The following is a 57,671-nucleotide window of genomic DNA, read 5'->3' on the forward strand; positions in this document are numbered from 1 at the left end:
TTGGATAAATCTATAAAGGATCATACCCTTTTACAAGCTATATGTAGAACCAATAGATTGTTTCCTAACAAGTCATTTGGTCGTATTGTAGATTACTTCGGGGTATTTGATGATGCGGCAAAAGCATTACAGTTTGATGAAGAAAGTATACGAACAGTAATTTCTAACTTATCGGAATTAAGAGAAAAACTACCTAAAGCAATGAAAGATGCATTATCGCATTTTGATGGTGTTGATAGAGCCATTGATGGCTTTGAAGGCCTAGAAGTAGCTCAAAATGCTATTGGTGATAACGACAAAAAGGATGCATTTGCCAAAGATTATAAGTATTTATCTAAAATATGGGAATCACTATCACCGGATACCATATTAAATTTTTATCAAGAGGATTATAAATGGTTGTCGCAAGTTTTTGAATCAGTTAAACCAGCAGCAGATAATGTTGGAAAACTACTTTGGTTCTCTTTAGGAGCACAAACCACAAAATTAATTTATGAAAATATTCATGTTGGTGAAGTACATTCATTAGATGAATTTATTCTAGACGCTGATGTCATTGAGGATATATTTAATAATCCTGATCCTAAGAATGCTAAAAAACTTGAAAAGTTATTGATAAAACGCTTTAAAAAACATGCAGGTGATCCAAAGTTCAAATCATTAAGTGAGAGACTTGAAGCGTTAAGAGATAAAGCTGAGCAGGGCTTAATTACATCTATTGAATTTGTAAAAGAACTATGTAAGTTAGCGAAAGAAACAGTAGAAGCTGAAAAGGAGTTAGAAGAACTACTCATTGAAAAAACACCCAAGGCTGCTTTAACTGAATTGTTTATTGAGTTAAAAACTGATCAAACTCCAGCAGTGGTTGAGCGTATTGTCGAAGATATAGATGCTATTGTTAGAGTAGTCCGTTTTCCTGATTGGCAGAAAACAAGTTCTGGAGAACGAGAAGTTCAAAAGTCTCTAAGAAAAGCGCTTCTTAAATATAAGTTGCATAAGGATCAGGTTCTATTTGAAAGAGCTTATGCTTATATAAAGGAGTATTACTAAAGTTAGTATTATTTCAATTTAGTCAAAAAATCTACTTTTATGGATTGCCAATGCTTCCTGCATTTTTTTCATGAAATCATTTGCGGGTTGTATAGAGAAATTAAAATGATTTAAATTAGTCATGATGACTTCAGAAAAACAAATTAATTAAAGAATAGGGCTGTTCATTGAAGTTTTTCCGTTGGATGGCCTTCCTGTTTTATGACAATATTTTTCTGGGAAATCAGTATTACCGTATTCATTCCATATCTTCCAAGCTTCCCTGCTCATGGGTTGTTTTGGATTAAATTTTATTTGTTTCCCGGTTCGTATACAAAACCCATATTGTTGTTCTTCTTCATCTACTCTTTCAGGTCTTTTACTGGGTCCTGAACCTAACTTTAATGTTTTAGGAAAATCAGAGAGACGTTTTTCTTCACTATTCTTTTTTCGGGAATATTCATAAAACATCTCAGTGGAATCATATAGGACATCTGATTTTACATAACTTTTCCCTAAGTTGATCAAGATTTTTTTATATTCATAAACAGGGCGCTTTATAAATACAACTTCATTATTCATAGCGATTTCCATACATTCATTCCAAGCATCGTTATCGGCTGATTGCGTGAAATTAGTTAGCAAACTTTGTTCGTGAAATACACCAAATTCTATATTATTTTTAAAAGAGTAGTCGTAAAGGTTGATTGAAGAAATCATTCCTTTTTTTTCATTACCATAATATTTTGCATGTAAATTGGGAACATAAACAATACTTACATTCAAAAATTTTTTGAAATAGTCGAAATCTTCCTTACTCATACTTTTTTTAACTGACTTTTCGTTCTTACCAAAGACAATTAATAAATGTATTTTCGGATTGTTCTCATGTTTGTCAAATAATTTTTTAAAATACTCTCCTAGCTTAATAAAAGGAGATACAATCATTAACATTTCTTCAGTTTCCCAAATTATATCGTAAATAGCACCTTCAAGATCAGTACCTGTCAAAAACTTACTCATTTTTAATAATTATTTTATGATTTGTTAAAGCCAAAATAAGAAATGAAGTTAAAAATTCCTACAATAGGAATGCTTAAAAACCACTTTTTGTTTAAAGGCAGTTTTTTCCGGCAACAGGTTATTGTAACTAACAGGTTATCGATTTCTTTCCATTATCCGAAACCACCAAACTCCCCAAAACCACTCCCAAACATCCTGTGACGTTACCTTACGCAAGGAACAATTCGGATTTGCATATTAAAACCTTACACCAAAAGAGCAACACCCAGACAAACGAGTATTAAGGAGATGATGAGTAATACGTAAATGGTTTTGGTTTTCCCGCGTTTTGAAAGTAAAATACCGAACATATTGTTTGGTTTTTAGAGTTGTTGCCGATATTAAAGATCGGGAAAATTAAGCACAGATTAAACAAGCTCATAACTGCTTACGAACCAACAGTATTTAATTTTGGAAAATAAACCAATTGCTTGAACCAGGCTTTGATATTTCGGATTTTTCGCATGGGGTGACTTTTAATAATGTAGCGACTTAATTGCGGAGAAATTCTTTTTATAGTTAATAAGAACACCTCAAATTTACCCACCACAATGCGTTTGCTTTTTCGCTCCAAACCTTTAATGATATCTGTGGCACAATGCTCGGCGGTCATCCCTAGGCGATGCGAGGTTTCTACCTTACCGTGGGCTTGTCCGTTTCCAAGTAGCCCTTTGGCTGTGATCTCAGTATTTATAAATCCGGGAATAACAAAACTAACATCAAGCTTACAAGGGATATGCTCGGCTTGTAAGGATTCGAAAAACCCATGAAGCGCATGTTTGGAAGCGGCGTAAGCCGATCGTCCGGGAATACCCATAACGCCAGCGAAACTCGACATAACCGCGAACCAACCATAGCCTCGTTTTAAAAACAACGGCATTATGGCCTTGGTTAGAGCCACCGTTCCAAAGTAGTTGGTTTCCATAATTTGCCGGTCAATAGCCATGGTGTTTTCCGTAACCAAGCCTTTTTGAGCAATACCGGCATTATGCACTACCAGATCCAGACCCGGTAATTGCGACACTTTTTTAATCGCTTCGTCTATCGTATCCGCCTTAGTAATATCCAGGGGGAGCGCGATCAGATTTTGCGGGTGTCTGGCCTGTGTTTTTAAAGCCTTCAGTTTTTTTTCATTTCGTGCTGAAGCGATAATCGTTGCTCCTGCGGCATTTAATTGTAAGGCTAATGAGGCACCGATGCCTGAGGACGCTCCTGTGATCCAAATCGTTTTGTTATTGAAGTCTGATGTTTTCATGAGTCTTGTTTTAAATGGTACAATGGTTTTAATCATTGCTGTAAAACTACTACCTTGAAACCAAGACATAGTCCGAAATTGACGACCATGGATAAATTCGGACGCATAGACGCCCTAAGGAAACCCTAAAAGAGATCAGATTTTATTTTTTTATTGTAACCCGTAGTTATGGGCAATGGTAAGTAGCTTTTCTCGTAAAATATTTCGATGTTCATAGGTCAAACCCTTTGTTGGTATCGGGTCTAAAAAACACATTTTTATTGTCGACGGCTTGATGTAAAGTGCTCCATAAGGTAAGGCCTCGAAACTACCTTGAATAATAATCGGGACAATATCGGACTGCGTGTTGATCGCCATCACGAGCGGGCCTTTTTTATAGTCGTTAAGGGCGCCGTCTTTTGATCGCTTTCCCTCAATGGAAATATAGATATTGCCTCCGGTCTTTAAAAAATTATTGGTTTTATTTATGGCATTTTTGGCTTGCCTCGGTATTTGTCTGATAATAACAAAATTAGTAATGCCCATAAACCACCCTACTACAGGATATAGAGCAAATTCGATATTAATAATCCCTCTTATTTTCTCTACGGGCGGAGGGAGTAAAGAGTCTAAAAAACTACTTTGATTCAGTAATACAAAAACAGTGTTTTTGGCGTTTTGAGTTTGCTCTTTTGAAAATTCATACTGAATGTTTAAATGAAAGGCCTTTAGAAATAATCTTAAATAATTCCAGAATACCTTTTGTGCTAACCATAAATCAAAAAAGCGAAGTACAGCTGCTACTAAAAAATACAGAAGACCGATCACCCAGAAAGTAAAAAGTTTTATAACATACCATAGAATACGAATGGTCTTCATGATTTAGAATTTTTATAATTCTTCGGTTCTATATAGACTTTAAAAAATAGTAATTGGTTTTTAAATCGATTTGGCTACGGGCTTTAGTTGTGCTACATCCGCCTGCTTTTTGATATCCGATAATTTTCTTGAATATTTCTTGCCGTTCAAAAACTTCCCAATAAAGGTACTTCGCACAAAATAATTGTAGGTTACAAAGCAAACAACAGAGGTTAAGAAAACCACAATCAAGAATTTAACAAACCCGGATACAGGCCAGGGGCCAATGAGTCCCGGAAGTGCTGCCGTAAGCGGTAAATGCAATAAATACACCCAATAGGCCGAATCGGAAACATAACGCATCAGTGGGGAATGTTTACTGAGATAGCGCATAAAGAGTCCCATAAAGCTGAAAATAAACAACCAAACCGTAAATGATTTTAGTAAGGCTATAACCTGAAAAGACATGGCATCATAGGTAAAATAATACACGGTGTAAATACCGGTGGCCGCAGCTAGAAACACCCAGTCGTATTGTAGGAATATGGGCAACAGGTGTTTCGATTTGAATAAAATCCATCCAATCATATAGAATGAAAAATAGAAAATAAACGTCCCAAAATCAGGTATAAAACTGGTTGAAGTATTCACCCATCCCGATTGCATGATCATCAAAATGCCGAAGGTGAAAAGCGGAAATACAATAATTCGAAGAACGGGTTTTACAAGGATCATATTAAAGATCTGACTAATTTTTCGAGTCAGTGTTTTCTGTTTTTTAAAAAGCATGCCGAGAGCAAATGAGGCTATCGAAAACAAAATAAGATAATATAAGAACCACAAATGCATGGTGGTTTCAGGAATAAAACTGCCGAGGGTTGAAAAGCTATCCCATGTGGAATTCACAAATCGGGTTCCGATCACGGATTCAAAAGGTTCATTATAAGAGAACACGGCATTTGAATATGAAAAGCCAATCACTACCAGAGGCCATAAGATGACAAGGAAAACAGCAAAAGGATATAAGATGCGCTTCGCCCTGTTGATGATCATTTTCTTTGGAGTGCGGTCATAAAATAGAAGCGCGGCAAAAAATCCGGCGATCAACATGAAAATGGGCATTCTAAAATTATGAATGGTAGATAAGATCCATTCTAAAAAACTGCTTTCTGTACCGGGGTCTCTAAGGGGCCACCCAAAAGAGGGTTTACCGCCAATATAGGTTATAGATGTATGTAAAACGATGCCGAGCATCATCATTATGGCGCGGAGAGAATCCAAAGAATGAAGCCGTTCTGTTTTGTGTTCTTTTACTTTCATGAGGGTGGTTGGTTGGTTAAAAAACTACTAAGAATTTGATTCCCAATTTAGTAAAATCTTTTTAAAGGCAAATTAACATTTGTTGGGCTGCAAAAAAAGTGGCGTATGACGCTTTTAACCGGAATATTTTTGGCGCTTAAGTTCTAAAGATTTCTTTACCTCGGGCCACTCGTGATTGGTTATGGAAAAGACTACGGAATCTCGATAAGTACCATCAGTATTTATCCTGTGATGACGCAAGATACCATCCTGTTTTGCTCCGATCCGAGCGATGGCAGCACGGGAACGTTCGTTGTGCGAATCGGTCATGAATTGTACAGCAATACATTTTAAGGTTTCAAAGGCAAACTGTAATAACAACAGTTTGCATTCGGTATTTACGCCTGTGCGCTGATGCTTTTTGGCATACCAGGTATAACCAATTTCCAAACGCTTATGTTCCGGCTGAAGATTATAAAATCTGGTAGACCCTATGATGGTACCGGAAGATTTTTCAATAACCACAAAAGGATATTCCAGGCCTTTTTGTTTTTGAGCCAGGGCAGTATGAATATAAGTGTCTATGGTAGTTTCTGAGGGCACCGAAGTAAACCATAATTCCCATAACTTACCATCGGATGCGGCTTTTAGAAGGCCTTCTTTGTGATCTTCTTCTAAAGGAATTAATGCGACAAGTTCTCCTTCTAAATGTACGGTTTCAAACCATTTTTCCATAGGCATATTAGAGCGCCGAAAGGGGCGATTCATTTAATTTCAAGTTTTTGTTTATATTATGAGGACAAGCTATCGATCACATTTTTTAGTTTCTGCTGAATATCCTGAGCGACATTGGTTAAGGCATCATTTTCTACGGCGATCATGGATGCCACCGGATCCACGGCTGCCACTTCAATATGGCCTTTATCATTTTCATGAACGACAACATTACAAGGTAAGAACAAACCAATCTTTTCTTCTTTCTGTAAAGCCTCATAAGCTGAAGGCGGGTTGCAGGCGCCTAGAATTTGGTATTTTTTAAAATCAACATCTAGTTTATTTTTTAAGGTTTGGGTGATGTCGATTTCAGTAAGCACGCCAAAACCTTCCTTTTTTAAGGCTTGGGTTACCTCATCTATAGCGTCCTTAAAGGGCTTGTCTTTTAATACGGTTTTAAAATAATAACTCATCGAACAAATTTTTAAGTTTCAATTGATTTTATAACACTGAAAAAGATACTGTTTTTTTAAAAGATCATCAATGATTTTGATTGGTTTTCTATTTCGCTTTTACCAGAGTTTTAATTAACGATAGTGTTCAAAAAAAAATAGCACCAAACCCTTGATTTGATGCTATTTCTATGAAAAACAAATTAATTTTTATGAGCTTACTCAAGGCCCATCTAACTTAAATCAATATTTTGTGGTAAACCTTGGCTTACCGGATTTATACTTTTTTTACTTTGGCGCAGTTTGGATTCATCTAAAGGATAAATAAATAGAAGTGCGCTTATAATAACAATATTCTTTAAAATATACTGTCCTACTAGGGTGAGTACAAATGGCCCACCCGAAAAGGACACATCGGGAAAAAAGAGAGGCACAAAGGTGAACAATAAATGTAAAAGCGCGGCCGTAATAGCAATGCGCAATTTTATATCTAAAACGAGCATCAGTCCAATAAGTACTTCAAAGGTTGCTAAACATAAAAAGCTAAACTGCGCAGGAATAAACCCCAGGGTTAAAAAGTTTATAGTTTGTTTAGCCAGAGCATCAGCCGGACTTAGTTCCGGGAAAAATTTTAACATACCAAACCACAAATAAATAATGCCAATACTTATGGCAATTAAGCGGTATTTATTGATATGAATGATAATCCGGCTCATGATGGCTTTATTTTTAATGCTAAACTACAAGGTTTAAACCTGGGTTTAAGCTATCGAAAAGTAAAAAAGATTAATAAAAGATTAATTAGATTAATAAAAAGTTAATTCGTGGTTGCGACCGGTTTTTTTAGTAATATAGTGGCTGTTTTGAGTAAGCGCAGTATATATATCGCCATTTTCGTACTAAGTATCATCACTTTATTTGTGGTGCAATACCAGTATTTAAAAATCGGACTCAACGTGGCCAAGGTTAAATTCAATCGGGATATCGGCACGTCGAGTCAGCAGATCAAACAGGAATTAGGGGCAGAAACCCAGCTCACTTTTTTAATCGGACGTGCTTTGGTGAAGGATGATCGGTATTTTGACCTGAGTCTGGACAGCATGGAAACCGCCTCGAAAACTTTTTTGGATGATTTCATTAAGTACCGTTTGTCGCTTAACGGCATCAAAACCGATTTTTCGTATCGTTTGTTTACGCGCGATAGTACGTATTATTTAAAATCGGCACACAGTTTTGCTCCGGAAACCAAACTGGAAACCTATCCGATCCTATTAACAGGATATTTACCAAACCTGGTAGACAAACAGGTGATTCTGGAACTTCAGTTTAAAGACCTGAATACCTATTTTCTTTCCCAGCTAAACGGCTTAACCATTCCAAGTATTTTGTGTTTACTGGTGATTATCGTGATATTTATTTGGGTATTGCGCTCGGTATATTGGCAGCATAAAGTGATCACCACAACGAATACCTTTATTAACAATTTAACACACGAATTAAAAACGCCTGTGTTCTCCATTGGGTTAGCCACTAAAATATTAGAACCTGAAGTTCCTGAAAACAAAAAGCAATTCATTAGCATCATAAAACAGCAAACCGAACGCCTCAATAAACATATAGATAAGGTTTTAGAGCTTGGCAAATTGGAGTTTCAAAAGAAGGTCTTTAAAACAGAGGCCGTTGACTTTTATCCTAATTTGAAAAAACTTTGTGAGGATTTTGAAGCCTTGTCACAGCTACAGAACATTCAGTTTAGTTATCATCTTGAAGGGGAAGCCTATCCTATAAAAGCTGAACCTACACATTTAGAGAATGCGCTAAGTAATATTTTGGATAATGCTCAAAAATACGCTGATGATCCTGTGATTAGATTGGAGTCAAAAACGACTAAAAACACCTTGGAGATTATGATTTCTGATAATGGGATCGGGATGAGCAAAAAGGAAAAATCGCTTATCTTTAAAAAGTATTACCGGGTGGATGAGGGGAATTTACACAAAGTGAAAGGCTACGGCCTCGGACTCAGTTATGTGAAGGATATTATCAAAAAACATAAAGGCAAAATTAAAATTGAAAGTACACCGGGAAGCGGTACCAGTATGACCATAATAATACCATTAAATCATGGCCAGTGAGAAAGACAAAATAATGCTACTTGAAGATGATGAAACTCTGGGCTACTTGCTGCAGGAGTATCTCAATATGAACGATTTTGAGGTTTATTGGGCAAAGACCGGAGACGAAGGCTGGAAAATGCTGGAGCAGAACAGTTACGACCTTGCTATTCTTGATGTGATGTTACCGGATATCGACGGCTTTAGTTTCGCTAAAAAAATAAATGCTGTTAATCCTCATTTACCTTTTTTATTTCTCACGGCACGCTCTCTGAAAATAGATATTCTAAAAGGATTTTCATTGGGTGCGGTCGATTATTTAAAAAAACCCATTGATGAAGAGGTTTTGGTGGTGCGTATCAAAGCCTTGTTGTCACGATTAAAAAGCACTGTTGATACTCAGGACGATGGCAACACTTTTACCCTGGGTAATTATACCTTTGATGCGGCCAACCAGCAATTACATTTTAAAGATGAGGTAACCACTTTAACCAAACGTGAGAGCGAACTACTACACTTTCTGGTAACCAATAAGAACCGTATTTGTACCCATAAGGAGATCTTAAATCATTTATGGGGTAAGAATGATTATTTCAATCGTAAAAGCCTGAATGTCTTTATCACGCATTTGCGGAAATACTTAAGTAAAGATTGGACGATTAAGATCGAAAATATTCACAACCGCGGTTTTATTTTAAAAACAGAATAAAGCATCTACTCATAATTCGGTTAAATTAATTTGTAGGAAAACCTCAGGTTTTTTGAGTAAATTGGAATACAATTTTAAGTCACTTTTTTTGAACCATTTAACACCACCGCAATGAACAAAAAAATTCTTTTTTTTATTATCGGCTTAGGATTGAGCCTGTTTTCTTTAGATGGCCATACTCAGGATGCTGCCTTCGATTTTTCAAAAATTGATGTTTACAGAGAGGCCAAAAGTAAAGCCTTACCGGTCCAGGATTTGGATAGTGTTTTTTCTGAAAAAGAACGAAAAACACTTTCAAAAATGCTTATCAAATACCACAATAAATCTACCAATGTTATTGTGGTGGTTACAGTCGATAGTATTGCACCATTTCAAGATGCACGTCAAATGGCAACAGCTTTGGGGCGTTATTGGGGCGTGGGTCATAAAGAAAAAAATAACGGACTCATAATGCTGCTTTGTAAACCCTGTAGAAGTTTTGGAATTGCGACTGGTGACGGGACGAGAAAAACTTTGACCGACAGTATTTGTATGAAAACAATGGAGGAGGTTATTTTTCCACAGTTAAAAAAAGAGGAATACTTTAAAGGTATCAAAGAAGGTGCAGAAACCTTAATGCAACACTGGGATGTTGGTAATTAATTCCTAATCGCGTAATTCCAACAAGCGACTTACATATTTACCCAAAACATCAAATTCTAGGTTCACTACAGTACCTTTTTTAAAGGTATTGAAATTGGTATGCTTGTAGGTGTAAGGGATGATGGCCACACTAAAGTGGTCTTTCTGCGAGTTCACTACCGTAAGACTGGTGCCATTTACAGTTATCGAACCTTTTTCGATGGTTACATTATTTAAATTACTGTCGTAACTAAAGGTAAATAACCAACTGCCTTGGGTTTCTTCAACTGCTTCACAAACCGCCGTTTGATCAACATGGCCCTGTACAATATGGCCGTCTAATCGGTCACCGAGCTTCATGGCGCGCTCCAGATTTACCACATCGCCTGTCTTTAAAGTGTTTAGATTAGTTTTATTTAGGGTTTCTTGGATAGCCGTAACCACATATTCATGATCTTTTATGCTTACAACAGTTAGACAAACACCATTATGGGCGACACTTTGATCTATTTTTAGCTCAGGCGTTATAGCACTTTTTATGGTGACATGAAGATTGTCCTGCTCCGTTTTTAAATTGGTAACCACTCCTAAATCTTCAATAATTCCTGTAAACATAATTTTCTCTGTTTATTTGGTTAAATTTGCACATCAAAATTACAAACAAAAGTTGTCATTTTAATGAGTAAAACTGAAAATATAATCGTGGGGATCTCCGTTGGAGACCTTAATGGCATTGGTGGTGAAATTATTTTAAAGACCTTTGAAGATGCCAGAGTATTCGATTTTTGTACGCCCGTTGTTTTTGCCTCTATAAAAGTGATGAACTTTTTGCAATCGCATTTTAACTCGGAGATCACGCTAAACAGCATAAACAATGTCAATCAAATAAAGGACAATCAACTTAATGTGTTCAATGTTTGGAATGAACCGGTTACGATCAACTTTGGACAAGAAGATCTCAATATTGGGGCTTATGCCATAAAATCGCTTGAGGCAGCTACTCAGGCTTTGAAAAATGAAGATATCGACGTGCTTTTAACGGCACCTATCAGCAAAAAAACCATTCAGTCCGACACTTTTAAATTCCCTGGGCATACCGATTATTTAGCGCAAGAACTGGGCGGAAACAGTTTGATGTTTATGATCACAGACACCCTGCGTGTTGGTTTGTTAACCGATCACGTTGCTGTTAAAGATGTGTCGAAAGCCATTACGCCGGAGTTGATACAAAATAAAATTGACACGGTGTATACCTCATTACAAAAGGATTTTGGTATTCGCAAACCTAAAATAGCGGTGTTAGGTATTAATCCGCATACAGGGGATAGTGGTGTTATTGGAACGGAAGATGACGATACCTTGCGACCAACCCTTCAAAAAATAAAAGAATCCGGAAAACTGGTGTTTGGTCCTTATGCGGCAGATAGTTTTTTCGGCTCGAATAACTATAAGAACTTTGATGCGATCATCGCTTCGTTTCACGACCAGGGTTTGATCCCATTTAAAACCTTGTCCTTTGGTCAGGGTGTAAATTACACAGCAGGATTATCCCGCGTAAGAACATCGCCTGATCACGGAACCGCCTTTGAGATTGCCGGAAAAGGACAGGCGGATAACAACTCCTTTAAGGAGGCCTTATTTGCAGGAATTCAGATTTTTAAAAATCGAAATGAATACGCTGAGTTAACGGCAAACCCTTTAAAAAAACAGTCAAAAAAAGGATAAACAAAAAAATGTTTATTCCTAAGGCAGCGTAAATAAAAATTTATATATTTGCAGGCTCAAAATAGATGCGAGAATGAAGCCACTGAAAATGTACACCATTCCGTTTGTGGGATTAAAAATTGGAAAGCATCACTTTGAATATGAGATAGACAATACGTTCTTTGAGTATTTTGAATTTGATGATTTTAATAACGCCCAATTAAAAGTAGCGCTAACACTTGATAAAAAAAGTGCCCATTTAGAGTTGCATTTTGATATTTCGGGAGTGGTAAACGTAAATTGTGACAGTACCAATGAACCTTACGATCAGCCCATTTCAAACACATTTGATCTGGTAGTGAAGTTTGGTGATGAGTACAACGATGATTATGTTGATATTTTAATGGTGCCACACGGTACTTTTGAAGTCAACGTTCAACAATATATTTATGAAACTGCTGTTTTAGGGGTTCCTGCCAAGCGCATGCATCCCGGTATTGAAGATGGTACATTAGATTCAGAAATATTAAAAAAACTCGAAGAGTTAAGTCCAAAAGAAAAGGACGATAAAGACAAAGATTCGGAGGATATTGATCCCCGATGGAATACTTTAAAGAAATTATTAACGGATAAATAATATAACATGGCACATCCTAAAAGAAAAATCTCTAAAACAAGAAGAGATAAAAGAAGAACACACTACAAAGCAACTGCGCCACAGATTGCGACATGTCCAACTACAGGAGAAGCACATTTGTATCACAGAGCGCACTGGCACGAAGGAAAGTTATACTACAGAGGTCAAGTATTGATTGACAACTCTGAAGAGATTGAAAACGTGGCCTAAAAGCTACACGCATAAAATAAAGCGCTCACTTTTGTTGGGCGTTTTTTTTATGAACTAATTTTAAATCGCTATAAAAACATTAAATTTGTATAATTTTAGGCGAAAAATTAGTAGTTTTCCGCAGAATTTGATCGTTTTTGGTCAAATTCTAATGATTTTTAGTCTATTTAACTATAAATTATGAGTAAAATCTCAGCAGCCATTACAGCTGTAGGTGCCTATGTGCCGGAATACGTGTTAACCAATCAGATTCTAGAGACTTTGGTTGATACGAACGACGAGTGGATTACCACCCGAACCGGTATCAAAGAGCGCCGCATTCTTAAAGATGAAGGCAAAGGAAGTTCTTACTTAGCCATCAAAGCCGCCCAAGACCTTATCGATAAAAAAGGAATCGACCCTAAAACCATAGAGTTGGTTATTGTTGCTACAGCTACACCAGATATGAAAGCCGCTTCAACGGCCGCTTACACCGCATTTCATATAGGAGCAAGCAATGCCTTTTCATTTGATCTCGATGCCGCCTGTTCCAGTTTTTTATACGGCATGTCCGTTGCCGCTAAATATATTGAATCGGGCCGCTACAAAAACGTATTACTTATTGGTGCCGATAAAATGTCGTCAATGATCAATTATAAAGATCGGGCAACCTGTATCATTTTTGGTGATGGCGCCGGTGCTGTATTATTTGAGCCCAATGAAAAAGGTTTTGGCTTACAAGACGAATACTTGCGCAGCGACGGCTCAGGGCGCGAATTTTTACAAGCCACTTATGGTGGATCTTCATACCCGATCACGGCTGAAGCCATGGAATCGGGAAAACAATATGCGTTCCAGGAAGGACGAACCGTATTCAAAAACGCCGTATTCAATATGGCTGATGCTACGGTAAAAGTATTAGAGCGTAATCATTTAACCAAGGATTCTGTCGATTGGTTGGTGGCTCATCAAGCGAATAAACGTATTATTGATGCCACGGCACAACGGATCGATCTGGAAGAGGAAAAAGTGATGATGAATATTCACAAGTATGGAAATACGACATCGGCCACTTTACCGTTATTATTAAACGATTACGAATCACAATTAAAAAAAGGAGACAATTTGATCTTTGCTGCTTTTGGCGGCGGATTTAATTGGGGAGCCATTTACCTAAAATGGGCATATAATTCAAATAGCTAACCAAGAAAACTAACGCGTATAATTATGGATATTAAGGAAATTCAAAATTTAATAAAATTTGTAGCCAAGTCGGGTGCAAGTGAGGTTAAATTAGAAATGGATGATATAAAGATCACCATAAAAACCGGTTCAGACTCTGAAACAACTATTGTTCATCAAGTACCAAGCGCCGCTCAGGTACCTCAAATGCCTCAAATGGCAGCACCACAACCGGCCGCAGCACCAGAGCCTGCAGCCGCGCCAGCCGCAGACGCAGCTAAGGGGGGTAAAGACGATGACTCAAAATACATTACCATAAAATCCCCAATTATTGGAACTTTCTATAGAAAACCTTCACCAGACAAACCGTTGTTTGTTGAGGTTGGCCAGACCATCGCCGAAGGTGATGTGCTTTGTATTATCGAAGCCATGAAATTATTTAACGAAATCGAATCTGAAGTATCAGGTAAGGTCGTTAAGATCCTTGTTGAAGATTCTTCACCGGTAGAATTTGATCAACCCTTATTTTTGGTTGACCCGTCATAACATTTAAAAATTCCAAAACACAAATCTCAGAATCCTATCGTGGAATTTGGAGCTTGGAATTTGAATTTTTAAAACACCAGTTATGTTTAAAAAAATATTAATAGCCAACAGAGGTGAAATAGCACTACGTGTTATCAGAACCTGTAAAGAAATGGGCATTAAAACCGTGGCGGTTTATTCTACTGTAGATGCTGAAAGTTTGCACGTAAAGTTTGCCGATGAAGCCGTTTGTATCGGCCCCGGACCAAGTAGCGAGTCTTACTTAAAGATGTCCAATATTATAGCCGCAGCCGAAATCACTAATGCAGATGCCATTCATCCCGGTTACGGATTTTTATCAGAAAACGCTAAGTTTTCAAAGATCTGTGGAGAACACGGGATAAAATTTATCGGAGCTTCACCAGAAATGATCGAACGCATGGGTGATAAGGCCAATGCAAAAGCCACTATGAAAGCCGCTGGCGTACCTTGTGTTCCCGGAAGTGACGGTGTTATCGAGACTTACGAACAATGTAAAAAAATCGCCAAGGAAACCGGATATCCGGTGATGTTAAAAGCCTCTGCCGGTGGTGGTGGTAAAGGAATGCGTGCCGTTTGGAAAGAAGAAAATCTGAAAGCCGCCTGGGAATCAGCACGACAAGAAAGTAAAGCAGCCTTTGGTAACGACGATATGTATATGGAAAAGCTCATCGAAGAGCCCCGTCATATCGAAATACAGATCGTAGGCGACTCCCGAGGGAAGGCCTGTCATTTATCAGAGCGTGACTGCTCCATCCAGCGTCGTCATCAAAAGTTAACCGAAGAAACGCCATCGCCGTTCATGACGGATAAATTGCGTAAAAAAATGGGTGATGCAGCCGTTAAAGCTGCAGAATATATTAATTACGAAGGTGCCGGAACCATAGAGTTTTTAGTAGATAAACATCGAAATTTCTACTTTATGGAAATGAACACCCGTATTCAGGTTGAGCACCCGATCACCGAACAGGTTATAGATTTCGATCTTATCCGTGAGCAAATATTGGTAGCGGCGGGTGTGCCTATTTCAGGTAAAAATTACATGCCTAAATTACACTCTATCGAATGCCGAATCAATGCCGAAGATCCATATAACGATTTCCGTCCATCACCGGGTAGAATCACCACGCTTCATGCGCCGGGTGGCCACGGTGTGCGTCTAGACACTCATGTATATGCCGGCTATACCATTCCGCCAAATTACGATTCAATGATCGCTAAGCTTATCACCACGGCACAAACCCGTGAGGAAGCCATAAATAAAATGAAACGTGCTCTGGACGAGTTTGTAATCGAAGGTATCAAAACCACGATCCCGTTCCATCGTCAGCTTATGGATCATCCAGATTATCTGGCGGGTAATTACACCACGAAGTTCATGGAAGACTTCAAAATGAAAAAAATAGAGGTCGACGAAGATTAATAAACTAGAAACTCCGGAAGTTAATTTCGGAGTTTTTTTTTGGCGTTACCCCTACTGCGTCAGGGTCGGGCTATCCGTTACAAGTCCTCGTTCGTACCTCGCTGTGGGCTTTCCACTACCATCCCTAACGCGGGCTTCTTTGCCATGTTTCTTTTATGTCATTCAGAGCGACATGAAATGAAGCGAAGAATCTCAAAGGATCAATTTAAATAAGATTCTTCCTCCGCTGAGCTCCGTCTGAATGATAGCAGGAATATTATTCATAAGATTACCACGTCGCTGCGCTCCTCGTAATGACGTTTCAACCCGTCCTTCCTGCAATGATAAGTCCTCCAAACAATCAAAAGAAAAGAGTATTTTAGTGCCATGAATTTATCCTATTGGGAAATACAAACCTGGCTGCAAAACATTGATGTTACCATTATTGGTAGTGGCATCGTTGGCTTAAATTGCGCACTGCAACTTAAACAAAAACAACCTAGGGCCAATATTCTGGTACTCGAAAAGGGGATGCTACCCCAAGGCGCGAGTACCAAAAATGCCGGCTTCGCCTGTTTTGGGAGTTTAAGTGAGATCATCGAAGACCTCAAAACCCACACCGAACAGGAAGTGATGCAGCTCGTTCAAAAGCGTTTAGACGGATTACAACTGTTGCGTAAAAATTTAGGCGATACAGTTATTGGATATCAACAACATGGCGGCTACGAATTATTTACCAAAGCAGACACCGAACTTTACGAAACTTGTTTAGCGCAGCGCGATACCATCAACAAGATACTTCATTCGGTCTTAAAGGATCAGGTATTTCATGTAAAACCGAATGGCTTTAACTTCAATCACATTCAGGAAAATCTTATTTATAATCCTTTTGAAGGTCAGATCCACACAGGAAATATGATGGAAGCCCTTTTGCGAAAAGCACAAAGCGCAGGCATTAAAATATTAAACAATTGTAAGGTTGAAGACTTTTCCGAAGATGCTACCGGTGTTCATATAAAAACAAATGAATTTAATTTTAAAACCTCAAAATTGTGTATTGCAACAAATGGTTTTGCATCGCAATTATTGAGTGAAAACGTGAAGCCTGCACGTGCTCAGGTACTCATCACGAAACCCATTAAAGACCTGCATATTAAAGGCACTTTTCATCTCGATAAAGGCTTTTATTATTTCAGAAATATTGATGATCGCATTTTGTTCGGAGGTGGTCGTAATCTTGATTTTAAAGGTGAGGAAACAACGGAGTTAGCACAAACAAAACGTATCCAAAACGAACTCGAACACCTTTTAAGAACAACCATTTTACCACAAACCGATTTTGAGATCGATCACCGTTGGAGCGGCATAATGGGTGTAGGGTCTAAGAAAGAAGCTATCGTGAAACCCTTGTCTGAACACGTATTTTGTGGCGTACGGCTTGGCGGAATGGGTGTGGCTATTGGTAGTTTAGTGGGAAAAGAACTTGCCGATCTGGTAACTCAAAACTAGTATCTGATGACTATTCGTGACACCTTATTTCAACACTGTGAAGCCTACATTGAGGAACGCCTTCAAACCATTCAAAAGCACATCGATGATATCCAGGAAGCTCTAAGCTCTGAAACCAAAAGTTCGGCGGGTGATAAACATGAAACCGGTCGTGCTATGTTGCAGTTGGAACGTGAAAAAGCCGGAAATCAACTGGCGGAAATTGAAAATATGCGCTCTCAACTGTCGAAATTAAAAGCCTATAAAAGCTTGGATAAAGTTGGTGTGGGGAGCGTGGTGTTTACATCGCAGGCCAATTATTTTATTGCGATCAGCGCAGGCGTTCTTAAAGTAGACCACACGGCTTTTTATGCTATTTCACCGGGAACACCTATTGCTCAGGTATTGCTTTCAAAAGAAGTGCATGACACGGTTCAGTTTCGAGAACAAAATTTTACGATTACGCGAATTCTTTAAATTCAAATCACTTTTTCCAGACATACTTCAGTGCCTTTTTCCAGAGCCCTTTTGTGCTCAAAAAAAACTTTATCCTGACCGGCAAGTCCTTCTATTAAATAAAACGGACCCTTATAATAACTTTTATTAACCGTCACTTTTAATTTAGATTTTGGAACAACCTGTAATTGATGTGCATATATCAGTTGTCCATCGATGAGATTAAATTCGTTGAAAAAGGCTGCGATAAGTTTGTTCTCAGGATTCTGGTAAAGTGCTTTTGGAGTGCCTTGAGCCATGATCTTATGGTCATGAATCACGATCATATCATCGGAGAAGGCCATAACATCTTCTTTATCATGGGTTGCCACAATGCAGGTGATGTTCTTTTCTTTGAGATACGCAAATAAGTTGCGCCTCAGACTCTGCTTTTTAAAGTTATCAATGTGGCTAAAGGGTTCATCCAGTAATAAAATTTCAGGTTGTTTTGCAATGGCGCGAGCAATGGCTACCCGCTGTTTCTGACCACCGCTAAGCAACTTTACTTTAGTATCGGCAAAGGCTTCCAACTCAACTACATTTAGTAATTCTTGGGTGCGCTCCTTTTTCTTTTCAGGAAAAAAGTTGGATAAATATTCACCAATATTTTCAGCCACAGAGGTGAAAGGCATCAGATCAAATTCCTGAGCTACATATTTCATAAATTCAGGTCCGATAATCAGGTTAAATTTAGGACCCAAAACCTCCTGATCCTTCCAAAATATCTGACCTTCATTGAGGTCGTAGGTGCCATAAAGGAGTTTTAATAAGGTACTTTTCCCCGAGCCACTTTCACCAATTATGGCAAAGTGGTTCCCTGCCGCTACGTCAAAACTCAGGTTTTTGAGTACCGGAGCTGTATCGTAAGAAAAGGTCAGATTTTTTACTTGTAGCATCCTGTTTTTATGTTGTGCTTAATATAAAAAAAATCTGCCCAAAAGGAGCAGATTTTTAGTATTCGAATTGAAATAACCTTATAAGGTCTCAGCATTATCAGGAAGTGTACTGTAACCCATGTTATATAAAGTAAAACTGAACATATCGGCGTACAACGCGATTCTTTTGTTTACTGGTGTTCCGGCACCATGACCGGCATCCGTTTCTATTCTAATCAACACCGGATTACTACCGGTTTGTTTGCTTTGTAATTCAGCGGCAAATTTAAAACTGTGTGCGGGAACTACACGATCATCGTGATCCCCCGTGGTCACTAAAGTTGCAGGATAGTCCACACCGGATTTTACATTATGTACCGGAGAGTATGCTTTTAAATATTCAAACATTTCTTTACTGTCCTCAGCAGTACCATAATCATAAGCCCAACCCGCGCCTGCTGTAAATTTGTTGTAACGCAACATATCCATAACACCCACAGCTGGTAAAGCCACCTGAGCCAGATCCGGACGTTGGTTCATTACGGCACCTACCAATAAGCCACCATTAGAGCCCCCGCGAAGCGCCAAATGTTGGGTATCTGTATAGTTATAAGTTTTTAAATATTCGCCGGCAGCGATAAAATCGTCGAATACATTTTGCTTCTGCATTTTAGTTCCGGCATCATGCCAGGCACGACCATATTCTCCGCCACCTCGTAGGTTTGGTACAGCGTACACGCCACCTAACTCCATCCAAACAGCATTTACAATGTTGAAAGAAGGTGTAAGGCTTACATTAAATCCGCCATAACCATACAATATGGTTGGGTTTTTACCATGAAGCTTTAAGCCTTTTTTGTAGGTGATGATCATAGGAACTTTGGTCCCGTCTTTTGAGTCATAAAATACCTGTTTACTTTCGTATTGGCTCGAATCAAAATCGATATTTGGCTTATTGTACAATTTTGTTTCTCCCGTTTCTACATTATAACTGTAAATACTACCAGGGGTATAATAATTGGTAAATGAGAAATAATCGAGTTTTTCTTCTTTCTTTCCTCCAAAACCAGAGGTCGAACCAAGACCGGGAAGTTCCACATCACGAATAAAATTCCCGTCGTAGTCGTATTGTTTAACGGTACTTAAAGCATCGATCATGTAACTCGCCATGATATAGCCTCCGCAAGTGCGCGCGTTCAAAACGTTTTCGGTTTCCGGAATAAGATCTACCCATTGATCGGGCGTTGGGTTACTAGCATCAACGGTTACCACGCGTTTGTTTGGTGCGTTTAAATTTGTTACCAGATATAATGTACTCCCTACGTTGTCGAGGACTGTTGTTGAGCTATTAGTATCATCTAAAATGGTTACAAACTCGCTATCAGGGACACTCAGATCTTTAATATAAAGTTTGTTACCGGAGGTCGATGTTCTTGGATTCAATATTAAATAGCGATCGTCCTCAGTAACTGTGCCGTAGATGTAACGGTGTTTTTCCTCTGGAGTACCACCATAGATTAATTGATCGTCTTTTTGTGATGTTCCTAATTTATGGTAATATACTTTGTGTTGATCGGTTTTTGCCGATAGCTCACTACCTTTAGGTTTATCGTAACTGGAATAATAAAACCCCTCATTCTTATACCAGGACAGGGTACTAAACTTAATGTCCTTTAGGGTGTCTCCAACAATGGATCTGCTTTCAACATCCATGATCATAACTTTGCGCCAATCGCTCCCACCTTCAGAAATGGAATACGCCAGAATTTTTCCGTTTTTTGAAAAACTTAGGTTACCCAGAGATATCGTCCCATCCTCGGAAAACGTGTTGGGATCTAAAAATACTTCGGCATCGCCATCTCCTTTTTTCCGATATAGCACACTTTGATTTTGTAAACCTGAGTTCTTGTAAAAATAGGTATAGTCACCTTCTATGAATGGTGCACTAATTTTTTCGTAGTTCCAGATTTCCGATAAACGGTTTTCCAGTTTACTTCTTATCGGAAGCTGGTTCAAGTAATCAAAAGTTACCTTGTTTTGTTTTTTAACCCAGGCTTCGGTTTCAGGGCTTCGGTCGTCTTCCAACCATCGGTAAGGGTCTTTTACCTGTTCGCCAAAATAGGTGTCAACGGTATCAACGGTCTTCGTCTTAGGGTAATTCAAAGTAATGGTATCTGTTTTGGAATAATTTGATTTACATGAAGCCAAAGCCGCTACTGCCAGTAGCAGAATTAGTTTTTTCATAGCTATTAATCTTTTTTTTGTAAAAATAAGCAAAAAAGCTCTTATTTAAAACATAAGAGCTTTTTGAAGTTAGCCTATCTTAAAAGGACTAAACTAGACTATTTTCAACTAAATATTCGGCAATTTGAATGGCATTAGTAGCGGCGCCTTTTCGTAAATTATCGGCAACGATCCACATGTTCAACGTGTTGGGTTGCGTTTCGTCTCGACGAATTCGACCTACAAATACATCATCTTTATCGTGCGCATAAATTGGCATCGGATAGGTATTGGTATCCGGGTTGTCCTGAACAACCACACCGGGAGTTTCGTGTAACATTTTTCGAACGGCATTCAACTCAAAATCATTTTCAAATTCTACATTTACAGATTCTGAGTGGCCACCTGCAGTTGGAATTCGAACCGCTGTTGCGGAAACCGAGAAAGAATTGTCGTTAAATATTTTTTGTGGTTCGCGGGCCAACTTCATTTCTTCTTTGGTATAGCCATTCGCTTCAAACACATCGCAATGCGGTAAAGCGTTTCGACCAATTGGGTAAGGATAAGCCATTTCACCTTCCACACCGGCAATTTCATTCTCTAACTGTTGTACTGCTTTCACACCAGTTCCTGAAACAGATTGATAGGTAGACACGATAACGCGTTTCATTTTAAAAGCCTTATGTAAAGGCGCTAAAGCCATGACCATTTGAATGGTGGAGCAGTTCGGGTTCGCTATTATTTTGTCCTCTTTCGTAAGTTCTCCGGCATTAATTTCCGGCACGACTAACTTTTTAGTGGGATCCATGCGCCAGGCAGATGAATTGTCTATCACTGTAGTTCCAGCTTCCGCAAATTTAGGAGCCCATTCTAAAGAGGTGCTTCCTCCGGCTGAAAAAATAGCAATGTCCGGTTTTGCAGCCACAGCATCAGCCAGACCGATCACGGTATGTGCTTTACCTTTAAAATTAAGGGCCTTGCCAACAGAACGTTCTGAAGCCACTAATAATAATTCCGTTACCGGAAAATTTCTTTCTTCTAAAACTTTTAGCATCACTTCGCCAACCATACCTGTGGCGCCAACAACAGCTACTTTCATATGTTTATGTTTATTGTTTTTAAATAGGATTTCTTGCGGCAAAACTAATTATTAATTCCAATTTAGACTGTAAAAAAAGACCTCAATTCCTGGAAATGAGGTCTTTTTAACAACAAATAACACGATGTTATTTATTTAACAATAAGTTATTTTTTAAGCAAGTCTCTAATTTCAGCCAAAAGCTCTTCTTGTGTTGGACCTGCCGGAGCTGCCGGAGCGGGCTCTTCTTTCTTCTTCATTCTATTGACTCCTTTTACCACCATAAACATGACGAATGCAACAATAATAAAATCGATTAAGTAGGTTGCAAACTCTCCGATTAGGATAGCAACTTCGCCTTCCATAACACCATCGGCATTAGCAACACCTTCTTGAATAACCCATTTGATATCCTTGAAATCGGCTTTAAACATTAATCCGATAAGTGGTGAAACAATACCACCGGTGAAGGAGGTTACTACTTGCTTGAAAGCAGCACCCATAACGAAACCAACTGCAATGTCGACAAGGTTGCCTTTCATTGCGAATTCTTTAAACTCTTTAAGCATAATTTTTGATTAATAGTTAGTGATGCTCTAAAAATACTAAAAAAGTTGGTAGGTTTTATCCTATCGTAAAAAAATGCGTTTCACACGCTGGGATATAGCGGTAATTATTTCGTATGAAATGGTTTTTGCTGTTCTGGCTAAGTCTTCAGCAGTATTACTGGCATTAAATACGATGACCTCATCACCTTCCTTGCAATCAATATCAGTAATATTTACCATGATCATATCCATACAAACATTGCCTACGATTGGGGCTCGCTTTCCGTTTATAATAACATAGCCTTTGCCTTGTCCATATTGACGACCAATACCATCGGCATGCCCAATGGGTAGCGTTGCGGTTCGCTGGTCTGAGTCACTCACAAAAGCACGATTGTACCCTACGGAATCGCCTTTTTTGATGGTGTGAATTTGAGAAATTACGGTTTTGAGCGATGCTACAGGTTTAAAATGCTTGTTTTCTTTTACGGAATTCCCAAATCCGTAAAGCCCGATACCACTACGAACCATATCAAAATGTGCTTCAGGATAGTTTAAAATTCCTGAGGTATTGCTCATATGAAGCATGGGTTGGTACCCTAATTCATCACTTAGCAGCTTTGCTAAATGCTTAAAGGATTCGATCTGTTGTAACGTAAACGCGCGTTCGTTCAGATCTTCACTAGCCGCTAAATGCGAAAAGAGCGATTTTATTTTTAAGACTTTTGATTTGATAATTTTTGATCCGATAGTAGGGATGTCCTTTTCAACGAAACCCAAACGATTTAAGCCGGTATTGAATTTAATATGCACGGGATAATCTATTTGCCTTTCGGTCGAAGCGACCTCCAAAAATGCATTTAAAATTTTGGTGTTATACAGGCTAGGCTCAAGGCAATAATCTATAAGTTTTTTTAAGTTCGCCACCTGTGGGTGAAGTACCAAAATAGGTTTTTTAACCCCGGCATCACGCAGTAAAACACCTTCGCTAACATAGGCTACTGCAAAATAATCGACACCAGCGTCTTGTAGTTCTAAGGCAATTGCTGTAGAATCACTGCCGTAGGCAAATGCCTTTACCACAGCTAAAAATTTAACTCCGGAATCTATTTGTGATTTTAAATAGTGAAAGTTTTCCCGTAGCGCCTTCAAATTAATTTCAAGCACTGTTTCTTGTGCTTCAGGCATTGGAATCTTTGGGTTTAGGCGTTGTTTCCTTTTTTGAGGTGATTTCTTCAGCATCGTTAACCTTGATCTGACGCACCTTATCACGGAGCATCGCCTTAAAGAAAGCTGCACGACTTAAAGGTTCGTATTCATCAACCTCACCAAGTAATACCAAATTGTCACTTTTCGCTTTGCGATAACTGTACTGAGCTAAATTTCCGGTACGGGTGCAAACAGCATGGACCTTGGTTACATATTCGGCAGTAGCCATAAGGCTAGGCATGGGCCCAAACGGATTGCCTTTAAAATCCATATCGAGTCCGGCCACGATTACCCGAACACCTTTATTGGCCAGATCATTACAAACGCGTACGATTTCATCATCAAAAAACTGTGCCTCGTCAATACCTACCACATCACAACCATCCGCTAAAATCGGAATGTTGGCAGCCGCAGGCACCGGTGTTGATCGAATTTCATTAGCATCATGAGACACCACCATATCCTCATCATACCGCACATCCAAAGTGGGCTTAAAAATCTCAACTTTTTGTCGGGCAAACTGCGCGCGTTTCAAGCGCCGGATTAATTCTTCGGTCTTACCAGAAAACATCGAGCCGCAAATGACCTCAATCCATCCAAATTGTTCTTTATGATTTACGGTATTTTCGAGAAACATTTCGTAATTTTAACACTAAGTTGTAGCAATTAATCGTTTGTATAAAGGAAGCGTAAATTTAGTAAAAAACAAAAGCCTATTGCGCATTAATTTCAAAATAATATACCATGAAGAAGAAGCTTGAATCGGATTTAATCAATATTGCCCACAGAATTTTGAAATTGGAAGGGAAGGAGGATGTTATTAAAATGCATGCTGAAGTTCAGGCACTTTATGAGATCCTTTCAGTACTTAAATTTGGGCATGAAAATTTTGAAGGAGACCTGTCTAAGATCGGAGGAGAATCCTCGTTTTTTAGCATGTTAGGAACAGCGTTCAATAATAAGGTGAGCGATAATATTGAAGTTGAAGATCGCATTTATGTGAATCTGGATGAGGTGACTGAAGATAACATAACCGAAACTAATATGGTGAAGATAAAAAACATGCTTAAACATATGCCAAGTGATGATGAGGGGCGCAGTCCGGTATTTCAGGAACCTATAAAAGAGAAGGAAAAAAAAGTACATCATTTGGATGATCTTACCTCTGGATTTGAAAAAATGCCCGAATTTGAACCGGCAGATCAGGAGAGTCGAAAGGGAAATGAAAAGAAATCGTTGAATGACAAGATCAATAAAGGACGTTTTAATATCGGCCTTAATGATAAAATTGCATTTATAAAACATTTATTTAATGGGAGTCAAACGGATTACGACCGTGTGATCTCCCAATTGAACACATCAGCGAATCGGGATGAAGCGATGACCTTTATTGAAGACATGGTTAAACCCGACTACAACAATTGGGATGGGCAGGAAGAACTGGAAGCCCGATTTATTGAAATTATTGAAAGTAAGTTTGAATAAATGAGCAAACTTTACCTAGTTCCCACACCCATTGGAAATTTGAAGGATATCACCCTAAGGGCTTTGGAGGTTTTAAAGGATGTTGATCTTATTCTTGCTGAAGATACGCGAACTTCAGGCAAACTTTTGAAACATTTTGAGATCAATACACCCATGCACTCGCATCATATGCATAATGAGCATAAAACGGTTGAGGGCATCGTTCAAAAATTAAAAAGAGGAGCAACTATAGCGCTTATTAGTGATGCGGGCACACCTGCCATTTCTGATCCCGGATTTTTGCTTTCCAGAGCTTGTATTGAAAATGATATAGAGATTGAATGTTTACCCGGAGCCACAGCCTTTGTTCCGGCTTTAGTGAATTCCGGTTTCCCCAACGATAAGTTTGTTTTTGAAGGTTTTCTACCTGTGAAAAAGGGACGCCAAACACGACTAAGCTTTTTAGCAGAGGAAACCCGGACGATGATCTTTTATGAAAGTCCCCATAAACTTGTAAAAAGCTTGGGTCATTTTTGTGAGTATTTTGGCGACGACCGACCAGTTTCGGTGTCACGGGAGTTAACAAAGCTCTATGAAGAAACCGTGCGAGGCACTGCGAAATCAGTTTTAGAACATTATACCCAAAAACCACCCAAGGGTGAAATCGTGATTGTGGTAGGTGGAAAAAAATAAAAATGACAATGAATTACAGAACTTTAGGAAAAACAGGACTGGAAATATCTGAGATCAGTTTAGGAACCTGGCAAGTTGGAGGAAAATGGGGTAGTCCGTTTGATGAGAAAAAGGCCGAACGGATTATTAATACTGCCATTGATAAGGGCGTGAATTTTATCGATACGGCTGATGTTTACAGCGAAGGCCTGAGTGAGCAAACCGTTGGAAAGGTCGTACGATCGCGTTCTGAAGAGGTTTATATTGCTACGAAATGTGGGCGTCAATTAAACCCTCATACCAATACGGCTTACACCAAAAAGGCACTACGGAAGTTTGTTGAAGACAGTTTGAAAAATTTAGGTGTAGATCGTATTGATTTAATTCAATTGCATTGTCCGCCAACAGAAGTGTATTATCGTCCGGAAATTTTCGAACTTTTTGATACGCTCAAGAATGAGGGCAAAATCAGAAATTATGGCGTGAGTGTCGAGTTGGTTGAGGAGGCTCTAAAGGCTATTCAATACCCCGGTGTGAGTACTGTGCAGATCATTTTTAATATGTTCCGTCAGCGTCCTTCGGAGTTGTTCTTTCAAGAAGCGAAAAAGAATAATGTGGGCGTTATTGCCAGAGTACCTCTGGCGAGCGGACTGCTTACCGGAAAGTTTACAAAATCGACCACATTTGACAAGGACGATCACCGTAATTTTAATCGGGATGGTGCCGCCTTCGATAAAGGAGAAACCTTCTCAGGGATCGATTATGATTTGGGCCTCGACGCTGTAGCTGCCCTAAAAGATATTTTTGGTCCGAATGAAAACCTTGTTCATAAAGCCTTACAATGGATCCTTAGCTTTAAGGAGGTTAGTTGTGTTATTCCCGGAGCGTCGAGCGAATCTCAGGTTATTTCAAATTTAAAAACCCTTGAAGCAAAACCGCTAACGATAGAAGAAATTAATAAGGTGAACGCGATCTATGATAATTTCATCAAAGAAAGCGTGCATCAGTTGTGGTGAATTAAATTTTGGGAGCTTCCAACTCGGCAAAGGTTTGTAAAGATTGCATAAATTTTTGGGCTTCCATGGGGTTGGCCTTCATATCGATGCGATTAATTTCGTTTTCGTTGTCATCTAATTCGATCAAATAAGAGGTTTCTCCATCCTCAAACATACGCACAAAAGCTTTTAAACTTCCATCTTCATTGTAAAATTTCACTGCCTCAAAGTTATCATAGGTTGACGAGATCAATTCCATATATACCTTGCCTGCTTTGACTTGTTGCGTGATTTTGCGTCCATTTTTTATGAACATTTGCGATTGAATTTCACCTATTGCATCATAAGTCAACGACTCTACAACTTCCTCATCTTTTACTTTAGATTCCGTTTGAACAGAACCATTTTCTGTATAGGTTATTTTCGTACCATAAAGTTTGCCGTAGGCATAGGAGGCTTCCGTTTTTAATGTGCCATTCAAGTAATATGTTTTCTTTTTTCCATGAAGTTTTCCATCCTTGTATTCTCCGATGGAAAAAATTTCTCCATTGGAATGAAAAACCAAATAATCACCGTTTAAGATGCCTTTTTTGACTTCAAATTCTTCCCATTTTTGAAACTTATCACCTACAACGTAGTATCCATCCATGAGTTCATGGGATTTGGAATCACGGTAAACCCCGATGCCATTAAAATTATCGGTATAATACGAATTACGAGGTATTAACTTAAAATCTTCATCAGAAGATTCCTCAGCTTTTTTACATGAAAAAACACTTAAAGTCAGCCATATGATAACTAGGAGATTTGAAATTTTTAAGGGCATGATATTTAAATTTTATTTATGTTTACCGGTGTTCCAACCGTGTTTACCTAAATATTTCTCACCACTTTCCACAGCTCCATTTTCAATGGAGGTCCCCATAGAATCGTTCCATCGGTTTAAATAACCAAACAAGGAAATTACCCCGAGCATTTCAACAATTTCTCCTTCATCCCAATAGTTATGTAGTCTTTTTTTTAGGTCTTCATCAACGGCATTCGGCACTTGTGAAGCAGCCAAACTAAAATCCAAAGCCGCACGTTCAGGCTCATTAAATGCAGGATGCGTCCGGTACTCCCAAATATTATCCAGTTGTTCTTGTTCGGCACCATACCGCTCTGCAGCACGAATGGCATGCGCCTGACAATAGCGACATCCGGTAGCATTACTGGAAACCCATGCAATCATACGTTTCAAGGCAGAAGTTACGCGTCCTTCATTGGCCATAACAGCTTTATTTAAGTTAATAAATGCTTTGCTAATAGCCGGTCGGCGCTGCATAGTAAGCACCGAATTAGGACAAAAACCTAGCGTCTCGTTGAAGAACGCCGCCAGTTCTTTAGTTTCTAAATCGTGATCAGCAGATAAAGGAGTAACTAAGGGCATAATTTGCGTATTTAATAGTATTTTTGGTACTACAAGAAACAAAAAATAATTGAACTCGCTATGACGAATCATATCACTACAACCTGGTTAGGGAACATGAAGTTTGAAAGTACAAACCCTTCCGGTCATAATGTTATTATTGATGCCGGTCCGGAAATGGGCGGAGAAAGCGCCGGGTATCGTCCCAAGGCTTTAATGTTATCCGGACTTGCGGGATGCTCAGGTTTAGATGTTGCTTCCTTAATAAAAAAAATGAAGCTACCGGTGGAAGATTTTAAGATCGACATTGAAGCTAACCTTACCGAAGAGCATCCGAAATATTACGATGCGGTAACGATGAGCTTCCACTTTTATGGCTCTGAACTCAATGAAAAGAAACTGCAAAAGACGGTCGATTTATCGGTTGAAAAATATTGTGGGGTTATGGAAATGTTTCGTCAGTTTGCTAAAATGACCATCGAAACTCATTTTCATCACAACGAATCATTGAAATGATATTTTTGAAAATACTATGCGTTGGACCCTCAAACCTAAACCTAAAACTGAACACATAAAAGCCTTGCAAAAGGAGCTGGATATCGATCCCGTACTAGCGTCTTTATTGTTGCAACGTGGTATTACAAATTATACTGATGCCAAGCGTTTTTTCAGACCTCAGCTCGAAGATCTGCATGATCCTTTTTTAATGCGCGATATGGATAACGCTGTAGCCCGAATTGAAAAAGCTATAGCCGCGAATGAAAATATTTTAGTTTATGGGGATTATGACGTCGATGGTACTACAGCCGTTTCGTTGCTCTCCCAATACTTAAGAACCCGAACGACTCAAGTATACACCTATATTCCAGACCGGTATGCAGAAGGTTATGGTGTTTCTTATCAGGGAATCGATTTTGCCTCAGAGAATGATTTTTCCTTGATAGTAGCTTTAGATTGTGGTGTAAAAGCCGTGGACAAAGTGAGTTATGCCAAGGGATTAGGAATCGATTTTATAATCTGTGATCATCACCGACCCGGATCAATCCTTCCCGAAGCTGTGGCTGTTTTAGATCCGAAACGTTCGGATTGTGACTATCCGTATAAGGAACTTTGTGGCTGTGGTATTGGCTTTAAATTGATTCAGGCCTTGGCTTCCAAAAAAGGTGAAACTATTGAAGATCTGGTGTCTTATCTGGATCTGGTGGCCACTGCAATTGGGGCTGATATTGTGCCTATTGATGGTGAAAATAGGACGCTGGCATATTTTGGATTGCAGGTGATCAATTCGCAACCACGGCCTGGTATTCAGGCGATCTTAAATCAGGTTGAAAAGGAAATTTTAACCATCACAGACGTGGTATTCATTATAGCACCCCGGATCAACGCGGCAGGGCGCATGAAGCATGGTGAAGATGCTGTTCGTTTATTGACTGAAACGGATATGGCAAAAGCTAATGCTTACGCGGAAGATATAAACAATCACAATCTGGATCGTCGGGATACGGATAAACAAATAACAGAAGAGGCTCTAGCACAGATCGAAGAATTTAAAGAACAAGATCGGTTAACCACTGTGGTCTATCGGGAAGATTGGCACAAAGGGGTTATTGGGATTGTGGCATCCCGGCTCACAGAAACCTATTACCGCCCCACATTGGTGTTTACTAAAAGTGGTGATAAATTAGCGGCTTCAGCCCGCTCGGTGCAGGGGTTTGATATTTATAATGCCCTAGAGGCTTGTAGTGCCCATATTGAGCAGTTTGGTGGTCATAAATATGCGGCAGGATTAACCTTGGATCCGAATAATTATGAAGCTTTCAAGCAGGCCTTTGAAGACGAGGTAAGTAAAACGATAGATCGTAAATTACTAACTCCGGAAATCAAGATCGATGCCGAAATAAAGTTGGATGTTATCACGCCAAAATTTTACCGAATTTTAAAACAATTCGCGCCCTTTGGTCCGGCAAATATGACGCCTGTTTTTATGAGTGAAGACTTGATTGATACTGGATATGGTCGTTGTGTGGGTTCTGATGAAAGTCATTTGAGAGTCACGTTGACTCAAGCAGGAAATCGTGCGCAATTGGTGGGCATTGGTTTTGGTCTGGGCAATAAATTAGAAGTTATTTCAAATAAAAAGCCATTTAAAGCGGTTTACACCGTTGATGAAAATACCTGGCAAGGTCAAACGAGTTTGCAACTTAAACTGAGAGATATAAAAGCATAAATATGGCGAAGACAGATCCGTATGCAGCCCTGAAATTTAAAGAATTTAGAATTTTTTTATTAGTACGTTTTGTGTTGGTTTTTGGTTGGACCATGCAATTTATTGTGATCGAATGGGAGGTGTATAGTCTAACAAAAGATCCTTTATCTCTGGGGTTTATAGGCCTTATGGAAATTATTCCAGCCCTTTCTATGGCTTTGTTTGCCGGCCATATAGTTGACCAAAGGGAAAAACGTAATTTACTGGCCATTTGTATCGCTCTCTTTTCTCTAATTAGCCTTGGATTATTTTTAATTACTTGGGAACCGATTGTAGGCGATTGGTCGACCAATCAAATTTTGTACTCAATTTACGGCCTGATCTTTTTTGGTGGATTTTTACGATCATTTTTTGGTCCCACCATTTTTTCGTTGTTGGCTTTAATTGTACCTAAAAAGATCTATCCTAATGCCGCAACCTGGAGCAGTTCGACTTGGCAGTTGTCTGCCGTTTTAGGTCCTGCTTTTGGCGGATTTGCTATTGGTTGGCTTGGAGTTCATTGGGCCCTTTGTATCGTGTTTGGGATGGTGTTTTTATCATTTATCATTTTGCTACAGATCAAACCTAAGCCTATTTTGAATCCAAAAATAGGAGAACCAGTTATGGAAAGTTTAAAAGAAGGCGTTCGTTTTGTATTTAAAACCAAAGCTATTTTAGGCGCCATTACTTTGGATATGATTGCCGTACTTTTTGGAGGCGCGATTGCCCTTTTACCCATATTCGCTCAAGACATTTTGAAGGTAGGTAGTGAGGGCTTTGGGGTTCTCAGGGCCGCTCCGGCAGTAGGCGCATTTATTACCATGCTTATTACGGCCTACATACCTATTAGCCGTAAGGCAGGAATGAAATTATTGGCTGCAGTGTTCGGGTTTGGTGTTTGTATTATTGTCTTTGGGTTGTCCACGATTTTCTGGGTTTCTCTTTTAGCCTTGTTCTTTAGTGGTATGACAGATGGCGTTTCCATGGTGATCCGCCAAACCATCCTGCAAATAAAAACCCCTGATAATATGCGCGGCCGGGTGTCTTCTGTAAACTCGATGTTCGTGGGATCTTCGAATGAGTTAGGGGCTTTTGAAAGCGGCCTAACAGCCAAATTAATGGGCACGGTAACGGCTGTGGTTTTTGGCGGTACGATGACCCTGATCACGGTAGTAACCACAGGGTTGGTTTCACCAACATTCAGAAAGCTAGACCTCACCAAGGATCTGGAAGCCCATGAGAATGACGAAGTGTAATATGGTCATTCAGACGTAGCTTAGCGGAGGAAGATTCTTTTCAAAATGAAAAATTTTATTAAATGTTAATAGGACTTAAATGAAAGTATTAATCCCTTTTGCTTTACTTTTTTTGAGTTTAACCTCATATTCTCAAACAGAAGATGATTGTGTATTTAATTATGATGTGAAAGGTTTAACCATGGAATGGCTTCAGCAATTAAATCAAACTAATTTTGTTTGGGATAAAAATAAAAAATTGGCAGAAAAAATAAAGGATGGAGATACTTTGCGTGTTTCAAAGGTCGGATGTGTCCATTTCAGTTGGGTAGTTGAAGTCACCATGATTGAAAATCAAAATACTTTGGAAAACACAGATTTTTGGTTGAAAAAAGCTATGGGTATTACGGAGTTATTTGACTTAAAATATTATCATACGGCTTTAAAGCTCAAAAACTTTAAGCTCGAGAAACCCAATAAAAATCAAATTGTTTTTGATATTAAAGACGATGATATCACAGATAACTTATTTTACCTAGGTGTTATTGTTTTAGCGGAAAACAACATCAAGAAAATCATTATTTCTAAATATTTAAATTAAAAAAATAGATGTTTCGCTACCAATGACGATTCGATTTGTCATTCAGACGGAGCTTAGCGGAGGAAGAATCTTTGGAGGGAAATTGGGTGAGATTCTTTGCTTTATTTCATATCACTCTGAATGACATCTGCGAACGTCATTACGAGGAGGAGCGACGAAGTAATCTCATGATAACAACATTAGTTTAAAAGATGGCTTCACTTTGTTCGCAATGACCACCCATTTTATCATGGTGAAGAAGCGAATCGTACGAGTATTCTTTAGAAATTTTCCATTCATCGGCATTTTGTTGGTTAAAAATTAAAAATCCCTTAATATTTTTTAAAATTTTAGCAACTTTTCGCGGGATATTTCTAAATTTCCGCCCTAACCCTAAGATTAATAGCCACCTAATGAAGACTCTAATAGCTTTGCTATTGGCGATTTCCGTCAATGCATATTCCCAAAATGTGACCTTTCAACTATTCTCAAAAGACCCCTGTGCAAAGAACATTAAACCTAGTAAGTTATTTTATTTAAAAAAGGGAAACAAAACCTATAATCCTTCACATTCCTCAGGGCTAACAGTTCTAGACGCCCCGGGAAAATATAAGCTTATCGCTTTATTTAATAATGTATCAAAAGATATTTACTTAAAAGCCGGAACGAATAGTGACACTTTACACATTCAAAGCATTCAGGAATGCCATGACCCATACTCGAAACCAAGATTTATAGGCTATTGTAAATGTGGTGAACCTTGTAATGGTATCGAAGAAGATTTTTACGCTGATGGAACACTTAGAGAAAAAGGAGAATTTAAAAATGGCACGCCTATAGGTGCTGTAACTTTTTATTATCCTGATGGTAAAATTCAGGAAATTCGGGTTTACAATCAAGCCGGAATACTTGAAAGTCGTATGAGGTTCGATGAAAGCGGAAACGAGATTTTTTGAATGACCACTGCATCTGTATATGTAAAGAGAAGTTCCCAGAAATCCTTTCACTAGACAAACGCATCCAATTTTACCCTACGGAAGAATTTTAAACGTTCGGTTTTGTTTTTAATGTCATACGCATGGATCATCATCAGGCGTATCGTTTGTCTCACCAATCCTCTAGAATGGAAATTCAAAACCCTTAATGGCTTACCTCTAACGACTTAAGAATAAATAAATTCCGTAACTTACTACAAAGTCAAAATATGAAAGCATTACAAATTACAGGGTATGGTGATATCCAAAAAAATCTAAAATTCAGCGACGTTGAAAATCCGAAAATAAAATCCAATGAGGTGCTTATTGAGGTTTATGCAGCGGCTATTAATCCTGTAGATTATAAAATTGTTGAAGGCGCCTTAAAGCGTGTTCGAAAACTAGAATTTCCTGCCGGAACAGGTTTTGATGTTGCCGGTAAAATTGTTGAAAAAGGCCAAGGGGTAACTCAATTTAATATTGGGGATGCTGTATATTCACGGGTTCCTACCAATGCACCGGGAACCTTTGCCGAATTTGTTGCTGTAATAGCTGAGGTAGTAAGCTTAAAACCAACGAATCTAAGTTTCGAGGAAGCTGCCGGATTACCCCTGGTAGGTCTTACCTCTGTACAAGCCCTCAAAACAGCACAATTTAAAAAAGGGGATAAGGTTTTAATCCATGCCGGTTCCGGTGGTATTGGCACATTTGCAATTCAATATGCTAAAAGTCAGGGAGCCTATGTGTATACCACAACGAGTACTAAAAATGTAGATTGGGTAAAAGCTCTGGGTGTGGATGAGGTGATTGATTATAAAAAACAAAACTATCTTGATGTGGTCGAGGATGCAGATATTGTTTTCGACACCCTTGGAGATCCTTATACCAAGGACGCCTTTGATGTTATCAAAGAAGGTGGGCATGTGGTTAGTATTGCAGGTATTTTGGACAAGCAAACGGCCAAAGATTTCGGGTTGAATGCGATTATTCGGTTTATTTTAGCTTTGAAGCGCTTACCGGTAACGATGGCCATGAAACGGAAATCAGCCCATTACAATTTTATTTTTATGCATCCTGATAGCGAACAATTAGATGCCATAAGGGAACTCGTTGAAGCCGGAGAAATCAAACCTGTTGTTGATAAGGTTTACAATTTCTCTGATGCTTTAGAGGCCTATGATTATCAAAAAAATGGTCGTGCTCAAGGAAAAGTGATCCTTAAAATGAAGTAAATTCTATTGGTATGGTGGAAGACCCGGCTCCGACATTCTCTTTTGAAACCGATCGCTTGTTATTACAATCAACTTCGGTTAAAGATGCTCCTTTGATTTTAGAATTGTTAAACACTCCAAAGTGGTTGAAGTATATTGGGGATCGTCATGTTAAAACCCTCAGTGAGGCCCAAAATTATATTGAAGAGCGCATTATACCACAGCAAAAAAGTCTTGGTTTTGGATCCTTCACAATGATTCGGAAATGTGATCAGGAAAAGCTGGGGACCTGCGGACTTTTTGATCGCGAAGGCTTGGAGGGTATCGACATGGGTTATGGTTTATTACCACAATTTGAGAGCCAGGGATATGCTTTTGAAGCAACAAATATTTTAAAAAAAATGGCTTTCAGTCAGTTTGGTTTGGAAGAAATTCACGCCATCACCGTGGGGTATAATGAGGGGTCCAGAAATTTATTGGTAAAACTGGGTTTTTCCTTAAAAGGCACTGTTTCGCTTCCTGATGACGATGCCGTTTTATTACTTTATTCTTTAAGAAAGGGCAAGATGGATTCTCTGTAGTGGTCTCTATGCTATTGGCAGATGTCATTTCTTAGGAACGCAGAGACGTGGTCATCTTTTTAATTTTATTTTGAGATTCTTCACTGGCGCTCTGAATGATATTAGAAATTACTTTAGGCAGATTGCTTCGCTTTGCTCGCAATGACGGTTTGATTATTTAGCTAATCTTTAAATTCCTTTAGTTCTAAATTTTCACCATCGAAAACGGCATAGGTGAAATAGCTAATCCAATCTCCTAAATTGATGTATTTTGATGTTTCATTTAAGGCGATGTTAAGCGGCAAATGCCGATGACCAAAAATAAAATAATCACGATGTTTCTCGGCGAGTTTTTCTTTAGCATACTGTGCCAGCCATTCGTTTTCTTCCCCCAGAAATTTAGCATCGTCTTCCCCAGAAATAAGCTTGTTTTTTACGGAGAGGTACTGTGCAATACGCATCCCAAGATCGGGATGAACCCAACGAAATAACCATTTGAAAACAGGATTGGTAAGTACTTTTTTCATGCGTTTATAGCCTTTGTCGCCCGGACCTAAACCATCGCCATGACCTATAAAGAAGTGTTTGTTGTTAAATTCAAATTCCCGGGGTTCGTGGTAAACCGGGATATTGAGCTCGTCCTCAAAATAGCCATTCATCCAAAGGTCGTGATTGCCCATAAAGAAATGAATGGGAACACCGGAATCGCTAATTTCAGCAAGTTTCCCTAGGGTTCGGGTAAAGCCTTTAGGAATAACAGTTTGATATTCGAACCAAAAATCAAAAAGGTCGCCAACCAGGAAAATGGCCGCGGCATCGTCTTTTATGTGATCGAGCCAGGCGACAAACTTTTTTTCGCGCGGACGCGAGGCTTCAATACTGGGAGCGCCGAGGTGGTTATCGGAGGCGAAATATATTTTTTTCCCTTTTGGAATTTGCATGCTGCAAATATAACTAAATCCTGTTATTGGTTTTAGGTTTTTTGTTGTCGTTCTTTCTGCCCGCGTTAGTGATAGTAGTGGAAAGCCCACAGCGCACAGCGCGAGGACTTGTAACGGATAGCACGACCCCGACGCAGGAGGGGTAACGCCCTAATTATTATCATAAGCGAACCACTCGGCAAAAGAGCTGTCTGTTTCCTGTAGTTTCAGGGAGTGTAAAGCAATATTATTGGGGAGGCGCTTTTTTATTTTGTCTGCAAAATCGATGACCATCATTTCACTGGTTGGTTGATAATCGACGAGCAATACGTTATGACCGCGTTCTTCGAGGGCTTTGGCAAGTTCGACATGTGGGGTGTTCCCGTTAAATACTGTGGCGTGGTCGAAAACATCTACGATCTCTTCTTTAACGATTTTTTTAAGGTCGCTAAAATCGATCACCATGCCAAATTTAACATGATTTTTATCGGAAATGGGTTTGCCGATTACCGTGACATCGAGCTTGTAGCTGTGTCCGTGTACATTTTTACACTTACCGTCGTAGCCATACAAGGCATGACCGGTTTCGAAAGAAAATTGTTTGGTAATACGAATGTGTTTGCTCATTAGTAACGGCGTATTCGGTTAAAAAAAATATTTATAATTAGGACTAAGCCGATAAAATGACCTCGACCGCTAAGAATTGACATGGCGTTTATCAAGTTATGGGTTTTTGTATTAACAAAATTACATTTTTTGCGCTAGCGGTAAAAATTGTGACCTAAATTTTATGACCAGTGGAATGCCACGGGCAACAATCCAAAAGGTTAAGGCTATGAAAATTGCATAAAGTTTAAGGTTCTGCGCATCAAGCCAAAAAAGTATGGGGATGAACACTAAAAATGTGGCGCCTAAAAGAAGGTTTCGAAGGAACTTCATTTGTCCCATTCCTTTGAACATACCATCAAAAATGAAGGCAATGGCACATAAAGGTTGCATGATTAAAACCACCCAAAATATCTGATAGAACTTTTCAAGCACTTCAGGATCGTTGGTGAATAAGCGCCCCAGCGGGTGGTAAAAAATGGCGCCGAGAATACCTAAAGCAGTGCCACCAATCATGCCATAGATCAGCAGTTTGTTGCTTAGGGTTATGAGTAGATTATAGGCTTTTGCCCCCAGTAATTTACCGGATAGAATATTGCCGGCACTGGCGTAACCATCAATAAAAAAGGCGCCAAAAAACCAGAGATTTATAGCGATAGTATAGGCTGCAATATGGGCAGCTCCGTATGCTGTGGCGAAGCGAGTAGCGAAGTACAAGGTGGCATTTAGGGCCAAAGTACGCACAAACAAATTAAGGATCATGAAAATAAAATTTTTGATCTCCTTATTAAACGGGAACTTGGGGATAAGAGGAATATCGGTTTTTTTCCGTAAATAATAGACCGAGAGTAAAGCCATAAGGAACTGTGCAGCAACACTGGCATAAGCCGCTCCTTTTACATAGAGCGCGGGGATAAAGTCTTCAATCCCGTAGACTAAAATATAATCCAAAACGATATTAGTTAAAGCCCCTACAATAGCGATCACCATGGGATAATAGGTGTTTTGGAGTCCGCGAAAGGTGCCGAAAACAGCTATGGTAAATAATGTGAATGGGAAGCCAAATACGCGAATTCTGTAATATTCCACGCTGTAGTCGAGAATCATGTTTGAGGCATTATACAGTTTAAAAATGGGCCGTGCAAAGGGGAATGTGGTTACAATAATCAGGAGGCTTATGGCTGTAATAATAAATATGGCTTGCGCCGGAAGGTTTTTAATGGCGTGGATTTTATTGGCACCATAATATTGCGATACAATTGAGGAGATAGCACTTCGCGTTTGACCAAGAACCCAAATAAGCATGGACATAAAGGTGCCAACGATACCAACCGCTGCCAAGGATTCCGTAGCATTGAGGTCTACATTTCCGATAATGGCCGTATCCGTGATGGATAAGATGGGTTCTGAAATTCCGGCAATAAGAGCCGGAACAGCCAGTTTATTAATGTGTTTTAATTGAATAGATTCTATCAAGGTTCAGGATTCTTGGCTGACTTTTGAGTTTGTGAATTTAGATTTAACTAATTTTGTGTAAATTTAGCTCTAATACAGGCAATAATGAAAAATATTTTAGTTCCAATTGGTACCTCAAAAAACGTCTCAAAACATTTGCAATACGCTATAGATTTTGCGGAATCGTTTGGCGCAAAACTTTTTGTGATACAGGTATATAATGTCTATACCAGAGCAGGAACGATGATTAAGGTTGATAAAATCATAGAACGTGAAAGCCTTAAAAACCTCAAGCGTTTGGTGGCGCGCGTCGATACCAAAGGTGTTGAAATAAACATCAAGGTATTAAAAGGAGATTTGATCGATACGATTGAATTGGCTTGTAAAGCGGCCGATATTGACTTGATGTTGGTAGAGCCTCGAACAACCTCAGTTAAAGACGAGGTGTTTTTGGGAAAAACCTCTGGTAAAATAATTAAACAAACTCAAATTCCGGCCTTGATCGTACCTGAAAATACGGTTTTTAAACCTCTGACCAATATTTTATTTGGTGTGAAATCGGCTATTTTGAGAAAGCCCGAAGCTTTGAATCCCTTAAAAGAGATTAAGTCAAAATTCCAAGCCAAAGTAAATTTATTATTAGTAAAAACAACCTTCTATAAGCCCTCTGATTTTAACTTGAGTGAGGAAATGAAAGCCTTGGTAGACAGTGTTAAGAAAACAGAAAATCCAACAACGTATCATGGCGTTTTGCAACACCAGGAAAGTATAAACCCGGATCTATTATGTGTTGTACGTCGAAAGCGTGGATTCTTTACTAAGCACTGGGAGAAAAATGTTATTCTGAAAAAGGAATTCTCTAGTAAAATTCCTGTACTTGTCCTGAGCGGTTTAAAATAATTTCTTGGGGGAATTCGTCTTTTTTTAATTTATATAGGCGTTGGGCTAGTCTCGAGACAGCAGCGGCTGAAACCCTTTTTCGAAATAAAAATTTCGAGTTGTGAGGTTTTTTGCTAGGGCTAACATGAGCGTATATCTTTAAAACCCATATTATTTTCCTATTAAAAGCGTGATTTGAATTATAATTCGAACGATTAGAATGTTCAAAATGGTTTTAAATACAGTTACACCGATGAGGGAGATTAAAGTTCGGGTTATGAAACGAAACATATGGCGACAGTTTGTTTCTTAGAACTGTGGAAAACAACTTCAATTAAGATTATTTTGATTTCGACATCCCTTTAATTCGATTTGTTAGAATCTTGAAAGCCAAAACGGAAAAACAAATAAGAATAAGGGCGTTAACAAACCCTAAGACGATTAGGGCGATAGTTTGTGCATTGATATCATCCATGTTTAAGAGATTTTAAATATTTAATAATAATGATCATATGAGCCATTAAAAAAATATTAAGTTATTCTAATGGGTGCATTTCACATTCAGACCTATAATAGTTTTTATTTATTGATTTTTAGAGAGTTAAAAACAGTAAAAGGTCTTTGATAGTTAATTAATTATAAAAACTTAAGTCACAGTAGCCCCTAACGATTATGATAGATTCAGGGAACCTTGCATTTAAACAACCAAGCAGAACCATGTCTCTCTGAACAGGGAATACCTTTGGCACGTTTATTAGGAGCCACTGTTAACTTAAGGTGTTACTGCAAACCACCAAACGCAGTAACAAAAGACTGTAATTATTTCAGATAGGATTAAGAATTGTTTATAAAATTAGCTTTAGGTATAAAATGCTATAATCTTATCTGTCGTAATACGCAGTCAATCAAATATTAACCTAGACAATATTAAGTGTTATATCTGTTAAAATCGTATATTACACGAATATTATACGTATAATGTACGACTATGAATCACCCCAAATCTCTCAAACCCACAGCCTGTATGGCCTGCGGTAAAATTATAGAAGGTCGCTCAGATAAGAAGTTTTGCGACCAATACTGTAAAAGTTCTTATCATTATAAGGTTTCAAAAGAAGACGCTCCACGATTCTACAACAAAGTGGATAATCAATTGAAGCATAATCGGCGTATTTTAAAGAATTATAATAAGGCAGGGAAAGCTACAGTTCGTGCTTCAGTTCTTTTAGAACAGGGTTTCGACCCTAACTTTTTTACCCATTACTGGAAAAACCATAAAGGTGATGTGTATCTATTCGTTTATGAGTTCGGATTTTTAAAACGTCAGGAACACGGTTTAGCAAAATATGTACTCGTGCAGTGGCAACCTTACATGGAAACCTCGAGTTAAGATTTTTTAAACCGACTACTTCAGATAGCATAGCCACTAAATTTTCTTCAGTAAAGGCACAAAATTCAAAGGCTGTTTTATTCTTTTTTAAAGATCTTTTGGCATTCGTAATTTTATAACTAATGATGATAATACCGTGAGCACCCCAATACATAAAATAGCGTAATTTAACCCAAACAGATCCGCGGTGATCCCCGAAATAATAGCGCCAAAAGCATAACCCAGATCACGCCAAAGGCGAAAGGTGCCAATACTCTCGGCACGTTGTTCCGGAGAGGTGGCCTGAGCGATGGTGACTAAAAAGGTAGGATATACCAAAGCTGTTCCCAGACCTAAAACCGTTGCAATTCCTGCTAAACCGAAAAAGCTTGATGTATGGGGTAAGAAGAGAATCGCAATGCCCTGCAAAAGCATGCCCCAAAACAGCATCTTCTTTTTTGAATAATGATCGGACATTTTGCCGGTGAACAACTGACCGATACCCCAAACTGTAGGGTAAATGGCAGCAATGAGCCCGATATTTTCATTATTAAAATTCAGAGACACCAATAATATCGGAAGTAACCCCCAGATCATGCCATCGTTAAGATTGTTTACAAGTCCCGCCTGCGTTACGGAGCTCAGCGTTTTATTTTTAAAGGTGGTTTCGAGGAATACATGACCCAGCTTTTTGGTTTGATCCGTTTTACTTTCTAAATGAACATGATGTCTGGTATCTTTTATCCAAATTGCCGTTACTAAAAAACCAGTTACAGCAATAAAAATTCCGATGTAAAAGGGATAGGGTGTTATGCCATAGGTTTGTGCTACATAACCAGTTAAAAAAGCAACGACACCAACGGCCAGGTAGCCTGAAAACTCATTGAGTCCCATGGCCAAACCCCGGTCTTTTTCACCAACCAGATCGATTTTCATAACGACGGTACTGCTCCAGGTAAAGCCCTGACTTATACCTAGAAGCACGTTTGCCAGGATCACCCAACTCCAGTTTGGAGCGTAAATCAATATTAAAGGTATTGGTAGTGCTAAACACCAACCAAAAAGCAACAAGGTTTTACGACCAAACCTGTTGGCCAGTCGCCCTGTGTAATAATTGGCAAGAGCTTTGGTAATACCAAAGGCGGTTATGAACGATAATATGGCTGACTTTGACGCTAATCCAAATTCCAATTCAGCAAATTGCGGAATGATACTGCGCTCCAAACCTACCATACCACCCACAAAAGCATTGACTAAAACTAAAAGACTGAACTGTTTCCAGTTTTGTTTAAGTCCAAGTTGAATGTTCTTTTTCATGGAGCTTTAGTTTCCTTCTTTAAGAATTTTTGAGGATATTTCGAAAGAATTTGATCATGTATTATCGGGGTTGTTCTCATTTTCCGAACGCTTCGTTTTTTCACTTCGTATCTTCATGACCAGCCGATACACAATGCGCAGTATTAAAGCAAAGGCTACAAGGTATATAATTTCTTTTGTTTCCATTTTTTAAAGGTTTACTTCAGAATGCATTCTATCAATTAATTTTAATGCATCTTGTTTGTAGGATTTTAGAATAGTGATATATAATTTAAAAAAAACAAAATAGAATATAGATACTTCATTTTTGTACTCATAGGAGTTTAAAGCATAATCTATAAAAGTTTGATTAGGTTTTTTGAATAAATAATCAGAATACCAAGGGTGTTTTTTTGCCCAATAAGAATCTCGAGAATTGAAAACATCTGTTACGCTTTTTTGGTCAACCGCAATTTCAGTATTATAATAGGTATAGAATTCATTGATAGCTTTAATGGTTTCTTTCTGTTTTTCTTTTTCGTAACCATGGAATTCTGAGAGAAGGTTAAAAGCATTTTGCCTCATTGAAATATCAGGAAACCCTGCAAGTATATAGGCACATTTGGGATGAGACTCATATATTTCCTGCGTCATTTCACCATTTATAACTTGAAGGAAACAGGGTTCCTTTACCTGCATTTCTGATATGACTGAATTTATGTCTTTAATATCCATTCGCAAATCGTCTTCAATAGCCGAATAAATGGAATAAAGTTGTTGTTGATTTTTTCTTTCCTCGTTCCAGTTATTCACCTGTAAGGCGATGAGGATCCCGATAACCACGAGGATAATTTCACCAATAGCGTATTTTAAATAGCTGCCTATTTTGCCTTGATTTAGCATTTTTTGTCGGATTTTATGAAATACTTTAATCATCTTTATTATTCTTGTTTTTTTTCATTTGAATGAATTTTGAAACAAGTCTAACCCCTAATCTGGCAAAGAGAATAATTGCAATAACGATAACTATGTCGAATCCGTTCATGTTTTTGGTGTTGTTGTACTAAGCTGTTTTCAATTTAGGGCTTTTTTCTAGTTATAAAGCTGTAGCATCGTTTAAATGCAAAATTATCAATAGCGAGATCCCCTAATGCCATATTTTAGTTAGCTGGTTGTTTTTTCTTCTTTAAAAAGTTTTTGGTTGATTTTTTTAAAGAATTTAATCATCTTTTTGACAACATTTTTTTAGGCAACATCATTCTTTTAAAAACCTAATATTCCTGACATGTAAGGTCAGCCCTTTTGGATCTTGAACAACGAAACCGGCTAATTGATATAAGTACTTCAAATCGGCATTTGGGAAGTCTTTTTGTAAATCGAATGTATAAGTTTGCCAGTCTTTAGATAGGGTCAAGAGCACTCTGGATTCAGTGCCATCATCAGGATCGTATTTATCCTTTAAAGCTAATTCTACTTTTTCCCCTCCGTTTATTCCCTTCAATTCGACCTTTATTTTTTTGTAAGCAGTAAAATCTTTGGTAGGGCGATTATTAAATCCAAGTGAATCTACTACGAACATCGCCGCAGCCCAATTGAGATCAGGTTTTATGTTGAATTCAAGATAGTCCTCATTAACTTCAAATTTTAATTGGTCGAAACCTTTATTAGAATCTGTAAGGATATGGACGGATTTTGGAATAATACCATTTATAAGCACCTCTTCTTGACCAATATCAGAAAAATCAGTTTTGTAAAGTGCTACAGACCGCATTACCTGGTCTGAGGCCTGCAATTTATGTTGATTGATTAGGTCCAGAATACTTTTACCAATAAAGTGAAGTTTTAACTTGGAAGGTAAAAAATAATTGTACCCATGACTCACAACTGCGGCATCATAGGTTGGAGCTTTGATCATTTTTTGATAGTTGTCTTTGATATCAATAAAGCCTGTAGAATCCCTACCTAAATTAAATAATGCTTCATAAGAAAAGCCCCAATTTGTCTTGTTGTTTTCCATAAGCAAGTTGTCAATAAAGGTTCTCTTCTTATTTTGCCATTTATTTACCTGAGCCGCAAATTCGTAATAGGTGAGTAATAATGTTTCTATATCGGTGCCTTGAAGTTTTCCCAAATACCCTGTTGTTTTTAAGGTTTCAAAACCTGAGGTATTTGGTTCAAAGGATTCCAGGCTGAACAAGATATTCAAATAATCCTCAGTAACCTTAAAGTCAGTGAAAGTGAAATCTTTTTTTGATCGTAGTCTCCAGAAATTGGAAGTATTATTAGCTAATTGTTCATTTATGAAATTGAGATCTGAAGCCTGATTCAAATCATTTTCAATGTTTATCCTAATATTGTTCAAATACCCCCAGAGCATTTCATTTTCAATACGATTTTGATTCCAATTATTAATTTGAAGAGCGATCAAGATGCCAATAACAACAAGTATGATCTCCCCAAAAGCGTATTTTAGATAGTTATATATTTTACCTTCTTCTAGTAATTGTTTGCGAATGTTATGAAAGAGTTTGATCATAGATTAATCTGGGTTTTACACTTTCATAATATTTACACGTGCTTCCTGAATGGCAGGACCACGACCCATATCCGTAAGATCATCAGGCGTTAAAGCGTTGGCCGAAGAGCCGCCTTTAATAAGAGATGCCCAAAAACCTTGCGGCATACAAACAACGCCCGGGGTTACTTTTTTACTAACACGAGCAGGGATCAAAACACGACCACGCTGATTATAAACCTTCAGGTTATCGCCGGTTGCAATTTGAAGTGTTTCGGCATCTTCAGGATGTACTTCTAGAAAAAATTCAGCGTCCTTTAGATTGGATTCTATATTAGCATGGCTACTGTTCAGGAATTTTTTTGGTGTTTTAATACTTAATAATTTGAAAGGGTAGTTTTTAAGGTCGGCTTCGGAGTAGGTCGATGCAATATAATCCGGCAAGGGTTGTTCCAGTCCTACATCGTAAAAATGACATTTTCCGCTGCTAGTTCCAAAATTTCCTTCTGCATGTGGCATCCATTTTTCAGGAATCTTCAGCTTTTGACCACCATTTTTCCGTAAGGTTTCAAAGGTGATCCCCTCCATATAGGGATGTTCGCTTTCCAACATTTTCTTTACAATATCCAGATCAGTTTCATCAAAATATGATTCATCATAATTCATAGCTTTAGCTAATAAGCGGTAGAGATCGGTGTTGGGTTTCGCCTCGCCCCGGGGTTCTATGGCTGGTTCATTAATGTTGAGGTATGGTGTTCCCCAGGAATCAAGAAGGTCCCAGTTTTCCAAAACACTCGTTGCCGGGAACACATAGTCCGCATAACGGGCGGTGTCCGTTAAAAAATGTTCTGAAACTATTGTGAGTAGATCCTCACGCTCCAGACCTTTTCGAATCAAATTTTGGTTTGGGGTTGTTGTAGCAGGGTTTGAGTTTATAACAAATAAAGCATCGATGCTAGGCTCAAGTTCCGGATCGGTCAAGACTTTTCCTAACTGCACCATGTTTATAGTGCGGGTTTCTGGTTGAGGAAGTTCCTTGGGTAAATCGTAAGGCTCCCAATTAAGAGCAGAGCCAAAAACCTCGTAGCTCATATGCATGAGGCCACCACCAAAATGTCGCCAGGCACCGGTTAAAGTAGGTAACATGGCTACAGCTCGAAAGGCTCCTGCGCCATTAGCCTGATGTTCCATACCTATAAGCACCCGAATTAAAGATGGCGATTCTGAAGCCTTCGCATAATCTCTGGCGAATTTATATAGGATGTCTTCATCCAAACCTGTGATCTCTGAAACGGTTTTTGGATCGTATTTTTCCAGATGTGGCTCTAGTTCATTGATACCTACAGTATACTTGTTGATATAATCCTGGTCTTGTAAATTCTCTTTTAAAATGATATGCATGAGTCCGAGAGCCAGGGCTACATCGGTACCTGGTTTTGGTTGAATATGCCAGTCGGCATCCCGGGCTGTTTCTGATTGAAAGGGGTCGACCACAACAATGGTAGCGCCTTCAGTTCGTGCCTTTTCTACAAAGGGCCACAAATGCTGGTTTGACCGTTTTGGATTTGATCCCCAAAATACAATAAAACGACTGTGGATAATATCTTCAGGAAGTACTCCGGTGGTTTGCCCGTTAGTGGCTGTAACACCAGTTACAGCTGCACTACCACACATGGTGCCATCTAATTGGCTGGCGCCTATTCTAGCAAAGAATCGGTTGGCCATGGCGGCACCCTGAACCAAGCCCTGATTGCCAGCATACCGATAAGGTAAAATAGCCTCACCACCTTTTTGGTTAATGATGGTTTTGAGCTTCTCGGTAACTTCCCGAATACCTTGATCCCAAGTAATTTTCTCAAAGGAACCACTTCCTTTGGGGCCACTGCGTTTTAGTGGTGTTAATATCCGGTCTGGATGAAAGGTAACATCATTAGGAAAGTTTACCATTTTATCACACAATTTTCCAGCTGTAAAAAGGTTGGTCTTACTTGCTTGAAAATCGGTAAGTTTACCATTTACGGTAGTAACTGACCAACTGCAGCTGTCGGGACAATCATGATAACAAGCACCCTGCACTATTTTTGTGGTGTCCTTTGAGGCGCAGGCAGAAAGCATGGGCAAGGACGCAAGACCGACGCCAGCAGTTCCCATAGCACTTAACTCTATAAACGCACGGCGATTGAGATAATTATTTTTTTTAGAATCCATTTTTGGCTGTTTATGGCCACTAAGGATTTGGGATGGTTAGTGGGTTGTTTCGGTATCTAATTTAATAAATAGTTGGGAACCAAACCGATAATTGTAAAAAATGATTTTTATTTCCGAAAGTGCCAGTTGCTCTACATCAGGAATTTCCTGTCGCATCCTGTTACTCCAATGGCTCAGATGTTCCAGATTTTTGCAGTGAATTCCTGTGATCTTTTGGTGACCTGTGAGGCCTTCCGGACTCAAATAATGTTGCTTTTATATTTTGAAGAACGGATCCCAACGCCATTGAGAATCACCTTATTTCAGATCATCGGAAAAGTGGCCGCCGTGTTTCCCTTTGGAAAATTTTTTCTGATTGAAGCTTTTCGAAGCCCCTTTAGGAATGCTTAAACTGATCCAATGTTCATTTTTTATCATTCTCCCGATATATACAATTTGTCCAACGTGATAAGCGTAATGTGCCAGCTGGCGATTTATGGCGTCGGGTGTGGTGTGCTCCTGATTTCGGATGTAAATTTGGGTGTTGAAGTTGGTCTCGTTAATACTTTCTAAGGCTTCAAAGAGGCAACTCCAACCAGCCTCCCATTTTTCAAGGAGTTGTGCGCGTGTTTTAATACGATCTTCAAACTCCTCATCCCGTTCTCGCCAGGATTTTTCACCGTCGGTTGTTAGGAAATCTGTCCAACGCGATAGCATATTTCCCCAAAGGTGATTCACAATAATGGCGATAGAATTAGAGGCCGCGTTGTATTGCCAAAACAAGGCATTATCATCTAATTGAGCGAAAGTTTTTTCGCCTACCAATTTGTAGTATTCAAATTGCTTTTTAACGCTAGATAAGTAGTCTCTTTCCATCTTAAGTGTTTCATTGGAAAGGTACTAAATTTTTAAAATTGAAATGATCCTATACGGTTATTCTGTTATTCAGCCGCGAATTCTTCCTGATTTGCATGTCTTAAAGATTTATCGCAAACAGGAATCCCAACCCGGTCACATAAATGAATCAAATGCTGAAGATCGTTATAACTTTGAAGTGTTTTTAACTTGCGCTGTTTTCCATTCTTTAAAATAAAGACATAACGTTTTCTCCCTAAAAAAGATTTTACTTTTAAACGTTTAATGTTCTCAAGTTTAATTCTCTCGGCCGATGATTTTCTGGTTAGGAAGAGGGCTAAAAATAATACGGAAATAATACCTAAAACCGCCCAAATGGTTTGAACATAGCTTAGGGAATCTTCGGGTGCTTTGTAGATCCGAATAAAGGCATTCGTCAGGATTAAAATCAGTACACCCTTGTAAATAAGGTATTGGGTTCGCAGATCATCATAGATCTCCACAGCGTTGTCGGTTGGGTTGTAGGAAATGTTCATAAGTTAGTTATTGAGTTTGGGGTAATCCATGGAGCAGTTTTGGGGCGCTTCAGAGGGTTTTGTTAGGTTCTTTTATTGGATAAATTAATGTTCTAATACGTTAATAAAACGCTTTAAATCAATACAATGTACAAAATTTTATTTAACACAGCCTGTCTTTTAAAGTAGGAATCGCCATCATGTTGCCGTTCGTCGATTTAGTCAATAGAAACGAGTTATGCCATCCAGACTAATGTTTTCGTTCTGCAAGATCACAGATTGCTTTGCACCTCCTTATAACCAATTTTTGGGCGTTTCTCCCGCATATCTGCGGGAGTCGGGCTTTCCGCAGTCGCGCTTTGCAAGGCGCTCCAACAGATGCGTCAATCCCTAACGCAATCCCCGCCATGACAATCAGTTCTTATAGATCACACCGTCCTTCATCACGAAGGTTACGTCCTGCATCGTCGAAATATCCTGTAAAGGGTTTCCCTGAACTGCGATAATATCAGCCAGAAAATTCGATTTAATTTGACCAAGATTATCCAGATCAAATATTTTGGCATTTCCTGATGTGGCCGAAATAAGGACACCCAAAGGCCTCATTCCATAGGCAACCATCAATACCATTTCGCGGTAATTGTCACCATGTGGAAAGACACCAACATCGCCACCAAAAACAATTTGAACCCCCGATTCCAAAGCCGCTTTAAACGAAGCTTTTTTTCGCGCAATTCGATCCGGCTCCGGGTCGATGCCTTTGCGCCAACCTAGGTACTGACTTATAGCATCACCGGCAGCTAGAGTAGGACATAGCCCAACCTCTTTAGATTTCATAAGCTTGAAAATTTCCAAGGTTCCATCATCGCCATGTTCAATGGTTCTTACTCCCGCATTAGTAGCGCGCAAAATCCCTTCAGGCGTGCTGGCGTGAGCTACAATAGGTATTCCGGCGCTATGTGCCGTAGCCACCATAGCATCGATTTCAGATTGTAAAAAAGTAGCTTGTGAGGGGGCGCCTGACGACCAGCGGTAATCCGCATATATTTTAACCACATCAATACCATGACCCATTTGCCGGCGAACCGTTTCGATACAGTCAGGAACACCGCTGGCGGTTTCTGCGCCTAAAGGCACGGTAACACCATCGTGAAATCCTTTAGGACCATAAGCCCCTGTCGCCACAACAGCTGGTCCGGCAACCAACAACCGCGGCCCCGGAATGATTCCTGATTCAATAGATTTTTTTACATAAAGATCGGTATAACCAGCCCCTTCCGATCCCAGATCGCGCATGGTAGTTACGCCGGCCATAAGCGATTTTTTAGCGTGATTGGTAGCTCGGATAGCACGTTCAGCAGGCGATTCTTTTAACACCTGATCATTCCAGCTGGTTTCATTATAAGGATGTAATAAAATATGGGAGTGTCCTTCTATAATACCCGGAAGCAGAGTGGTGCCTTTGAGATCAATGGTCTTTGTAACTTTAAAATTGGATGCTCCGGATTGTGGTCCTGCATAGCTAATGTGATTATCGGTAACAACAACCACCCAATTCTCGTGCATGGTATTGCCATCGAAAACACGGTCCGGTTGCAATAGGGTTTGTGCGAAGCTGAGTTGAGCCAAAAGGGTTAAAAGGAGTGCTATATATTTCATTACGGCTGAGTATTAAATTATTTTATTTTCTATGTTAGAAAAGTTAGTTGATCTATTTATTCATCATCAGTTGATTTTGGACCTTTAACCGACTGATACATTCCTTCGGAAATTTCAATATTTGTATCCACGATATCATCAATGTGTTTCTGAAATTCTGGAAAGAACAATTCTCGTCTCAATTTCCAGAAAAGCCGAAATCCGGGTTGGTCTTTTACACCAATAGCTGCCTTGGTAATGGATTCTTGAATACGTGAATCGAGGGTTCCTTGCTCACTTAAATAAAAACTGTTTTGAAAGGTTAAAAACAGACCATGCAAACTTATTATAACCTGAAATCTTTCTTCCGAATTTAATCCATCAGGATTTGCCATAAAGTTCCAAAACAGACTGCTGGATTGTTGATTATTGCCCATTTCAGTATACCAAGACGAAATAGTTGCCACCGTACTCGCCGCAGTTGCCGACTGGGTTGCTTTCGTATTTTCTGTAAATTGAACGCCAACAAAAATAAGTGAAATAACAATGGCTACCGCACCCACTATATCTGTGATTAAGCTTATTTTTTGAATTCTTTTTTCCATGTTTTTATCATAATTTATAGGTTGGCCAAAATGAAAAAGAAAGGATTATTTAAACTTTTTGTTCCGTCTGTCTTGTGGCAAGCACGTATAAATAAACCTAATTTAACAAACCTGCCTGACTTCCGGCAGGTAAAACCAAAAACAGGGTTAGTAAAGTTGTTATTCACCTTGAGGTACAGAAGCATGGATCTGGACAATTTTCCAAAGATCGTCCCTTTTTTCAAGTACGCCGGTAATTCTAACATCACTTATTTGAATTGTGTCTGATTGCATCACTATTTCCCAATCACCAATATCTGCAAACCAAGAAACGTTGCCAGTCTGATTTAAATATACATTTAAATTTTTAGAGTTTATTTTGGCTGAATCAAATGCTTTAAATTGGTTTATGTGATTTTGCTTCCATTCCTCCCAATTCATATGAACATCAGAGATACTCGTCCCAAAACTGAGCATACTTTCATCGTGTGCCATCACTTCAGACATAAGATTTATGTCTTTTTGCTCAAAGGATTTATAAAGCTTTTTAATAGTTTTTTGGACATTTGATTGTTCCGCTTGATCGTCTATTTTATTCGTACACGAGGATGTTAAATAAAAAAGCGTCAAAATAGCGAGTAGCATCGTTTTAGTCTTCATTTTTTGGTTGGTTTTAATTAAGAATTCCATATTCAAGTTGACGCTTGTATTCTTCTGATGAAAAGGTTCCTTTTGAATCTTTAATCAGATTATTATCGCTCATGGTCCATAGCTCAAATCCACTAATTTTCACTTTATGCCCTTTCCCATTTGGGTCTGCATCAGTTCCGGTTAGTGTCCAATGAAACGCTATTCCATTTGGTTTGTGAACTAAACTGTCACAACGCACCTGCATATCTGGAAATTTGGTCATAAAACTTTGTGCAACATTGGAAATTTCATGTCTCCCTACAGCGGGTTCTCCGTCGTTTACCTGTAAGGTTCCGTCATCCTCAAAAAACATAGAAACAAACTCGGGTCGTTTACTACTCCAGACCTGCGCATAACCTCGAGCGAAAATATTTATGTCAAATTTTAATTTTTCTTTTGGTTGTTCGTGAACAGATCAGGCAATGCTAAAAAGTTTCCATTGCTCATCAGATTTAATGAGTGTTATATGGTTAATTTCTCGTTTCCCCGGTACTCCAAAACGATTGATGGTAGCATCAGCTTTTACCAATGCCATGCGGTCTGATAGAATAATATCATAATCATCAACAATTTCTAAATACGGTTTGGATTGGCTGTTTTGGTATATTTTATAGAACTCATCAATCGGCCACTGTTTAGTTATCCATAAACTATCTTTTAAGGATGTATTCCCAATCAATGCCTGGTCAAAGATCATTTCTTTCATGGATTCTACATTTTTGTTTCCAGCCGCAAATAGAAGCTTTTCAACGAATTCTTTTATGTCCTGATGCTGCTTATTTAAGGTTGAATCCTTTTCGTCTGATACTTTTTGCTTATTTAATTCTGGTTTGTCTTGATTGAATCGGCAACTTACTATCAGTATGGACAGTACAAAGAATGATAAAAGATATTTGATTGAATTATTAATCGTTATTCTTTATTATTGTTGGTAATGGCATCGTGATTACTTTCGTTATTTTTCTAATTCCGTTTTTAAAAGGTCTTTTAAAATATCGGCCTCTTCTATTAATTTTTGAAAACGTCTAATTGTGGCATTTTCTCCAAAAATTTTCCAAGAAAAGTAGGCTTCAAGTTTAAGAAATATTTCTGGTCTCTTTTTTTCAAGATCTAAAAAAGCTAATAATTCTGGTTGACCTTGAAGATTTGATTCTACAGATCCACCGCTCATCATTGCACTTTGTAAAATACTATTAGCATCATCATTATTGTTTTTAGATATATTTAATGCTTGCATCTTACTCGCATTAAATTGGGTTAATCTCTCACGTAGATTGGGTGCTAACAACTTTATATCACCTGTATTTATTAGTGATTGAATAGAGTTCGTTTTGAATTCCAACGATTTAGTATTGAAACTATTAATTCCAACAGTTTTATAAGTTGTTTCGAAGTTAACAAACGGTCTTTTAAAAGTTTCTCTGTAATCGTTATATTTTTTAATTGAAGAGTCCAAAACAATAATTATATTTTCTGCGTATTCCTTATCCGCTTCCATGTCTGCAATAAGTTGTTGATAATAATTTTGTTTAATGTCCTCTATCTTTCTGTCCTCATTCCAATTGTTAATTTGTAATGCAATCAAAATTCCAATAACAACAAGAATTATTTCTCCAATGGCGTATTTCAGATACTTGACGGTATTACCTTCTGATAGTAGGTTTTGTCGAAAATGTCTGAAGAATTTGATCATGATGAATGCTTTTTAATTTTTCCGCATGCGGCTATCTCAACAAAAAGTCTACAAGACCGTTGATTTTGCTTTGCAAAATTGGGTTTCGATAATCTAAAGAATTTTATCATTGTTAGTGGTTGGTTTAATATTATGTAACGGTCTCGTACAATAGTCAGTTATGCGATTAAAGTTAGTGTTTTTTTGTTTTAGTACCGGTGTTAGCAAATTGGAAGGAAATCATCAATTTTCTTAAAAGATGCTTTAATCTCTGTGTCATTGTTATAACTTTCTAACATTTCAATATTACAAAATGATAGTCTTTTTCATTTTAATAACGTTATCTTTCCCAGATCGTGCTTTCGTATTTTGCACTTGAAAAATCTTCACCATTGATTTCTGTATTCCCGGAAATGCCACCTAAAAATCCAAGACTATTACAGTTATAGTCTATAACCTCCGAAGTCATATCTGCCCCACATGTTCCAGGGTTAAATACATAAACAGTATTTCCTTGAAAAGTATATTTCTTTACGTTTACGCCATTATCACATTTCTGTTCTTTATCGAAAACTTTTCTTAAGTTTTCTATACAATCAGGTGTGTCTTTCTCAATGTCATATGTTTTACAACTATTAAAACTAATCATTGTAAAAACTAACACTAAAATAATTTGTCGGTTTATAGTCATTTTTTATGTGTGTTGCTGTGTTTGTGTAAAGATAGTTAGGAATATGAGCGAGTAACTTACTAAAAATGGAACGAACCATAGGAAAGTACTGGCCAAGTTGTTAGCATTTATTATTTATATTCATAAATTTTTTCCTATCATATTTTTCTTGTTAGAGATATCTCTTGTTAAGGTTTCGGGGTTTGTTTTAATGATTGCTAAGGGTCTTGTGTTTGAAAAGTAGCGGACTCCGAAGTTAGGAGACTTCCTAGGGCGGGGGAAGACCATAAGATGAAAACGTTGTTTCAAAATTAGCTTAATATCGCTTGTTTTTTAACTCAGTTCTTGGTTGGCCTTTCGTTATTTTTTATTTATATAATTCTCAATTTCATTACTTAACTCTTTTCCTTTTTCGATTATCTCATCATATTGTTTAATAACAAAAATCACAAAAAATTCATTTCGTAGCAGAATTCCTTTTACCTCTCCGTGTTTTTCAATTAATTTATAAAAATCAACTTTGTCTTTAGAATTATTATATTTTTTTGGATTTGAGAATATTCTAAATTCAGACCAAGCCTCATCATAAAAACCCTCACTCCATAGTTCACTTTCCAGTTTTTCAGTTTGTGAATTCTGTCTGAATTCCATAAAATTTGTTGCGTCAACAACTTTATTATATTCTAGTATTTTCTCCCTAATCACAGATAGTTCTTCGGAATCGAACATTGAAGTGGATTTAATTCTTTGGAATCCGCTTTGGTCTGAATCGAATTTTCGTTCACTTGCAATACTCATAAACGTTTCCATAAAATCTACTTGATCTTCAATAATTCCAGATTTATATTGATCAATTATCTTCGTACTCATTTCTGCCGATTTCATTCTAAATTTTCTCATCTCCAATAATTGAGATTCGTCATTTTTCAGATTTTCTTTTATGGTTTGTAAATGGCTCAATAGAATTCTTTTTTCCTTGTTTAAGGAACTCCAGTTATTAATACTTAACGCTATTAAAATTCCAATAACTACAAGTATAATTTCTCCAATGGCATATTTCAAATACTTTCCAGTTTTGTTTTTATCCATAAGGTCATAACGTATTTTTCTAAAGAATTTTATCATTTGGTTAGTAGTTGGTCATAATGAAGGCTAACGGTCTCGTGTATGAACCGGTTTAATGGTTAATACAAATTGTTATGCTTTGGTTATTATTCCATTTGTTCTAATTCTTTATTAATTTTTATAATAAGCTCAGCTGCCGTTTCCTTAACTTCTTTAAATATTTTTAGAAGTCTTGAATGACGGACGTAGTTATTTTTGAAGTGATTTCTTCCTCTTGTAGAATTCGCAAAATCAATCATCATTCTCACATGTTCCAAAGAATCTTGCCGTATTGAAAATGTTTTTTCAAGAGTTCCGGCACCATTCATATTCATGCGATACTCATCTATCTCTATATACTTTTCTAAGTCGAGCATATAGGATTGATTTTCAGACACTTCTTTTTCATCCCATGACGTTTTGTATTCAACCCTTCTTTTAGTTATGCCGTAATAATTGTTAATTTCATCTGTAATACTTTCAAAGCCTGTAAATTTTGAATCTCCCACATTCTGAACCCTTTGAAAGGTTCGGTCATTTATGGAAGTATCCCAATAAGTTCCATCAAAACTCATCCAAAGACTGTCTATAGGACTCGTATTATCGTGAATTCTATTGAGAGCCCATTCCCCTACATCAATACTTGCGGAAATACTTTTAATGGATCGATTGAATGCAATGGTATCCCCTACTAAATCCTTCCTAATTTCCGATAAATAGTTTTTGGATTTTGCAAAGTCCTTTCTGCTTTCATTCCAGTTATTGATTTGCAGTGCAATTAATATCCCAATAACAACCAGAATAATTTCACCAATCGCATATTTTAGGTATTTACCTGTTTTGTTATCCATAAGCAAGCTTTGTCTTATTTTTCTAAAGAATTTTATCATTGGGTTATTGGTTGGTTATAATAAAGCACAACGTTTATGTATAAGATTAGTTGCGTGGTTTAAGCACCTAATTTAGCAAATACAAACCGAATAGAAAATCCGTGAGGATTTTCGTAAGTAGGCTTGCACTAGCAATTAATTTTATACGGTGTTGGCAGTAGTTATTTCTATTCATTTGCTTTTAAAACTCTCAATATATTTCCTCCAAGTATTTTCGAAATATCTTTTTCGTTATATCCCTTTTCAATTAATGCTTTTGTGATTAAAGGATATTTCGTAACGTCGTTTAATTGTTTTGGTGGTAAAACCATTCCGTCAAAATCAGAACCTATTCCAACATAATCGACACCAACTAATTTAATGATGTATTCAATATGGTCAATTAAAAGATTAAAAGGTGCTTTCAATTCTTCTGACTCTTGACGATATTTTGGATACATTAATTCTTCTGCGAGATATTCGTTAACACCCGAAAGTTTGAGAGAATCAATTTCAGATTTATGTTTTTCAAGAAATTCATCTTCTTTTTTTCCGACTGTTGAATCTAAAAATCCAGAACTGAAATTAATCTGAATAACTCCATCATTTTTTGCAATTGCTTTTATTTGGTCATCTTTCAGATTTCGAGGATGAGGACAGATATTATAAACAGAACTGTGAGAAGCAATAATCGGTTTTTTTGTGTTAGCAATAACATCCCAAAAAGTTTGTTCTCCAACGTGAGAAACGTCTATAATAATTCCCAATTTGTTCATCCTGTTGACAATTTCTTTTCCAAATTGAGTAAGTCCTTTTTTTCTTTCTGAATTTAACGCTCCATCTTTTTTTGTTTCGTCAGATGCACTTGTTGCCCATTTGGTAGAATTATTCCAAGTAAGAGTTATATATCGTACTCCACGATTGTAAAGAGAATCTAATTTGTTTAAATCGTCTTCAATTTGATGTCCTCCTTCTATACCAATTAAGGCTGCTATTTTGTTTTGGCCAACTACTGATAGTAATTCTTCCGTATTTGAAACCTTGACAATCTTTTTTGGATTCCTTTTAATTACAGCATCTAAACTGTCTATTTGTATATTGGCAAATTTGTAAGGGTTTATTTGATTACCATCACTCCAAACAGAAAAAAATTGAACATCTAATCCACCTTTTTTCATTCTGTCTAAATCGCTGTGAGTTTTTCCCTTTAAGTCATCGTCAATTATATAACCTTTTTCCATTGTTTGTAACAGAATATCGTTATGAGAATCAACGAAAATCGCCTGATTATGAATATCTTCAAAAGTTTTGGATTCAGATTTATTATCATTAGAGTTTTTACAGGAAATTAAAACGAAAAATAGTATTATTAGATATCTCATATTCTTGAATTCAGGATTTTGGTTTTAATTACTGGCAACGGTTTGGCTAAAAAGCGTTGCTGTCTCGCAGAGCAGCTATGATTTTTTAGCCATTGTTAGCAGTAGTTTTTAAATATTTATTTACGAGTTCATAGGTTTCTATCATAAGTAGTTCTCGCTTATCAGTATTTGAATTCATAAATAGAACAATAGTTAGCGGTATATCCAATCTTCTTACAACCATTGTCCTGGTGCCATACCAACTCCCTCTATGTGATGATATGTTGTCAGTAACAATCCAAGCCATGGCATATCCTATTTCTTTGTTTTCAAAGAAAGGATAGAGGTCAATCATCTCATGACCTGTATTAGGCCATATTCCTTTAATAGTACTACTCGGCTTAAATATTAATTTATGAGACTTTTTCGAAAGTAAGTTCTTGTTTCGCAAAGCTTTATCATATTCCAAATAATCATGGACACTGGTGTAAACTGCACCATCTCCTAAAATTCCATTCATGAAAAAGCCATCCACTTTTTCCCAATTATCCAAGCTATCTCTTTCATAGCAATAGGCTCGTTCTGGAATTTCAATAGGGTGAGCCAAATTGTAAAAATTGGTTCGTTTCATTCCAGCTTTGTTAAAAATATTTTCTTTCGCAAAGGATGAAAATTCTTGTCCACTCACTTTTTCTACCAGAAGAGCTAAAACCAGATACGCAGTATTTGAATATTCCCAACCATCGCCAGGCTCAAACACCGGCTTTGGATTAGTCTCAAGCCATTTTAAGATATCTTGATTCTCGACAATCTTTGATTTATCCCATCTTTCTAAAAAATAAGGCTCTTCGTAATCTGCAAGTCCAGAGGTATGATTTAGTAAATTTTCAACAGTAATATTCTTGAAAACAGGGAAGTCCCAGAACTTACTTATCGTATCATTTAATGAAAGTAAATCTTTATCAACAAGACTTAAGATGCATAGAGCGGTAAATTGCTTACTAACTGAAGCCATTCTCATATTAGTATTGAGAGTAATAGGCTTTTTTGTTTCTATATCTCTTAATCCATAGCCTTTACCAAAAATCATTTCTTGTCCATATGAAATTGCAATTGCAGCTCCAGGTTCATATTGTCCGATTGTAGAGTTGAATAGGGAATCAACACTTGTTTGAAGTCTTTCCAGTCCAATTGCTTCCGGTTCAGTTTTTTTGTCACTCGGATTCTTACAAGAAATACAAACCGTAATCAACAATAGAGTCAAAAGGTTTTTCATGTGGTTGGTTTTAATTACTGCTTACGAACTTGTGTATGAAACGTAGCGTGCAAAAAGAGACTAACTTTTCGGATTAACACAGAGCCGAATTTTTATATTTTGTTTTTAATTTTTCTCTTTTTTAAAAGCCAAATTAAAAATTTGGCGGACTTTCTAAATATACACAAACCTTTGGGTTTA

At 38.0% G+C, this 57,671-nt stretch carries 61 protein-coding genes (1 of these 61 only partly in view); 24 read left to right on the forward strand and 37 right to left on the reverse strand.

Translation table 11 applies throughout. The features are described 5' to 3' along the window. On the forward strand, window positions 1-1,050 hold the end of the coding sequence (locus V8G61_RS14135) for a type I restriction endonuclease subunit R (protein ID WP_394876531.1). 1,917 nt of this gene lie to the left of the window's left edge; 1,050 of the gene's 2,967 nt are visible here — the last part of the coding sequence; the start codon falls outside the window, past its left edge; its stop codon occupies window positions 1,048-1,050. Window positions 1,051-1,197: 147 nt separating this feature from the next. Here the strand turns inward: V8G61_RS14135 and V8G61_RS14140 are convergent, their stop codons facing one another. The 7 genes from V8G61_RS14140 to V8G61_RS14170 all read right to left on the reverse strand — a co-directional run bounded on the left by V8G61_RS14140 (window position 1,198) and on the right by V8G61_RS14170 (window position 7,364). Beyond that, a complete protein-coding gene (locus tag V8G61_RS14140) occupies window positions 1,198-2,052 on the reverse strand; it encodes a phospholipase D family protein (protein ID WP_394876532.1) in 855 nt (284 codons plus the stop codon). A gap of 427 nt (window positions 2,053-2,479) precedes the next feature. Next, the gene (locus V8G61_RS14145) at window positions 2,480-3,346 is read right to left on the reverse strand and encodes an SDR family NAD(P)-dependent oxidoreductase (RefSeq protein WP_394876533.1); all 867 of its coding nucleotides are present in this window, start codon (window positions 3,344-3,346) and stop codon (window positions 2,480-2,482) included. A 150-nt stretch (window positions 3,347-3,496) separates the two neighbouring features. Further along, the gene (locus tag V8G61_RS14150; RefSeq protein ID WP_394876534.1) at window positions 3,497-4,204 is read right to left on the reverse strand and encodes a lysophospholipid acyltransferase family protein; all 708 of its coding nucleotides are present in this window, start codon (window positions 4,202-4,204) and stop codon (window positions 3,497-3,499) included. A 60-nt stretch (window positions 4,205-4,264) separates the two neighbouring features. Further along, window positions 4,265-5,503 carry an acyltransferase family protein gene (locus V8G61_RS14155; RefSeq protein WP_394876535.1) on the reverse strand — a complete coding sequence of 413 codons (1,239 nt, stop codon included), beginning with the start codon at window positions 5,501-5,503 and terminating at the stop codon, window positions 4,265-4,267. 114 nt (window positions 5,504-5,617) lie between these two features. Next, window positions 5,618-6,250 (reverse strand): GNAT family N-acetyltransferase, encoded by a 633-nt coding sequence (locus V8G61_RS14160; protein ID WP_394876536.1) that lies wholly within the window; start codon window positions 6,248-6,250, stop codon window positions 5,618-5,620. 23 nt (window positions 6,251-6,273) lie between these two features. After that, entirely contained in the window at window positions 6,274-6,669 is a 396-nt protein-coding gene (locus V8G61_RS14165; RefSeq protein ID WP_394876537.1) for a DUF302 domain-containing protein, read from the reverse strand. A gap of 212 nt (window positions 6,670-6,881) precedes the next feature. Next, a complete protein-coding gene (locus V8G61_RS14170; RefSeq protein WP_394876538.1) occupies window positions 6,882-7,364 on the reverse strand; it encodes a doxx family protein in 483 nt (160 codons plus the stop codon). A 108-nt stretch (window positions 7,365-7,472) separates the two neighbouring features. On the opposite strand from V8G61_RS14170, the gene V8G61_RS14175 reads away from it, so the two are divergent. From V8G61_RS14175 to V8G61_RS14185, 3 genes are all read left to right on the forward strand, one after another. After that, entirely contained in the window at window positions 7,473-8,783 is a 1,311-nt protein-coding gene (locus V8G61_RS14175) for a sensor histidine kinase (RefSeq protein WP_394876539.1), read from the forward strand. Beyond that, complete coding sequence (locus tag V8G61_RS14180; RefSeq protein ID WP_394876540.1) at window positions 8,773-9,471, forward strand: response regulator transcription factor; 699 nt, start codon at window positions 8,773-8,775, stop codon at window positions 9,469-9,471. Before V8G61_RS14175 ends, V8G61_RS14180 begins: the two co-directional genes overlap by 11 nt. Before the next feature lie 111 nt (window positions 9,472-9,582). Further along, complete coding sequence (locus V8G61_RS14185; protein ID WP_394876541.1) at window positions 9,583-10,113, forward strand: TPM domain-containing protein; 531 nt, start codon at window positions 9,583-9,585, stop codon at window positions 10,111-10,113. A 3-nt stretch (window positions 10,114-10,116) separates the two neighbouring features. On the opposite strand, the gene V8G61_RS14190 is transcribed toward V8G61_RS14185, so the two are convergent. After that, window positions 10,117-10,707 carry a riboflavin synthase gene (locus tag V8G61_RS14190; protein ID WP_394876542.1) on the reverse strand — a complete coding sequence of 197 codons (591 nt, stop codon included), beginning with the start codon at window positions 10,705-10,707 and terminating at the stop codon, window positions 10,117-10,119. A 63-nt stretch (window positions 10,708-10,770) separates the two neighbouring features. Between V8G61_RS14190 and pdxA the strand changes: the two genes are divergently transcribed. From pdxA to V8G61_RS14230, 8 genes are all read left to right on the forward strand, one after another. Continuing rightward, entirely contained in the window at window positions 10,771-11,817 is a 1,047-nt protein-coding gene (gene pdxA / locus V8G61_RS14195; protein WP_394876543.1) for a 4-hydroxythreonine-4-phosphate dehydrogenase PdxA, read from the forward strand. A 73-nt stretch (window positions 11,818-11,890) separates the two neighbouring features. After that, entirely contained in the window at window positions 11,891-12,433 is a 543-nt protein-coding gene (locus V8G61_RS14200; protein ID WP_394876544.1) for a YceD family protein, read from the forward strand. 6 nt (window positions 12,434-12,439) lie between these two features. Then, a complete protein-coding gene (gene rpmF / locus V8G61_RS14205; protein WP_109352001.1) occupies window positions 12,440-12,643 on the forward strand; it encodes a 50S ribosomal protein L32 in 204 nt (67 codons plus the stop codon). A 180-nt stretch (window positions 12,644-12,823) separates the two neighbouring features. Then, window positions 12,824-13,825: a beta-ketoacyl-ACP synthase III gene (locus tag V8G61_RS14210; protein ID WP_394876545.1), complete on the forward strand. Its 1,002-nt coding sequence runs from the start codon at window positions 12,824-12,826 to the stop codon at window positions 13,823-13,825. A gap of 24 nt (window positions 13,826-13,849) precedes the next feature. Continuing rightward, complete coding sequence (accB, locus tag V8G61_RS14215; protein WP_394876546.1) at window positions 13,850-14,350, forward strand: acetyl-CoA carboxylase biotin carboxyl carrier protein; 501 nt, start codon at window positions 13,850-13,852, stop codon at window positions 14,348-14,350. A gap of 82 nt (window positions 14,351-14,432) precedes the next feature. Next, window positions 14,433-15,791 (forward strand): acetyl-CoA carboxylase biotin carboxylase subunit, encoded by a 1,359-nt coding sequence (gene accC / locus V8G61_RS14220; RefSeq protein WP_394876547.1) that lies wholly within the window; start codon window positions 14,433-14,435, stop codon window positions 15,789-15,791. A 366-nt stretch (window positions 15,792-16,157) separates the two neighbouring features. Continuing rightward, window positions 16,158-17,279 carry an NAD(P)/FAD-dependent oxidoreductase gene (locus V8G61_RS14225; protein WP_394876548.1) on the forward strand — a complete coding sequence of 374 codons (1,122 nt, stop codon included), beginning with the start codon at window positions 16,158-16,160 and terminating at the stop codon, window positions 17,277-17,279. Window positions 17,280-17,285: 6 nt separating this feature from the next. Then, window positions 17,286-17,735 (forward strand): 3-oxoacyl-ACP synthase, encoded by a 450-nt coding sequence (locus tag V8G61_RS14230; RefSeq protein ID WP_394876549.1) that lies wholly within the window; start codon window positions 17,286-17,288, stop codon window positions 17,733-17,735. Between the two features lie 2 nt (window positions 17,736-17,737). On the opposite strand, the gene V8G61_RS14235 is transcribed toward V8G61_RS14230, so the two are convergent. The 6 genes from V8G61_RS14235 to V8G61_RS14260 form a co-directional block, all read right to left on the reverse strand. Beyond that, a complete protein-coding gene (locus V8G61_RS14235; RefSeq protein ID WP_394876550.1) occupies window positions 17,738-18,649 on the reverse strand; it encodes an ABC transporter ATP-binding protein in 912 nt (303 codons plus the stop codon). A gap of 78 nt (window positions 18,650-18,727) precedes the next feature. Then, on the reverse strand, window positions 18,728-20,872 hold the full coding sequence (locus V8G61_RS14240; RefSeq protein WP_394876551.1) for a prolyl oligopeptidase family protein: 2,145 nt from the start codon (window positions 20,870-20,872) through the stop codon (window positions 18,728-18,730). Between the two features lie 88 nt (window positions 20,873-20,960). Further along, window positions 20,961-21,950, reverse strand: coding sequence for an aspartate-semialdehyde dehydrogenase (locus V8G61_RS14245; RefSeq protein ID WP_394876552.1), 990 nt, complete (start codon window positions 21,948-21,950; stop codon window positions 20,961-20,963). A 146-nt stretch (window positions 21,951-22,096) separates the two neighbouring features. Beyond that, entirely contained in the window at window positions 22,097-22,498 is a 402-nt protein-coding gene (mscL, locus tag V8G61_RS14250) for a large conductance mechanosensitive channel protein MscL (protein WP_394876553.1), read from the reverse strand. Window positions 22,499-22,558: 60 nt separating this feature from the next. Continuing rightward, complete coding sequence (gene alr / locus V8G61_RS14255; RefSeq protein ID WP_394876554.1) at window positions 22,559-23,665, reverse strand: alanine racemase; 1,107 nt, start codon at window positions 23,663-23,665, stop codon at window positions 22,559-22,561. Beyond that, entirely contained in the window at window positions 23,658-24,323 is a 666-nt protein-coding gene (locus V8G61_RS14260) for a thymidine kinase (protein WP_394876555.1), read from the reverse strand. The genes alr and V8G61_RS14260 overlap by 8 nt, the downstream gene beginning before the upstream one ends. A 107-nt stretch (window positions 24,324-24,430) precedes the next feature. Here V8G61_RS14260 and V8G61_RS14265 point away from each other — a divergent pair, with 107 nt between their 5' ends. From V8G61_RS14265 to V8G61_RS14275, 3 genes are read left to right on the forward strand one after another with little or no spacing between them, the layout of a single operon-like run. Continuing rightward, window positions 24,431-25,171, forward strand: coding sequence for a hypothetical protein (locus tag V8G61_RS14265; protein WP_394876556.1), 741 nt, complete (start codon window positions 24,431-24,433; stop codon window positions 25,169-25,171). Continuing rightward, window positions 25,172-25,843, forward strand: a complete 672-nt coding sequence (gene rsmI / locus V8G61_RS14270) for a 16S rRNA (cytidine(1402)-2'-O)-methyltransferase (protein WP_394876557.1) — start codon at window positions 25,172-25,174, stop codon at window positions 25,841-25,843. It begins immediately after the preceding gene. 8 nt (window positions 25,844-25,851) lie between these two features. After that, window positions 25,852-26,838, forward strand: a complete 987-nt coding sequence (locus V8G61_RS14275; RefSeq protein ID WP_394876558.1) for an aldo/keto reductase — start codon at window positions 25,852-25,854, stop codon at window positions 26,836-26,838. A gap of 1 nt (window position 26,839) precedes the next feature. Here the strand turns inward: V8G61_RS14275 and V8G61_RS14280 are convergent, their stop codons facing one another. Continuing rightward, on the reverse strand, window positions 26,840-27,643 hold the full coding sequence (locus V8G61_RS14280; protein ID WP_394876559.1) for a toxin-antitoxin system YwqK family antitoxin: 804 nt from the start codon (window positions 27,641-27,643) through the stop codon (window positions 26,840-26,842). A 12-nt stretch (window positions 27,644-27,655) separates the two neighbouring features. Then, window positions 27,656-28,246, reverse strand: a complete 591-nt coding sequence (locus tag V8G61_RS14285; protein WP_394876560.1) for a carboxymuconolactone decarboxylase family protein — start codon at window positions 28,244-28,246, stop codon at window positions 27,656-27,658. A 60-nt stretch (window positions 28,247-28,306) separates the two neighbouring features. On the opposite strand from V8G61_RS14285, the gene V8G61_RS14290 reads away from it, so the two are divergent. From V8G61_RS14290 to V8G61_RS14320, 7 genes are all read left to right on the forward strand, one after another. Then, window positions 28,307-28,741, forward strand: coding sequence for an OsmC family protein (locus tag V8G61_RS14290; RefSeq protein ID WP_394876561.1), 435 nt, complete (start codon window positions 28,307-28,309; stop codon window positions 28,739-28,741). Between the two features lie 16 nt (window positions 28,742-28,757). After that, entirely contained in the window at window positions 28,758-30,452 is a 1,695-nt protein-coding gene (recJ, locus tag V8G61_RS14295) for a single-stranded-DNA-specific exonuclease RecJ (protein ID WP_394876562.1), read from the forward strand. Window positions 30,453-30,454: 2 nt separating this feature from the next. Continuing rightward, on the forward strand, window positions 30,455-31,726 hold the full coding sequence (locus V8G61_RS14300; RefSeq protein WP_394876563.1) for an MFS transporter: 1,272 nt from the start codon (window positions 30,455-30,457) through the stop codon (window positions 31,724-31,726). Between the two features lie 79 nt (window positions 31,727-31,805). Continuing rightward, window positions 31,806-32,306, forward strand: a complete 501-nt coding sequence (locus V8G61_RS14305) for a hypothetical protein (RefSeq protein ID WP_394876564.1) — start codon at window positions 31,806-31,808, stop codon at window positions 32,304-32,306. A 392-nt stretch (window positions 32,307-32,698) separates the two neighbouring features. Then, the gene (locus V8G61_RS14310) at window positions 32,699-33,241 is read left to right on the forward strand and encodes a toxin-antitoxin system YwqK family antitoxin (protein ID WP_394876565.1); all 543 of its coding nucleotides are present in this window, start codon (window positions 32,699-32,701) and stop codon (window positions 33,239-33,241) included. Between the two features lie 248 nt (window positions 33,242-33,489). Further along, window positions 33,490-34,491, forward strand: a complete 1,002-nt coding sequence (locus tag V8G61_RS14315; protein WP_394876566.1) for an NADP-dependent oxidoreductase — start codon at window positions 33,490-33,492, stop codon at window positions 34,489-34,491. Window positions 34,492-34,502: 11 nt separating this feature from the next. After that, a complete protein-coding gene (locus V8G61_RS14320) occupies window positions 34,503-35,051 on the forward strand; it encodes a GNAT family N-acetyltransferase (RefSeq protein WP_394876567.1) in 549 nt (182 codons plus the stop codon). 161 nt (window positions 35,052-35,212) lie between these two features. On the opposite strand, the gene V8G61_RS14325 is transcribed toward V8G61_RS14320, so the two are convergent. The 3 genes from V8G61_RS14325 to V8G61_RS14335 form a co-directional block, all read right to left on the reverse strand. Further along, window positions 35,213-35,971: a UDP-2,3-diacylglucosamine diphosphatase gene (locus tag V8G61_RS14325; protein WP_394876568.1), complete on the reverse strand. Its 759-nt coding sequence runs from the start codon at window positions 35,969-35,971 to the stop codon at window positions 35,213-35,215. Between the two features lie 150 nt (window positions 35,972-36,121). Continuing rightward, on the reverse strand, window positions 36,122-36,577 hold the full coding sequence (locus tag V8G61_RS14330) for a 6-pyruvoyl trahydropterin synthase family protein (protein ID WP_394876569.1): 456 nt from the start codon (window positions 36,575-36,577) through the stop codon (window positions 36,122-36,124). Window positions 36,578-36,697: 120 nt separating this feature from the next. Next, a complete protein-coding gene (locus V8G61_RS14335) occupies window positions 36,698-38,032 on the reverse strand; it encodes an MATE family efflux transporter (protein ID WP_394876570.1) in 1,335 nt (444 codons plus the stop codon). Window positions 38,033-38,116: 84 nt separating this feature from the next. On the opposite strand from V8G61_RS14335, the gene V8G61_RS14340 reads away from it, so the two are divergent. Further along, a complete protein-coding gene (locus tag V8G61_RS14340) occupies window positions 38,117-38,911 on the forward strand; it encodes a universal stress protein (RefSeq protein ID WP_394876571.1) in 795 nt (264 codons plus the stop codon). A 967-nt stretch (window positions 38,912-39,878) separates the two neighbouring features. Then, window positions 39,879-40,280, forward strand: coding sequence for a hypothetical protein (locus tag V8G61_RS14345; RefSeq protein ID WP_394876572.1), 402 nt, complete (start codon window positions 39,879-39,881; stop codon window positions 40,278-40,280). Window positions 40,281-40,367: 87 nt separating this feature from the next. Here the strand turns inward: V8G61_RS14345 and V8G61_RS14350 are convergent, their stop codons facing one another. The 18 genes from V8G61_RS14350 to V8G61_RS14435 form a co-directional block, all read right to left on the reverse strand. Next, a complete protein-coding gene (locus V8G61_RS14350) occupies window positions 40,368-41,576 on the reverse strand; it encodes an MFS transporter (RefSeq protein WP_394876574.1) in 1,209 nt (402 codons plus the stop codon). A 189-nt stretch (window positions 41,577-41,765) separates the two neighbouring features. Next, window positions 41,766-42,491: a DUF6090 family protein gene (locus tag V8G61_RS14355; protein WP_394876576.1), complete on the reverse strand. Its 726-nt coding sequence runs from the start codon at window positions 42,489-42,491 to the stop codon at window positions 41,766-41,768. A 319-nt stretch (window positions 42,492-42,810) separates the two neighbouring features. Next, window positions 42,811-44,091 carry a DUF6090 family protein gene (locus tag V8G61_RS14360; protein ID WP_394876577.1) on the reverse strand — a complete coding sequence of 427 codons (1,281 nt, stop codon included), beginning with the start codon at window positions 44,089-44,091 and terminating at the stop codon, window positions 42,811-42,813. Window positions 44,092-44,106: 15 nt separating this feature from the next. Then, window positions 44,107-46,278 (reverse strand): molybdopterin-dependent oxidoreductase, encoded by a 2,172-nt coding sequence (locus V8G61_RS14365; protein ID WP_394876578.1) that lies wholly within the window; start codon window positions 46,276-46,278, stop codon window positions 44,107-44,109. 36 nt (window positions 46,279-46,314) lie between these two features. Continuing rightward, window positions 46,315-46,521, reverse strand: coding sequence for a hypothetical protein (locus tag V8G61_RS14370; RefSeq protein WP_394876579.1), 207 nt, complete (start codon window positions 46,519-46,521; stop codon window positions 46,315-46,317). A gap of 54 nt (window positions 46,522-46,575) precedes the next feature. After that, entirely contained in the window at window positions 46,576-47,133 is a 558-nt protein-coding gene (locus tag V8G61_RS14375) for a DUF1572 family protein (RefSeq protein WP_394876580.1), read from the reverse strand. 65 nt (window positions 47,134-47,198) lie between these two features. Continuing rightward, window positions 47,199-47,648 carry a hypothetical protein gene (locus V8G61_RS14380; RefSeq protein ID WP_394876581.1) on the reverse strand — a complete coding sequence of 150 codons (450 nt, stop codon included), beginning with the start codon at window positions 47,646-47,648 and terminating at the stop codon, window positions 47,199-47,201. A 393-nt stretch (window positions 47,649-48,041) separates the two neighbouring features. After that, window positions 48,042-49,286: an amidohydrolase family protein gene (locus V8G61_RS14385; RefSeq protein WP_394876583.1), complete on the reverse strand. Its 1,245-nt coding sequence runs from the start codon at window positions 49,284-49,286 to the stop codon at window positions 48,042-48,044. Between the two features lie 56 nt (window positions 49,287-49,342). Then, a complete protein-coding gene (locus V8G61_RS14390) occupies window positions 49,343-49,870 on the reverse strand; it encodes a hypothetical protein (protein ID WP_394876584.1) in 528 nt (175 codons plus the stop codon). Between the two features lie 159 nt (window positions 49,871-50,029). Beyond that, window positions 50,030-50,509: a nuclear transport factor 2 family protein gene (locus V8G61_RS14395; protein ID WP_394876585.1), complete on the reverse strand. Its 480-nt coding sequence runs from the start codon at window positions 50,507-50,509 to the stop codon at window positions 50,030-50,032. A 13-nt stretch (window positions 50,510-50,522) separates the two neighbouring features. Then, window positions 50,523-50,915 (reverse strand): nuclear transport factor 2 family protein, encoded by a 393-nt coding sequence (locus tag V8G61_RS14400; protein ID WP_394876611.1) that lies wholly within the window; start codon window positions 50,913-50,915, stop codon window positions 50,523-50,525. 39 nt (window positions 50,916-50,954) lie between these two features. Next, window positions 50,955-51,245, reverse strand: a complete 291-nt coding sequence (locus tag V8G61_RS14405; protein WP_394876586.1) for a hypothetical protein — start codon at window positions 51,243-51,245, stop codon at window positions 50,955-50,957. 249 nt (window positions 51,246-51,494) lie between these two features. Next, window positions 51,495-52,232 carry a DUF6090 family protein gene (locus V8G61_RS14410; protein ID WP_394876587.1) on the reverse strand — a complete coding sequence of 246 codons (738 nt, stop codon included), beginning with the start codon at window positions 52,230-52,232 and terminating at the stop codon, window positions 51,495-51,497. A gap of 319 nt (window positions 52,233-52,551) precedes the next feature. Then, window positions 52,552-52,902, reverse strand: coding sequence for a DUF6970 domain-containing protein (locus tag V8G61_RS14415; protein WP_394876588.1), 351 nt, complete (start codon window positions 52,900-52,902; stop codon window positions 52,552-52,554). Window positions 52,903-53,241: 339 nt separating this feature from the next. After that, a complete protein-coding gene (locus V8G61_RS14420) occupies window positions 53,242-54,006 on the reverse strand; it encodes a DUF6090 family protein (RefSeq protein ID WP_394876589.1) in 765 nt (254 codons plus the stop codon). A gap of 86 nt (window positions 54,007-54,092) precedes the next feature. After that, entirely contained in the window at window positions 54,093-54,875 is a 783-nt protein-coding gene (locus V8G61_RS14425) for a DUF6090 family protein (RefSeq protein ID WP_394876590.1), read from the reverse strand. Window positions 54,876-55,042: 167 nt separating this feature from the next. Next, window positions 55,043-56,236: a dipeptidase gene (locus tag V8G61_RS14430; protein WP_394876591.1), complete on the reverse strand. Its 1,194-nt coding sequence runs from the start codon at window positions 56,234-56,236 to the stop codon at window positions 55,043-55,045. A gap of 85 nt (window positions 56,237-56,321) precedes the next feature. Next, window positions 56,322-57,491, reverse strand: a complete 1,170-nt coding sequence (locus tag V8G61_RS14435) for a serine hydrolase domain-containing protein (RefSeq protein WP_394876592.1) — start codon at window positions 57,489-57,491, stop codon at window positions 56,322-56,324. Window positions 57,492-57,671: the final 180 nt, after the last annotated feature.

Source organism: Gaetbulibacter sp. M240 (assembly GCF_043876815.1).
Lineage (GTDB): Bacteria > Bacteroidota > Bacteroidia > Flavobacteriales > Flavobacteriaceae > Gaetbulibacter_A.

Bases quoted from the DNA above. Each gene is read 5' to 3' on its own strand.
- rsmI (WP_394876557.1), top strand. From the start codon at position 25,172: ATGAGCAAACTTTACCTAGTTCCCACACCCATTGGAAATTTGAAGGAT.
- V8G61_RS14320 (WP_394876567.1), top strand. From the start codon at position 34,503: ATGGTGGAAGACCCGGCTCCGACATTCTCTTTTGAAACCGATCGCTTG.
- V8G61_RS14150 (WP_394876534.1), bottom strand. From the start codon at position 4,204: ATGAAGACCATTCGTATTCTATGGTATGTTATAAAACTTTTTACTTTC.
- V8G61_RS14405 (WP_394876586.1), bottom strand. From the start codon at position 51,245: ATGAAAGAAATGATCTTTGACCAGGCATTGATTGGGAATACATCCTTA.
- V8G61_RS14390 (WP_394876584.1), bottom strand. From the start codon at position 49,870: ATGGAAAAAAGAATTCAAAAAATAAGCTTAATCACAGATATAGTGGGT.
- V8G61_RS14140 (WP_394876532.1), bottom strand. From the start codon at position 2,052: ATGAGTAAGTTTTTGACAGGTACTGATCTTGAAGGTGCTATTTACGAT.
- mscL (WP_394876553.1), bottom strand. From the start codon at position 22,498: ATGCTTAAAGAGTTTAAAGAATTCGCAATGAAAGGCAACCTTGTCGAC.
- V8G61_RS14310 (WP_394876565.1), top strand. From the start codon at position 32,699: ATGAAGACTCTAATAGCTTTGCTATTGGCGATTTCCGTCAATGCATAT.
- V8G61_RS14315 (WP_394876566.1), top strand. From the start codon at position 33,490: ATGAAAGCATTACAAATTACAGGGTATGGTGATATCCAAAAAAATCTA.
- V8G61_RS14155 (WP_394876535.1), bottom strand. From the start codon at position 5,503: ATGAAAGTAAAAGAACACAAAACAGAACGGCTTCATTCTTTGGATTCT.
- V8G61_RS14435 (WP_394876592.1), bottom strand. From the start codon at position 57,491: ATGAAAAACCTTTTGACTCTATTGTTGATTACGGTTTGTATTTCTTGT.
- V8G61_RS14360 (WP_394876577.1), bottom strand. From the start codon at position 44,091: ATGATCAAACTCTTTCATAACATTCGCAAACAATTACTAGAAGAAGGT.
- V8G61_RS14260 (WP_394876555.1), bottom strand. From the start codon at position 24,323: ATGTTTCTCGAAAATACCGTAAATCATAAAGAACAATTTGGATGGATT.
- V8G61_RS14165 (WP_394876537.1), bottom strand. From the start codon at position 6,669: ATGAGTTATTATTTTAAAACCGTATTAAAAGACAAGCCCTTTAAGGAC.
- V8G61_RS14265 (WP_394876556.1), top strand. From the start codon at position 24,431: ATGAAGAAGAAGCTTGAATCGGATTTAATCAATATTGCCCACAGAATT.
- V8G61_RS14225 (WP_394876548.1), top strand. From the start codon at position 16,158: ATGAATTTATCCTATTGGGAAATACAAACCTGGCTGCAAAACATTGAT.
- V8G61_RS14160 (WP_394876536.1), bottom strand. From the start codon at position 6,250: ATGAATCGCCCCTTTCGGCGCTCTAATATGCCTATGGAAAAATGGTTT.
- V8G61_RS14285 (WP_394876560.1), bottom strand. From the start codon at position 28,246: ATGCCCTTAGTTACTCCTTTATCTGCTGATCACGATTTAGAAACTAAA.
- V8G61_RS14430 (WP_394876591.1), bottom strand. From the start codon at position 56,236: ATGAGATATCTAATAATACTATTTTTCGTTTTAATTTCCTGTAAAAAC.
- V8G61_RS14385 (WP_394876583.1), bottom strand. From the start codon at position 49,286: ATGAAATATATAGCACTCCTTTTAACCCTTTTGGCTCAACTCAGCTTC.
- pdxA (WP_394876543.1), top strand. From the start codon at position 10,771: ATGAGTAAAACTGAAAATATAATCGTGGGGATCTCCGTTGGAGACCTT.
- V8G61_RS14245 (WP_394876552.1), bottom strand. From the start codon at position 21,950: ATGAAAGTAGCTGTTGTTGGCGCCACAGGTATGGTTGGCGAAGTGATG.
- V8G61_RS14230 (WP_394876549.1), top strand. From the start codon at position 17,286: ATGACTATTCGTGACACCTTATTTCAACACTGTGAAGCCTACATTGAG.
- V8G61_RS14170 (WP_394876538.1), bottom strand. From the start codon at position 7,364: ATGAGCCGGATTATCATTCATATCAATAAATACCGCTTAATTGCCATA.
- V8G61_RS14275 (WP_394876558.1), top strand. From the start codon at position 25,852: ATGAATTACAGAACTTTAGGAAAAACAGGACTGGAAATATCTGAGATC.
- V8G61_RS14330 (WP_394876569.1), bottom strand. From the start codon at position 36,577: ATGAGCAAACACATTCGTATTACCAAACAATTTTCTTTCGAAACCGGT.
- V8G61_RS14365 (WP_394876578.1), bottom strand. From the start codon at position 46,278: ATGGATTCTAAAAAAAATAATTATCTCAATCGCCGTGCGTTTATAGAG.
- accB (WP_394876546.1), top strand. From the start codon at position 13,850: ATGGATATTAAGGAAATTCAAAATTTAATAAAATTTGTAGCCAAGTCG.
- V8G61_RS14355 (WP_394876576.1), bottom strand. From the start codon at position 42,491: ATGATTAAAGTATTTCATAAAATCCGACAAAAAATGCTAAATCAAGGC.
- V8G61_RS14180 (WP_394876540.1), top strand. From the start codon at position 8,773: ATGGCCAGTGAGAAAGACAAAATAATGCTACTTGAAGATGATGAAACT.
- V8G61_RS14145 (WP_394876533.1), bottom strand. From the start codon at position 3,346: ATGAAAACATCAGACTTCAATAACAAAACGATTTGGATCACAGGAGCG.
- V8G61_RS14240 (WP_394876551.1), bottom strand. From the start codon at position 20,872: ATGAAAAAACTAATTCTGCTACTGGCAGTAGCGGCTTTGGCTTCATGT.
- V8G61_RS14290 (WP_394876561.1), top strand. From the start codon at position 28,307: ATGACGAATCATATCACTACAACCTGGTTAGGGAACATGAAGTTTGAA.
- V8G61_RS14280 (WP_394876559.1), bottom strand. From the start codon at position 27,643: ATGCCCTTAAAAATTTCAAATCTCCTAGTTATCATATGGCTGACTTTA.
- V8G61_RS14380 (WP_394876581.1), bottom strand. From the start codon at position 47,648: ATGAACATTTCCTACAACCCAACCGACAACGCTGTGGAGATCTATGAT.
- V8G61_RS14190 (WP_394876542.1), bottom strand. From the start codon at position 10,707: ATGTTTACAGGAATTATTGAAGATTTAGGAGTGGTTACCAATTTAAAA.
- recJ (WP_394876562.1), top strand. From the start codon at position 28,758: ATGCGTTGGACCCTCAAACCTAAACCTAAAACTGAACACATAAAAGCC.
- V8G61_RS14345 (WP_394876572.1), top strand. From the start codon at position 39,879: ATGAATCACCCCAAATCTCTCAAACCCACAGCCTGTATGGCCTGCGGT.
- V8G61_RS14350 (WP_394876574.1), bottom strand. From the start codon at position 41,576: ATGAAAAAGAACATTCAACTTGGACTTAAACAAAACTGGAAACAGTTC.
- V8G61_RS14200 (WP_394876544.1), top strand. From the start codon at position 11,891: ATGAAGCCACTGAAAATGTACACCATTCCGTTTGTGGGATTAAAAATT.
- V8G61_RS14425 (WP_394876590.1), bottom strand. From the start codon at position 54,875: ATGATAAAATTCTTTAGAAAAATAAGACAAAGCTTGCTTATGGATAAC.
- rpmF (WP_109352001.1), top strand. From the start codon at position 12,440: ATGGCACATCCTAAAAGAAAAATCTCTAAAACAAGAAGAGATAAAAGA.
- V8G61_RS14415 (WP_394876588.1), bottom strand. From the start codon at position 52,902: ATGACTATAAACCGACAAATTATTTTAGTGTTAGTTTTTACAATGATT.
- V8G61_RS14300 (WP_394876563.1), top strand. From the start codon at position 30,455: ATGGCGAAGACAGATCCGTATGCAGCCCTGAAATTTAAAGAATTTAGA.
- V8G61_RS14185 (WP_394876541.1), top strand. From the start codon at position 9,583: ATGAACAAAAAAATTCTTTTTTTTATTATCGGCTTAGGATTGAGCCTG.
- V8G61_RS14305 (WP_394876564.1), top strand. From the start codon at position 31,806: ATGAAAGTATTAATCCCTTTTGCTTTACTTTTTTTGAGTTTAACCTCA.
- V8G61_RS14340 (WP_394876571.1), top strand. From the start codon at position 38,117: ATGAAAAATATTTTAGTTCCAATTGGTACCTCAAAAAACGTCTCAAAA.
- V8G61_RS14235 (WP_394876550.1), bottom strand. From the start codon at position 18,649: ATGCTACAAGTAAAAAATCTGACCTTTTCTTACGATACAGCTCCGGTA.
- V8G61_RS14375 (WP_394876580.1), bottom strand. From the start codon at position 47,133: ATGGAAAGAGACTACTTATCTAGCGTTAAAAAGCAATTTGAATACTAC.
- V8G61_RS14395 (WP_394876585.1), bottom strand. From the start codon at position 50,509: ATGAAGACTAAAACGATGCTACTCGCTATTTTGACGCTTTTTTATTTA.
- accC (WP_394876547.1), top strand. From the start codon at position 14,433: ATGTTTAAAAAAATATTAATAGCCAACAGAGGTGAAATAGCACTACGT.
- alr (WP_394876554.1), bottom strand. From the start codon at position 23,665: ATGCCTGAAGCACAAGAAACAGTGCTTGAAATTAATTTGAAGGCGCTA.
- V8G61_RS14210 (WP_394876545.1), top strand. From the start codon at position 12,824: ATGAGTAAAATCTCAGCAGCCATTACAGCTGTAGGTGCCTATGTGCCG.
- V8G61_RS14410 (WP_394876587.1), bottom strand. From the start codon at position 52,232: ATGATCAAATTCTTCAGACATTTTCGACAAAACCTACTATCAGAAGGT.
- V8G61_RS14420 (WP_394876589.1), bottom strand. From the start codon at position 54,006: ATGATAAAATTCTTTAGAAAAATACGTTATGACCTTATGGATAAAAAC.
- V8G61_RS14325 (WP_394876568.1), bottom strand. From the start codon at position 35,971: ATGCAAATTCCAAAAGGGAAAAAAATATATTTCGCCTCCGATAACCAC.